Below are 57,671 nucleotides of genomic sequence, written 5' to 3'. Positions count from 1 at the left end.
AAAGAGATCGTCAAAGAGATCAGCAATATGGGGTTAAACTCAAATATTTGCTGTCTTGCACGCTCTGTGATAAGTGATGTTGATGCAGCTATTGATTGCGATGTTGATATAGTCAGCATCTTTATTGCGATGTCTGACCTTCATTTAAAGTTCAAGTATCACAAAAGTTGCGCAGATGTCTTCAGCTGTGCAATGAGCAGCATTGAACATGCAAAAGACCATGGCCTCAAGGTCAGGTTTGCAGCAGAGGATGGCACAAGGACCGATGTGGAAACTCTCAAAAAAGCATTCATTGCAGCTGAAGAATATAAGGTAGACTATGTCAGTATCGCAGATACTATCGGCATTTTAAGCCCTGCAACAACTCATTATCTCGTGTCTGAGATAAATAAAGTTGTTAATACACCTATCTGCATCCATTGCCACGATGACCTAGGAATGGCAACTGCAAATACACTTGTAGCTGCAGAAGCCGGTGCAAAACAGTTGCATACAACGGTCAATGGTATTGGCGAACGAGCAGGCAATGCATCCCTTGAAGAGTTACTTGTTGCATTAAGGGTGCAACATGGTATTGAAAGATATGATACTACGAAACTTACAGGGATCTCAAATAAGCTCCAGGAATATTCAGGATTACCAATTGCTGTAAATAAGTCCGTAGTTGGCAAGCATGCTTTTACACATGAATCCGGAATTCATGTAATGGCCATTCTGGAAGAACCGCGGACCTATGAACTTTTTAGTCCTGAAATGGTAGGCGGAAAGCGCAACCTCATAGTAGGCAAACACACCGGGAAAAAGGCACTAAAAGGAATAGTCGAAGATCTTGGCTATAACTTAGAAAATGATGAGCTCTGCGACCTTATTCTTAAAGTAAAGAACTGTACAGAGGTTAAAAAAGGATTATCTCGTGAAAGGCTGGAAACCCTTATTCAAACTGTCCAATCCCACCAGCGATGAATGGGTTCAATATTTTTCAGAATAGAGATCGAAGTTTAAAATATGTATTAAAAACTGCATGTAAGATTATTTGCATGCAGAACATCTATTCTAATAGGTTTTTATGGAACTTTAAGTTGATGTGAATCTTTTTTGCTTTATATTTTCAGCCTCTTCCTCATCGTAATAGTTCATCTGGTTGTTATTAAGTATTACGACATAGTCGGACGAATTTCGTAAAGCTGTTGAGAATCCGGGTTCAACACCAAAGATAATAGTCTCCTTCCCATGTTCGTTGGCCTTACTTAGAAGTGGTTTGAAATCAGCATCCCTTGTTACCAGTGCAATAGTATCAATTGTAGGGTTGTAAACAAGTTCCATTCCTTCCACTGCAAGACGTACATCAACATCACTGGAGCATATGATAGGTTCGAACCCATTGTTCTCTATTGCCTCTACAAGTTTGTCCGAGGCATACTGGTTCAGGAATACCCTGCCTATCTTGACATTGCCATATTCTTTTAATACATCGCGTATTTCTTCAAGATTTACATTAAATTCCTTGCGTAGTACATTCGGCCCATCTACAAGGAGCCCTATGCGCCTCCTGTCAGTTTCCTTTTTTGTACTAAGATATTTGACAATGGAACCAAATCCAGTTTTAACGTTCTGCATGCTTCCCTCAATTTAATTATTAATATAATAAATTCTCTAATAGATTATAATGATTATGTCGGTCGAGTATTGTATTATCCATGAACTTGGACCACACCCGGATTACAAGTGATCGATACAAATTGCAATATGTCCCTCCATCCCTTACTTTTAAGAAATGAGCAACTATTATTTAGTATCTCCGCTTGATAGTATTAGCTTTACAAAAGAGAAAACGGAAATATGTAGCTGTTAACGGTTACCAATCTGGAAAATAATGATGATTATAATGATGGCAACATATTTATTAAAAGAAATCATATTTTATATAGCATATTTAACACATTTTTTAGCAGGAAATGCTATATAGCGATCAAGACTCGCTACAATTAATTAAAGGTGAGTATAAATTGACAAAAGATTTGCCTAAAATACTGGTCGTAGATGATGAAAGTACAAATCTTGAAGTGATGGAAGCTTATCTTTCAAGTGACTATGAGATTGTTATGGCCACTAGTGGTAAAGAAGCATTAGAACAGGTCAAGCAATTCCAACCTGACATTATACTCCTTGATATCCTTATGCCGATCATGGATGGTTTCCAAACCTGTAAGTTGCTCAAAACCGACGAAGAAACAAAATTTATCCCCATAATCCTTGTTACAGCCCTGTCTGAAAAAGAGGACAGAATAAAGGGCATTGAAGCAGGGGCAGATGAATTTCTCACCAAACCCATTAACATACTTGAACTTAAAAGCAGGATAAGGTCCTTGCTAAAGTTAAAGAACCAGCACGACCTGTTACTTGAAGAAAGGAACACAGCACAGAAGTATCTCAACATAGCAGGCGTTCTAATACTTGTCCTTGATAATGATCAAAACATCATCGAAATTAATAAAAAGGGCACCAATGTGCTTGAATGTACCAAAGAAGAGATAATTGGCCTTAATTGGTACGACAATTTTGTTCCTGAAAAGTACCGAAACGAATCAAAAGAACGCTTCAATGATCTTGTAACAAATTTGAGCAGAGATGCAGATAATATTCGTGAGAAAACTATACTCACGAGAAAAGGGAATGAAAAAATACTTTCCTGGAGTGCCATAAAGTTAAAAGATAAAGATGGGAAGACTTATGGAATCCTTTGTTCAGGTGAAGATATAACATTACGTAAAAATGTAGAAAATAATCTTAAAAAAACGAATGAGCATTTGGATCTGCTTATTAAGATGTCACCAATTGCTACAATTGTCATTAATGAAGAAAACAAGATCCTGAAAGCTAATAAAAGTGTAGCTGAACTTTTAGGTTTTGATGTTACTGATATGCTTGACATATCAATGTCAAAGCTTGTTTGTGACAAACATAAAATAGAGTTCACTGATAAAAAAGATTATACATTAGGATTTTTAAAGAAAGATGGAAAATCTATCGACCTAAATACATCCACATCCCTTATCACAAAAAATGATGATGAAAAAGAATTGATCATCAACCTCCAGAACATATCAGAATTACGTGGTCTTTTGATCGACCCTTCACTGGAAAAACCTTCACTTGAAGAAACCGGAGATATAAGCGACCTGCCCAAACTTGAATCCGGATATACATATATCCAGCATGAAGATGACAACATGGGCACATATGAAATCTTTTCAAAGATGGTTAAGCAAGGTAATCCGGGTCTTTGTATAACAAGAAAAAATCCTGCAAAGATCAGGGAAAAATACAATATCCAAAAAACACCAATCGTCTGGCTTACAAAAAACAAAAACTCAGAATCCCCATCCATTGCACCTTCCGAGATATTCAAACTTCATCCAACAATTGAAAATTTTATGAAAAAAGCACATGATGGGATCATACTAGTTGATGGACTGGAATACCTTATCCTTGAGAATGATTTTAAGTCTGTGGTTAAGTTCATTGAGCAAACCAATGACAGCATAATGGTATCAGATTCCAGATTGATCTTCAATATTGATTCGAATATCTTCGAGCCAAAGGAGTACCACCTACTAAAGAGATGGATGAAACCGTTAAAGGAAGAAATTTAAACCGGTAAAAGGTTACAAAATGGAAGCTGAAATATCATATGCTATCGATTTACCCCAAGTTGTAAACAGCATGAATGCCCCGGTTTTTTCATGGGAACATGGTGTTGTTAACTTTACAGATAATGAGATATGGTTCCCTACGGAAACCAGCTGGAAAGTAATACCACTCAGATCAGTAGAAAACGTAGGCATTGATATCTCACCAGCGGTTATCAATAATATCCGTAAAGAAAGTGGATATTTAGATGAGTTGATGGTGAACTACAAGAAAAGCTCGTTATTTGGTTCTTCACACATAAGACATTCAATGATCCTGGCAGGTAATCCACAAGATCTTGCACAAATAAAGGATCATTTAATTGAAAAGGTAGGTTTAAGAGTTAATACTAGTTTTGAGGGGCTAAAAGAAGAAGAAATAAAGCTTTTGAACTTGCTGGCAACCGGAACAAAGGATATTAATCGTTATTTACCACTGATATCTGATGACAGGAACATACTTCAACGTGCTTTTGAGACGCTTAAAAGAAGAGATCTTGTTGATGAATCTGCAAGAATAACACAACAAGGTCAATACTATCTTGAGAAGAAAAAAGGAACATCTGATCCTTCCATTGAAAAACCTGTTCATTTTGAACTGGAACCAAAAATCGAAACTCAGACAGCATCCAATGGCCTAAAACCAAAGGACACCATGGTTCAATTCACAAAGAAATACGAATATTCCTTTACATCGGGTTCCGTATTTCTGGAAGACCTCTGGCGTTACATAATGGTACCGGAAATAAAAGACATAGGTCTGAAAGTCTCAAATATAAACAAACCATATATTCACATACAAACCAGATCTGGCACATCAATTGATATTGAATGCGAAAACTCACAGGCAATACTTGCATTAGAAAGGATATTTAATGAAAAGGAAAACATTCAGATCCGATTATTGGCATGCCTTTATCTGAATATCAGAGAAGATTATAATATAGCAAATACATTGTATTTTGAACCGAAATACCTTAATTCACAATTAAACGAGTTAATTGCTAACCGACTTATTGAAACAGACAAGACCCTATCAAATAATGGTTTTGAGAATATCAGACATAGCCTGAACTTTGAAAGAAGCGTTAGTTTGGAACATTTCAAAAGGACTTTACAATAACAATGAATTAAACTGCATAAGTCTGAGAAATATTATCAACAGAATACGATACAACAAATGGTGGTATTAGTGAGATTTATAGATACAATTCAAGGCCTTGATGACATATTTGAAAACGACATACCAAAAGGAAGTGTAGTTCTAATAACTGGCCCACCAGGAAGCCTCAAATCAGGACTAACCTTCTCTATAATTTCCAAATATCTTGAGAAAAGCAGTGAATTTGGAATATACGTAACCCTTGAACAAAATAAGCGAAGCCACCTTGAGAATATGAAAAGTATGGGAATAGAACTTTCGGAAAATCTAACCATATCAGACTTTACTGATTACAGACTCCAGTATGATGAATTTTCAGGAGATCTGTTAAACCTTATAGAAACAAATATCGTTCAGTACAAGCATAAATTGGGAGATAAATTTACTTGTTTAACACTGGATTCACTGGGAGCACTTTACTCCCTGATGGATGTCGAACCACGCCTTATGAGAAAAAGGCTCTATCACCTATTAGAACCACTAAGAAGAGAGAACCTGACTACGTTCCTGATCCTGGAAATGGCTGATCCAAATGGACCTAACCATGACTTCGAGGGTTATCTTGCAGATGGGATAATCGAACTGGGAGTTCATACAAAAGATGATAGTACAAATCGCTTCATAAGAGTTAAAAAAATGCGTGCATCCGCCCATAGTATGGACCCATATATCCTCACAGTTTCAGACGATGGACTGCAAATATACAGAGGAACTATTTTCTGATCGATTAGCTTATACCAAAATCAACTCATTTCTAAAAAATAAAATAATTTAATTTTTATTGTTTTTTATTGATTATATTGCATTTATTTTTCATTCATTATTCTTATCTACAAGTTCTGCATCCTCAATCACAACATTTGCAGTATACTCATCACGTTCGACAAGTCTGAACTTATTTATCTTTATCTTTTTCGTGAACATCGGAGCATCGGTAACAAAGCTCTCAAACTCGCCACCCTCACCTGCAATGTTCAGACCGATCTTCTCATTGAGCTTCACAAGCTTATCCACATCACTGCTAAATATGATCTTACCAACCCAGTTGCTGTTCAGACCATATGCTGCAATACTACTGAAGATGAACTCAAATCCCTTTTCCAGCAGCTCTCTCATTTCCTGCTCCTGATCGATGTGCCATAATGGAGAGAATGACTCAAGACCAAGTTCATTGCAGATCTTCTCTATCCGGTCCTTCTGGTAATTGGAATATAGTGCACCGGTCACAATACCCTCAATTCCATATTCATCCTGAGCCTGTATGATCGCATTCTTAAGATCTTCAAGCTCAAGTTCCTTCTCACCCTGAGTGAAGGTTTCCAATAAAGGCAATCCCATAGCTTCGGCCTGCAGTCGTGCAAGATCGATATTGGGAGTATGGAACATATATGAATCAGGATTCCTGCTCTTGATAGTGATCAGGCATTCGATAGAATAACCCCTCTCCTGCATAATATGCAATGCATAGTTCGAATCTTTTCCTGAACTAAAAAGAACACCCAGTTTCACTTTATCATTCTCCTTCAAAACTATTGATATAATCGGTCTTTTTGCTAAAACCTGCTTTCTTTGATAATTTTGCCAACGCTTTGTCAAAGCGGCTTCCATATTGGGCAGCCTTCTTGCTGCGCTTTGTGATCATCTCCGGAAGCCCGAGTTCCTCGCCGACCCTGCGTAGGACCACTTTGTTCATGCCATCACACATTTTGAACTTTTCCGGGATAGACAGGGAATACTCTACGAACCCCTCATCAAGATATGGAAGACGCAGGGTTATCCCTGTAAACGAAGCAACAGTGTCATCCCTGTATGTATTAACCTCATGCATCTCAAGAATATCCTTCCGACAATCCAGATTAATATTCCCGGATCGTTTGTAGCGGTTGTATCCAGCAAAGAGCTCATCTGCGCCGGCACCTGCAAAAAGGACATTGATGCCATCCTTCTTCGCTGCAACACTCGCAGCATACATGGTCATGGCAACACCGGTCTTTGGGACACTGGCATCCTCGATCAGAGGTACTACTACCTTAAGGTATTCTTCAACTGTGCCAAGGTCGATCTCATGGACCTTCAGTTTAAATCCAAGTTCTCCGGCTATCCTTTTAGCACAGATGACATCCGGTGAGGAAGTCTCACCGGAGAGTCCAACAGAATAACAGGTCACAGAAACACCTTTTGCTTCGGCTACATCCTTGCAGATGGAAGCCAGGATAGTAGAATCGATCCCTGCCGAGAACATAACACCAAAGTCCTCATCAGGAACACGTACTGAAACTGCATCTATCAGTAATTTTAGTAATTCGTCGCGAACATCATCCTCCGACCCCCCAACCTCAACTGGCTCGGAAAGGAATTCACGACCATGCACCATAATTGTGTTTTCCTCGAGATCATAGCATAATAATTGCCGGGGAGAAAGTTCCTTTACATCCATGTAACCTGCATTTTCAAGGAATTTTTTCTCAGAGGCAAAAGCAAGCCCACTGGAAAGATCATACCAAAGAGGTTTAACACCTATGAGATCCCTGCCGAGATAGACTTTCCCATATGCCTTACAGGCAAATGCATAAACACCACGTAGCTGACGAAGTGATGTGTCAAGAAAAGATAGGACCTCCAATTCATTTAACTTATCATTATATGCTTTTTTAAGCAAATTATGAATGAACAAAGCAAGAAGATCAGCATCATTACTGATAGCATCAGCAACAGCCTTTTCATAATTATCAGATAGGTCTTCCCTGTTATAAAGATCAACATCACAAATAGTTATAACATCCTTCACAGGTGATGAAAGATCTATCATTGAAGGAGGAGTCGAGGAAGTCATTGCAGGATCAAAGAAAGTTATCATGGAACCATCAGAAGAGATATCAGGGACCTCAGATACGGATGGGGAAACAAGGACTTCATCTTTTGTGTAGATGAGCGCATCATAGCATCCGCGCTTTTCCATCTCACTTAAAATAGCACTGGAATCGATCCCTTTTCCTGTGTTAAAATAACCTGCTATCCTGCCCATTATTTGAAAGAACCTGTCAACCATATATCTATGTATCGGATATATTTAAAAGATCGAAGAAAAAAGAAAGGACACACTCCCGTAGAAGCTATGCGTGAGGCAAGTAAGAAGACCGGAAAAGCGATCATTACCTCAGGCCTGACAACGCTCTTTGGATTTTCAGCATTGATAGCCCCCCCATTCTCGATGAACAGTAACTTTGGCATTGTCACTGTGATCAACGTTGCACTTGCACTCCTTGTCATATCCATCGCATTCCCCCAGTACTCGTCTACATTGACACCTGGAGAGACAGAAGACATGGAACACAATTCATAAAACAAACGAAGTATATTGACCACTGAATATATATTCTAAGCCTGCCCTATTAATTTGAAAGATACCGGAAAATGAAAGTATACCAATTGATATTTGGCATATCTAAAAACAGGTGAATTTTTATATCTTTATTCAAAAATAAAGGTGGAGTCGTATTTGATGGAAGAGAAGGAAAGAACAATAGAAGCACTGTTCAATCTTGGCTTCCATGCAGAATATCCGGAAGAAAAAGTAGAGTACTATTCTGCAATTCTTGAATCTGATTCCAGAAATCCTCATTTGTGGAATGAAGAAGCTTTGGCACTTGTGTGGACAAATACCGGGATCGCTTACTGTGACCTCAGCGAATATAAGAAAGCTGTTTACTGTTTTGAAAAAGCATTAGAACTTGATCCCCGTAATCCAGATATATGGTACAACAAAGGAATTGCACATTCCTACCTCGGTTACCATAAAGAATCGATAGAATCCTATACAAAAGCCCTCGAGATCAACCCTAAATACGATAATGCATGGATAAACAAAGGAATGCTCCATGACATATTAGGAGAGTATGATGAGGCCATCAGAAGCTATGAGCATGTTCATGTTACAATGGAACTTGATCCAAAATATGCCCTTACATGGAATAAGAAAGGCGTTGCATATTCCCACCTTGGCAAGTATGATGAAGCCATTACCTGCTTTGCAAAAGTTCTCAATGTGGACCCGGAATATGAAGAAGCGAAGAACAATATGGCAAATGCAATGAATAAGCTCAAGAACGTTACTGAACACGATTTATAATTAACTTTAACAAGTACTTTCATTAATAATGTAACCCCATAGACAGAACTTGATAGCAAGAGGGATCAATTATTTTCAATGAACTAAAAGACACTATCAGAATCTCGGTTTTGCCGCTTGCAAAGAACATTCCGATCTCGCCAAATATCCTAACCATCATAGGACTGCTTATCAGTGGCATTGCAGCCCTTGAGTTTGCCATAGGTGAACTTATCATGGGTGCGGCCTTCATTATGCTAAGTGGTATCTTTGATGTTCTTGATGGCGCAGTTGCAAGGGCTTCAGGCAACATAACACCATTTGGAGGCGTATTGGACTCGGTATGTGACAGATATGCAGATGCTATCATTTTTGCAGGCATCATTTACGGCTCCGTTAATGGAAGCATCCATCAGGCTACCTTGCTGCAGGCACCATTGTGGCTATGGTGCGTTCTCGCATTGATCGGCTCATACATGGTCAGTTACACACGCGCAAGAGCAGAGGCCGCAGGATCCACTTCGATGAACGTGGGAGTTGCAGAGAGGTCTGAAAGACTTATTATACTTATACTGGGTGCTATCACAGGATATATTTTAATTGCAGTAGCAATTATAGCAGTACTTGCACACTTCACTCTTGTACAAAGAATATGGAATGCAAAACAAACATTGTAATTTAAAAGTGTATGTTAAAGCGATATTTTTAATTGCTTGATAACCATTATACCCCTAATCACATTATAGCAAAAACAGAGGATCAAAATGCAATATCGTGCAGAAGTAACAATCGAGCTTAAACCGGGAATGCTCGACCCGGAAGGTACCACCATCAAAAGGGCATTGGAACACCTTGGATACCACACAAACGAACTGAGGACATCAAAGAGATACATCATTGACCTTGAGGAAGAATCCGCTGAAATGGCAGAGAAGAAGGTAGATGAGATGTGCCAGAAGCTTATCGCAAACCCGATCATCCACAATTATACCATAGACATGAGGGAAGCTTAAATGACAATAGCCATCATTGAGTTTGGTGGAAGTAATTGTAATCTTGATGTTCTGCACGTACTGGAAGATGTTGTTGGTGTAGATGCAGAACGTGTATGGTACAAGGAAACAGACCTTGACAGGTTCGAAGGTGCGATTATCCCCGGAGGATTCTCTTACGGTGACTACCTGCGCTCAGGTGCTATCGCATCACGCACACCCATCATTAATTCCGTAAAAAAGATAGCAGATGAGGGTAAGCCCATCATGGGAATTTGCAACGGTTTCCAGATACTGACCGAATCAGGACTCCTCAATGGTGCCCTGATGACCAACAAATATCCGAAATTCAGATGCGAATGGACAAATCTGCGAGTTGAGACCACAGACTCACCATTTACTTCCGCTTTCAAGGAAGGAGAGGTCATCCGCATACCCATCGCTCATATGGATGGTAACTTCTATGCTGATGAAGCAACCCTTTCAACCATGGAAGATGAAAAGCTTGTAACCTTCAGGTATGTTGACAAAGAAGGCCGTGTGACCGATGAGGTAAACCCTAACGGTTCACAGGAGAACATTGCAGGCATACTGAACGGAAAAAGGAATGTAATGGGCCTTATGCCTCATCCGGAAAGAGCAGCTGAATCAATCCTCGGCTCCAATGATGGTCTAAGAATGTTCCAGTCAATGGTAGAGTATATTAACAACAGGTAATATTACCTGAATATACTCAACTTTTTTTCTTTATATTCTTTAATTAAATCTTATATAGTAAACTCCTTCTAGTACAATCTGGCCTAGCGCAACTTATTCTAGCACAACCTAGCCCAACATAATTTATTCTAGTAAAATCTAGTCTAGTGCAACATATCATTGTCTAGCTTAACCCCAATACACTCCTGTTGGCCTAGATCGTCCCATCCCAGATTATCAGATCATCTTACTTTTCAACGATGTTCTGTGCAGTCTTCCAGGAATGCCTGACAATATCCGGAAGTGAACCGTGCTCATCATACCAGTCATTCAGGAACTTCTTGGTCTTTGGATCAGAGGGGTATCCGCTTCCAAAATCCACACCGATATCTTTTTTGAGCTCTTCAATAAGTTCATCACGCCTGACCTTCGCTACAATGGATGCTGCAGATACTATCGGGAAAAGATCATCGGCACCATGTTTTGAAACTATTTTCGGAGCCGTTATGTCAGGATGATTTTTCAAATAATTATCAAGAAGACGTTTACCAAAGCGTTCCTCCTTTACATCCGCTGCATCCACATAGATCTCGTCACCCGGAAGATTCTCGATCACATTTCCAAAACCAAGCACCATGATCTCGTTCATGGTCATCAGTTTGCGAAGCTCATCTATCTGGTCAGGGGAAACTTCAAAAACAAAATAGTCATCTGCATACTTCTTGATCTGGGACGCGAGATGCACTCTCTTTTTTGGCGACAGTTTCTTGGAATCGGCAACCCCGAGATTCTTAAGAGCATTACTTTTACTCTTATCAATTCTCACACCACCAATACACATCGGACCTATTACAGGACCTTTTCCAGCTTCATCAATTCCCACGATCTTCATTGAAATCTCCCATCATTGTAATTGCCCTGCTTGAACAGAACAACTACTCATACGAACAGGGTGAATATAAGATAACCGACAGTGATCATGACTATTGAGTGTTTCAGCCCTGAAAGCACATTACCTTCGCCCATTGCCCCTGCCATAAGCCCGGAGCTTAATCCCTGAAGAAGGGAAGCATGCATGAATAAACGAGTGTATGCATCAAGGTCGAAATTACCGAGGAATCCACCAGCCTGAGTTCCTGCTTCAGCCATTTTTTCACCGGCATTTGCCATCTCGGCCAGGAAGGTCGTGGAGATAACATAGATAACACCAACGAACACAAAGAACGCAATATAAATGATCACTATGTAGATCATCATGTTCATCGAACGCTCACGTTTCATAGACTGTTCTGATGCCGCATCGCGTGCTGCTACCAGAAGCACTTCACCCACATCACCACTTGATTCATTGGCTTTTGTAATAAGGGTCATAGAACGCGCTATAACATGGGTCCGAAGCCTGTTGGCAAACCTGATGAGAGCATCATTGACATTCATTCCCCAGAAGATGTCCTTCCAGATCTTGTGGATCTCTTTGCCAAGGCTTCCTTTACCGGAAGTTGCCATAAGTGTTATGGAATCACGAAGGGTCATTCCAGTCTCATTAGTGCTTGCAAGCTTTTTTAAGAAATCCGGAAAATTTTTCTCAAGACTTTTCTTCCTATGAGATTTGATCTCATGGAAAATAGCAAGAGGCACTATAACAAGGAAAAGACCAAGCACAACATAATCATCAATAAAAGCAACGATATCGGATGTTGTATACAGATCTCCTTTGTTCAGCAAGAACGGGATCAAAATAACCAGAAATGCAATTGGCAATGTAATAGCAAGCGTATAAAGAGGGTTATTTAAAAGCGGTTTGAGAGGATTCTGCAAGAAATCCCTAAATGATAATGATTTTTTTGACTTTGCAAGACCCTCATATAATGCTCTCTCCTGAACCTTTTCTTTAGTCTCATCTATAAGTTCTCCTGTTTCATTATATACAGGTTCAAGATATGATGGGACCTGAGGAATACCATGATCAAGAACTACTGTAGTAGGCAGGATCTCGGGTTCGCCACTCTCACTTGGAGTGATAATACTGATCATCACAACAAACATCAGTGAACCGATCGGCAGTACAGCATAAATAATAGCATACACCATGACATCCGACCCGGACCCCATTACTGCCATCATAACACCAAGTATGATGATAAAGAGAGGACCGGCAACGAATGCAGTAACGTAGGATTCTGACAGCAATGCCAGGGTCTCCAGGAATCCTTTCTGATCCACTATGGATTTTTGCAGGTACTGTTCAGACTTGTCCTGGAAATAACGTGGAATGCTTCCACCACTGTCAATGATGGTGAGAAGGTTCTGCATCAGGTCCTGAAACCTTTCTGAAGGAGTTATCTCGCTAATGTTAGAGATAGCAGTTCTAAGGTCGTGTCCGAAATAATCCATCTCACGCAGGATAGCATCTATTTCTTTTGAAACTTCACCATAAGTATCCTCTGAACGAGCCAATAGCCTGAATACCTCAATGATATTCATGCCACCCTTACAAAGAGCATACATGAAAGTTACAGCATAAGGCAAATGCCTATCGATGTCACCCTTACGTTCACCTGCCTTGAAACCGGGGTAAAGCATGAAAGATCCATAGGTGACACCTCCAATAATTGCAGCAAAAAGAACGGTTATCAAAAAACCGATGAATAGTGATTTAAATTGCAGTATCCAGGAAGTAGATGTACTGAACTCCAGATTTGTTATAGAGTCAGGAAGACCGACCAGATTCACAACAACATGCGAGAGGAAAAGGCCAAGAATAAGGCCAATTACACAACAAAATACTGAGTAGAAAATCGCATTTGAAACATACATCTCGTATGAAAGTGGAACACGTGCCTGGAAAAGTTGCACCTGAAGATGTTCATATTTTTCTTTCCTTGCCTTAATCCGATCACCGAGTAATGCAAAAGGGATCTTTTTAAAGATAGTGAAGTATTCAAAGAACCTTTCAAAAGTATCATTGTCCTTTTTTGGACCTCCGGACAACTTTCGTTTGAATCCACTCAGGAATGAATCTTTTTTACTCCCGGAAGAAAATGATGAGGGACTGTTTACCTCTGTTTCGATTGAAGGTTCAACATCCTGAAGACTACCATATTCCTCGACAGGATCGGGAACTTTTTCCTGCATTTGATCTTCATGAGATGTTTCCTGAGACATATCTTCTGTCACCTTACCACTCCAAAGAACGTTATAGCAGATCAAGTTCCTTCAAAACTTTTTCCGGCGTGGATTGATAAGCATTAATAATACCAGAGATCTGCTTAAAATCCTCAATATCATTATCCACCATATATTCCAGTATACGCTGCCGGTTTGCCAGTTCCCTGTTGACATCCATTGCACCCCAGCCTCTCCTCATACGGATATCCATCAAAGCTTTTGAATCACCTGTCCTGTTGAAGGTATCGGTCGAAGAATCCCACGCAAAAACATCATTGGTCCTGACATTTCGAGTATTTGGATCAATATCAATGATCTCTACAACTTTCAGATTCCTTCTGACACGCTTGCCCATGGAATAGGTCTGTGCCTGAATACACATTATGTCCAGAGCCTGTATCATATTACGCGGCACACTTATAGGCGGGTTCTCAAGCCTGTGGATAGCAGATGGAACTGAATCTGCATGCATTGTAGAGAAGGTAGTATGTCCTGTGGACATTGCCTGGAAAAGTGTCAGAGCTTCTTTACCACGAACTTCCCCGACAAGGAGATATTCCGGACGCTGACGTAATGCAGCCTTTAGAAGATCATACATATCCACAGAACCACGATCATCTGCGGTGAAGGAATCTCTGGTCATACCAGGGATCCAATTTGGATGAGGCAATTTCAATTCCCTTGTATCTTCAAGACTTATTATCTTAGCTTTTTCGGGGATAAACAGAGATACAGCATTCAGTGAAGAAGTCTTACCGGATGCAGTACCACCGGCATAGATCAGGCTCTTGTTATTCTCAATGCATAACCAAAGATATGCCATACATTCCGGAGAGAATGTTCCCCACTTCAGGAGGTCTACCGGAGTGATAGGATCCTCGCTGAACTTCCTGATAGTAAATGTACTACCATGGGTTGTAACACTGACACCAAGTGTCATCTGTATCCTTGAACCATCCGGCATAGTGGCATCAACCATCGGATCTGCCACTGAGATATGCTTACCACTCTTCTGTGCAAGCTGGATAATGAAAGAATCAAGTTCTTTTTCTTCAAAAATAATGTTAGTAGCAATATTCTGATAAGCACGGTGATAAAGGAAGATTGGCTTACTGTGACCATTACCGGAAACATCTTCTATTGAACTATCATTCATCAATGGATCGATCTTACCAAATTTGATGAAATCACGCTTAATGTAATAAAATACCTTCTCAAGCATTGCAGGAGTTATTTCGATAGCATAGTCCTTGATAATTTCACGGATCTCTTTTTCAAGCACTTCTTCCTTGTCTTCAGTTTCATCAATATCTTCTACCAGAAGCTCATTATGAAGACGGTCCTTTATTTCGGTCAGGAAGACCTGCTCAAAGTCAGACAGTGAAGGCTCGACCACATAATAGATATGATCATTTCGATCTTCATTGTAAAGAATTACAATAAAAACATACGGTTCAGAGGTCCAGTAACGTTCGATTTCTTCATAGCCCTCAACCCCTGTAAATTCGGAAAGGATGCCATGGACTTCCGGATCATAGGGTTCTACCTCTTCATTTTCTCTTCTGAAGAGGTTCTTTATTTTTTCCTTAAAGCCGATCTTTTCAGCAGAAACGGATTCCCCATCATCTGCAGGGACAGGGTCTTCCTGAAGATCTTCGGCAGAAATACCTCTTTCAGCATCAATGTTTTCGACTCCACCTTCTCCGAAAGCATCTGAAAGTTCCGGAACTTGTTCTTCCGGTTCGTTGCTCTCTTTCCCTACCGGTTCTCCGGCAAGATGAAGACCCTCCGGGCTCCCGTTATCCCCACTGCCGTCTTCTGTAAGTTCAATGTGCATTTTCGGGACAGTTTCTGTCGCACTTTGCTGCCTACCTGTAGATAATTCGAATTCTTCCGGGTCAATGCTAACAGGTTCAAAGCCCTCAGGATAACCACTTTTCGGTTTCCAGTCCTCCAGGTTGGACCTGAATTCTTTCTCAGGACGGCCAAAGTTCTCTGACCTTGGCAGAAGGACATTAAGATCCTCATCACCATTATCAAAACTGTTCCTTTCAGGATTAGCAAAACTATTTCTTGATCTGCTTCTTGGTGTTAAAATAACCGCTTCAAGGTCTTCTTCATTAATTTCATTACTATTGTGAAATTCGGATAGCTTGTCGCTAAGGTCCTCACCTTCATTAGCCTCATCAGAGTCTTTCCCTACGACAGTTTTATGATCAGCATCTTCAATGCCATTCAACTTGTCGCCATTCAGATTATCTTCTGCCTTTTTTGCCATTGTTACACCGCAAGAGGTCTGTGCATATGATAGCCACAGATGGTGTGACCTATTATCATAATGATAATTATCATTATCTATTATTAAACTTATTGCATTTAAATGAGTACATTACAAAGAAAATTGATGACAAATATTAAATCAAAAGCTACACATGTTCGTTCTATTATCGGTTCAAATTGCTAATGGTCATATAACATGACCACGGAGATATCCCACATGCCAATAATTACCTTACAATATGAGGATCTGGAATCACTCACACGTTCAGACAAGGACACGATCATTGACCGCGTACCAATGATAGGTGCAGACATCGAACGTATCGAAAAAGAATCCATAGACATTGAGTTCTTCCCTGACCGCCCTGACCTTTACAGTGTGGAAGGAGTGGCAAGAGCCATGCGCGGATTTATGAACATCGATATCGGGCTTTGTCAGTATGATGTGACACCATCAGACATTACGATAGAGCTTGATGATCAGATCGAAAATGTCCGCCCGGTACTTGGCTGTGCGGTTGTAAGGGGAATAAACTTCACATCCAGCTCCATTAAATCCCTGATGGACCTCCAGGAATCCCTACACTGGGGACTTGGAAGGAACAGGAAGAAAGTTTCCATCGGCGTTCACGACATGGCAAGTATCACCCCGCCATTCAAATATCAGGCTGTTGACCCGGATTACAAATTCGTACCTCTTGACTTTACAGAACCAATGACAATGGATGAGATCCTTGTGGAGCATCCAAAGGGAATACGCTTTGCCGACATCCTTGAAGGAATGGAAAAATACCCATTGATAACTGATTCAAAGGAAAATGTACTTTCATTCCCTCCAATCATCAATGGAACGCTTACAAGAGTAGAAGAAAGCACTACTGACCTGTTCATTGATGTGACCGGTCTGGGAGATGCAGTTTACACTGCACTTAACATCGTAGTGACCGCACTTGCAGAAAGAGGTGGCAAGGTCGAATCGGTGAAGATCATCCATCCGGATGGAACTGAAAAGATCACTCCTGACATGACAGCTCGCGACCTCAAACTTCCAAGATCAGAGATCGATTCGCTAATAGGCGTGGAACTTACTAATAAGGAGATAATCAACGAGCTGGAAAGAATGGGATTCGGTGCAAGCCTTTCTGATGACGGAGAGAACTTCGACATCATGGTCCCTTCCTACAGGGCAGATATATTGCACAATTTTGACGTGATCGAGGATATTGCCATCGGATATGGATTTGACAAGATCCAGAGCAAATTCCCAAAGAATGCCACCATAGGAAGCGCACATCCAATATCCCTTACCAGAGGAGCAATGCGTGAGATAATGGTAAGCCTGGGATATTCAGAGGTCATGCCTTTTACACTCACCAGCCAGAAAGTGCACTTTGAGTGGATGGGACGTGAAGAGACAGATGATGTTACATTCGTGCTTCACCCTATAAGCGAAGACCAGACAATGGTCCGCACAACCATATTACCAAACCTCATAGAGATATTCTCCCTGAACCAGCACCATGAGCTTCCACAGCGCATCTTTGAAGTAGGAGAAGTTGTTGTGAATGCAAAGAACAGGCTTCACCTTTCAGCGGCCTCCATCCATGCGCAGGCAAACTTCACCGAGATCAGGGAAGTCCTGGACGCTGTGATGAGGGAGAGAGATATTCAATACGAGGTCACCGAATCAACAGATCCTGCATTTATCGAAGGCAGGCGTGCTGACATCATTGTCGATGGTAAGAAGGTCGGTGTAATGGGAGAACTCTATCCGGGAGTTATTGTCAACTTTGGTCTTGGCCAGCCGATAGTTGCTTTTGAGATCGATATGACAGAATAAAATATAAGATAATAATATTTCAGACTTAAAATTAAATATCCCATAAATCTTCCCGGAAATATCCGGGAAATTTCTTTTTTAAATTATCTTATTTACCTGTTCAAGCATAAGAGCGGACATTAATCCAAATACATAGCCCGTATAATGCCCCAGACTGTTTACAATTCCTGTTTCATTTATGATGTTTTCTGGGATCAGTAATGGCAGACCCATCAGAAAATATGCAAGAACGAGATAAACAAGTCCGATATAGAGGAGAATAAAATTCGAGGAGCCGTGCTTTATGTTTGATCCACAAAATGAATGGAGTTTCAGGGAAATACAATCAAATAACGGACGATTGGCATAAGCAGTTACCAGTAAAAGTATAGATATTCCCATATACATGAAAATAGAGGTATTCAAATTAAAAAGCACCAGGAAAAGGTTCAAAAATATCAAAAAATAGATGAACTCGTGCCCTATGTTAGGACAATAATACTTTTTGCAATACCTGTAAAAAGCAAACATCAGGTAAGCTACCAGTGCACTTACAACTCCTGAATATCCCTGAACAGGGAATGGAAGGTCTATAAAATATATCATTGAAAATGAGACAATAAATGGAAGGACGAAAGAAAATAACAAAAATGATATGATGAAAAATTTCCTGTCGGTTTCAAAATTAATGATCAGGAACATGACGATCAGATAAAAGACCACATTCTCCATCAAATGAGAATATGAAGAATGGACATAGTTGGACAGAAAAAGTGTTTCGACCTTTGGATCCAATGGAAAGAGAATGAAATGATCGAGCTTCATATAATCAGGAAGGAAAAAGAACATCATCAAAAGAGATGGCATAAAAAGAAATAAAAGAAAAATATCCAGATCCTTCCAGTTTACATTAAAAAAATGGAACTTACTGATCCCTTCTTTTAGTCCAATGCTCATAAATAGTAATGAGCTTCAAAACATTATAAGTTTTTGATAAGAACCTAAAAATTAAGTAGAGATCAAAAATGAAGTAAAAAATACGGGCCCGCCGCGATTCGAACGCGGGTCAATGGGTCTCTTCGCGGAATAATCCACTTCGAAGCCCATGAGGATGTCCTGGCTACCCTACGGGCCCATACAACTTAGAATTGCGTTGTATCATTGTGATGTTTCGTATTAAACCTTTCTATCATAGAAAGGAAAGCATTGAGCAAAATTTCAGGTTCTTGTCATCCTGACCTTACACATCACACTTCTTACCAGCCATATTCCCTAATCCCTCTTTCTCAGCCATATTTCCATACCTTCCACCCCCACAGCCATATTCCCTTATCTTTATTTACCAATAAGAGAGTATTGTAGCATCACTGCTATCAGCAGTAGCACTATACCGAGTATCTTACTGAAATACTGTTCAAAGAATAAACGAAGCTTATCATTCCGAAGATACATCAGCCTTGAACCTATCTGCCCACCTACCAATGCCGTAAATCCCATGGCAGCAAGAAGTGAAAGATCGATCTGTAAACTACCGATGTGTGAGAGAAATCCGGAAAGAGATGAGAAGAGAACTACTAATGCGGATGTTGCAGGTGCACTCTTAATTCCAAATCCCAGAAGCAACAAGACAGGAACCAGGAATGTACCGCCACCAATGCCCAGCATTCCTGCAACTGTTCCGATAAACAAGCCCAGAATGATACCGATAATAAAACGTGCTTTCCAGCTGGCCTTCGACCCACATTCCGAATGGCAGATTCTCTTTGAAAATATAACAATGAACCCTGCCAATGCAACTACCAGACTGAATATGCTTAATGTTGTAGTATCAGGAACAGATCGTGAAATAAAAGCTCCAAATGGTGCAGCTATTGCAGAGGATAATATAAAAGGTGCAGCCGTATGAAAATCCACCATCCTCTTTTTAATATAAGTGATCGATGCTGAAAAAGTGGTCACCACGTTTAACAACAGTGCAATTGCGATCGCTGTCAAAAGGTCCATCCCAAGCCAGTATAACAGAGGGACATATATGATCGCACCACCCATTCCAAGGAACGAGAAAAGGATGGAAAGGCAGAAAACAATTGCAATATAGAAAAGTAGCTCCATAAATGTATATCCACCGAAATTCTCAATCCTGTTTAAGGAAGATATTCCTGAACTTCTCGACATGCTCCCTGTTTCCAACCACGGCGATCGTATCGCCTACCTCCAGTATGAAGGAAGAAGGAAGAGAGACCGTCACTGAGCCTTTTCTTTCCACACCTATGATCTTGCAGTCAAATTTATTTACAAGATCAAGCTCTCCTAAACTATTACCAACCATACCGGAACCTTCCTTGAGCTGGAACTTTTCAATCTCGATACCTTCATAGAGGACGATCTCCTCATAAAGCTGATAGCATTCAGAACGGGAGCATTTGGATGTGATCTTGGCAAGCAACTGACCAGACACGATGGAAAGTGAAGCTACGTAATCCGCTCCGGCCTTGTATAGCTTATCAATGGAATTCACAGAATTTGCACGGGAGAAAATGATACAATCAGGCTTCAGACCGCGTGCCATAAGAGTTGCAAAGATAACTTCGGTATCAGTATTCAACGTAATGATCACCGTAGATGCCTTCTCAATACCTGCCTGCTTGAGAACAGCTTCATCAGTCCCATCACCAATGATGTGGTCAAAATTGACATTTGATAATGCAGCTTCATTTTTATCGACCACGATGAAATTAACATCATTGTCAACAAATACCTCAACTATACTTTTACCAACATCGCCATAGCCAAGTAAGATCAAATGTTCATTTGTTATCATCATGTTGCGCCCTTTAATCGGTCAATTTGCCTAATTTCTGAAGCTGTTCCTTGCTGCCTACTGCAAGAATGACAGTATTATCTTTTATCACATCACCGGGATGAATATTAAAAGTTAGCTGCCCACCTTTTCTTAAGCCTATGACAGTAGCTCCGGTCTTTTCATTAATAGTAGACTGTGCCAGAGTTTTTCCGATCAATTCACTTTTTGAGTATACAGGAAACTCTACGATGCTACACCCATCAAAGAACTCAGTAGTACCAAAAAGTACGCCAAGGAAGGGATCAACTGCCTTTTTTGCAAAGAACCTGCCCAGTACAAGTTTTGGTGATATGACACGATCAGCACCAGCATATTTCAGGTATTTTATCTTTGAAGCATCTTCTGCCACAGCAATAACCTTGACATCACTAACTTTTCGAGCAGTTAGAACAATATTCGCATTTTCATTATCTGACTGGTTAGCAATGAGAAAGCGGGCAGAATTTATGTTAGCATTCTCAAGAGTGACCTCATCGCTTGGATCACCATACATGCAGGGAATGTTATTCCTGGATAACATTCGCAGAGCATCTTCATCTTCTGATACAATAACAAAACTTGTATTTTGCTCCTGGAACTCCTCCACCAGGGTCTCCACAAGTGCATTATACCCACAGACAATTATGTGATCCGAATATTTTTTCGGAACCTTGACAGCAAGAGGAAGTTTCATCGTTTTCTCGAACCAGGGAGTGATGACAAGTGTGATCAAAATTCCAAAGAACAAAGGAATACCTGAGAGCATGACTATAATGGAAAAGATCTTACCGATCATCGAATGGAAGACAATATCACCATAACCAACTGTAGTTACGGAAGCCATAACCCAATAGATGGAATTTGCCAGATTGGCATATTCATGCTGTCCCTCATATTCCATCAGATTTATGAAAAGCACCATATAAAGCAAAACGACAAAGATCGACATTGCAATATAAGCTGCAATCGACGAACTCAAGAACTTTGGATATCTCATCTCGCGACCTCTTAGATTCCCACGTTTTGTTGTATCATAGTACTTTCATAATGCTTTCATATCAATTCATAATTGATCCCTTGATGCCTTCCAAACTGTTGTAACCATCAGAACCCATGTACGATATATGGTCCGAATATCATGAACAGGAAGGATATGAGGATCACAAATGTGAAAGTTGCGGCTATGGCTGCTGATATCTCTGTTGCCCTTCCCTCATCCGATACGAGCCTGCCAACAAAGGACCTGAGATAGTCCTTGAACACATGACCACCATCTAATGGAACTGCCGGAAGACAGTTGAAAAGGCCAACATAGAAATTAAGCCAACCGACCCATAGCAAAGTATTGGCGATCCAGAACACACCGATACCCAGAGGTTCACCCCACCCAACAGGATGGTAGAACTGGGCAAGTGTGCCACTAAATCCAGGGAAGCCTTCACCAGCAAAACCCACGATAGGAAGTCCCAGAAGAATGATCCAGCCGACAAAACCTGTCATCAATGAAGGTATTGACTGCAGGGCTTCAAGGTAGGCCTTTGCAGGGAACTCACCCACAGTAAGGCCAAGAGAGGTTATCTCCAGTCCATTATAATAAACACCAAGGAAACCTTTCTCAGAAGCAGCATCCTGACCCGGAGCCAGCTCTACTTCAAAGAAAGCAGAGGATGCTTCTTCCACAGGACCATCGCCCACCAGAGCCTCTATCATGATCGTCTGACCGGCCTTTGTTGAGCTCATGAAATCTACGAAGTCATCTGATGAATTTATTGGAGTTCCATCAATGTTAATGATAAGCATTCCTTTCTCGATCCCCGCTGCTTCAGCGGGCGAATCCGGAACAATATTGTTTATAAAGACCCCATTGGCTTCCTGTAGGCCGGGTTCTGCCACCTGAACATCATAGGCCGAGACCACCCGGTCTTTGGCAGCATGCACCTCCACCACAGTACCAGGTTCAATATTATCCATATAAAGCAGAATATCGTTCACGTTCGCAACCGGAGTATCATCAATCTGGGTGATGACCATGTTATCCTGAAGTCCTGCAATATCTGCTGAAGAATCAGGTGTAACACTAACTATCATAGCATCACCAAGAGGTGATATCGCTCCAAGGACAGGACCGAACAAAAGTATTAATGCAATTGCTGCAACCACAAAATTGGACATAACCCCGGCGGCCAGTATCCGTGCCCTTTGTTCTCTTGTGGCCACTTTGCCATTATCTGGCTTTTTATCTATACCCAGAACCTTCCTCTCGATAGGACCATCGGTGGAACTTGTGATCTTATCAGTATCAGCTTCCCCCCTTACCCCGAAAAGCTCTTCCTCATCCGGTTCGGCAAAGCCTCCGATAGGAACTATAGCAAGCAGAATACCCATGGACTTGACCCTGATGCCTTCTACCCTACACAGGATCGCATGTGAGAACTCATGTACTACAAGTGTTACCAGCAAAGCAATAATACCCCAGGAAAGAGGTATGAACTCATTTACACCCGGTATTAGGAAAATGTTCCTTGCCTCATTGAACTTACCCGGTTCAGGAAGTGTATTATCCCCAATGGAAGACAGCATGGCAACATCTGATACAACTATAATGAGGAACATGGCGAACATGCCAATGAACATAAGGATTATGCCAATATTCGCAAATAACTTCCACGCATTTTTAGGCTTTGCAAGGAAGTCCAACAGTTTCTGGCCCCTGAGAGTCCTTATCATAAGTACAGGACCATAGGTAGAGATGTTATATCGCTCAAGTATGCCTTTTTTATCAAGGATCGATACAATGACCCAGTACAAAAGGAAAAAGGCAATTAAAATTCTGGTTTCTATCAAATGAATTCTCCGGGATTATATGTCTGGAATAAGACCATGCATTTTCAACTAATCTGGTATCTGTTTGTATAAAAGATATGCCATTAAGACATGAGTGTTATTCAGGTCCTCTCAAAGCATATCAGATGAAAAAGCACCGAACTGCTGGGCGAAGTTCAATTGATCTACCTCTTCCCAGTCCTCAGCGATCAGGCTGTTTTCTATACGTGTGATCGTGATACCGGTAAATGTAACCGGCTTGTGTGTGGGTGGAACTCCCTGGAAATCAGCCAGATGCGTACCACTGGCAGTCCACCTGGTTACAACTTTGTCACCTTCAGCAATAACATCATTAACAACAAAATGAAGATCGGGAAGAGCCTTGTGGATGGATTCCATGAAATCCATAAGAGACTCAAGATCCAGTGTCTCACCGCCAAAATGCATTCGATAGTCAGGGCTGCACCTATCCACCAATTGTTTTGGATGCCAACCACGATCTGAAATACCCAGAACCATTTCTTTGTTCTTTTCTTCGATCCTGCGCGGGTCAAAGGATGCACCATTTTCAGGTATATCTGTCGTCATCATTAGATTACAATTACTTACTCTTTAATAAGTATATTTCAAAGAAAAGCATATTTGTCGCAAATATAGCAGTTCCACTCAAATTAAAAAGGCATATGCGACTGAACGATAGATAAGTTTATAACAAATACTGCTATTTCTGGTAACGTATTTCTCAAATGCGGGAGTAACCAAGTGGCCAACGGTGGCAGACTCAAGATCTGCTCGTGTAGACGTTCGGGGGTTCGAATCCCTTCTCCCGCACCATTTAAGGTGATCTTTTTTGACTGGCAAGATAACTTATGATGCTGTAGTTAAGGCCACAATTGACACAATCAAAGAAGCTGAGACTCTTCTTCCCGATGATGTTATAAAGGCTCTTGAAACAGCAAAAAAAAATGAATCAAGCGACGTTGCAAGATCGCAGATAGAAGCGATCCTTAAGAACATTGAAATTGCAGGTAACAACAGCATTCCACTCTGCCAGGATACAGGCATACTTATTTTTTATGTCGACATAGGCAGGGACCTGCACATTGATTTTGACCTTAAGGGAGCGATACTTGAAGCTACCAGGATAGCAACCCAACAGGTCCCATTGCGTCCAAATGCTGTAGATCCACTTACTCGAAACAACAGCAGTGACAATACAGGCGAAGGCCTTCCCGATATCAAATATGACTTTGTGGAAGGAGAGCAGCTGAAGATAACAGTAGCCCCAAAAGGTGCAGGTTCCGAGAACATGAGCGTTCTGAAGATGATGAATCCCACCGAACTTAAGAGCATTGATAACTTCATTGTTGAAACCGTGCTCAATGCCGGAGGGAGACCATGCCCGCCTGTTATAGTAGGTGTCGGTATCGGAGGTTCTTTCGACAAAGCTGCAAGGCTTGCTAAATCCTCACTTTTACGAACCGTAGATGACATGAATGATGAAGAGAAGGCAGTCCTTTCCAGGATCAATTCACTGGGGATCGGTCCAATGGGCCTTGGCGGCGATACCACTGCCCTTGCAGTATATCTTAACACATCACACTGCCACACAGCATCCCTGCCTGTAGCTATTAATATCCAGTGCTGGGCAAACCGCCATGCTTCCGTCACACTTGGAGGTGATGAATAATGGAATACCATCTAAAAACACCTCTTAAGAAGGAAGACGTCGAACAACTCGATGCCGGCGATATTGTCTACCTCACAGGAACTGTCCTGACAGCCCGCGATGAAGCACATGCACGCATCCTTGAAATGCATGAGGAAGGCCTAGAGCTACCTTTTGAACTGGAAGGTGCAGCCATTTACCACTGTGGACCCCTGATGCAGCAGATAGAAAGAAAATGGAGTGTCGTTGCAGCCGGGCCTACAACAAGCGACAGGATGTCAAAGATGACACCGGACCTTCTGGAGCGCTTCAACGTCCGTGCCCTTGTAGGAAAGGGTGGTATGAACAACGTGGCTGAAAGCCTGAAAGGGAAATGCATCTACCTGGCTTACACCGGTGGATGTGCAGCACTTGCAGCAGGTTCCATAAAGAATGTACCGCAAGTTCACTGGCTGGACCTTGGAATGCCTGAAGCAGTATGGGAACTTGAAGTCGTTGAGTTCGGCCCCCTAATTGTCGGTATTGACACAAAAGGAAATGACCTTTTCACGTCTATAAAAGAAAGAGCGAGAGAGTCCTTTTTAAATAAGTGAACCCTCCCCAGTTATTTTTTTACTATATATTATTTATTTTTAGATTATATTCTTACTTCTTTGTTTATTGGTTTAGCTACAAGCATCTTTTCATCATAGGATCAGGAAGCATACCCAGCCTATAAAGGTCATTACAAATGAGTGCTTCAGACCTCCTGAAAGGCGATTTTCTCCCAATTGTCCTGCAACCAGACCACTCATGAATCCCTGTAGCAAACATGCGTGGAAAAGGGTACGTATGAAAGCATCAGGATCGAAACCTCCAATAAAGGAACCTCCAGCAGATGCACCTGCCACAGCCTGACTTGCTTCGTACATTGTCGGAACAAAGCGAGTTGTCAGCATCAATATAACAAAGATGAACACAAAGAAAGCAATGTAGCTTATCACTACGTAAACAGCCATGTTACCACGACGTTCCCTCTCAAGTGTCTTTATTTCGCTTGCATCCCTGGCAGCAGCTTCAAGTACAAATGACACGCGACCTCCCGCACGGCTTGCCTGAGTGATCAGAGCTACAGCACGTGATATAAGGGGAGTGTTCATTCTTTTTGCGAAGTATTCGATGGTTTCCTCAAAGGAAATACCCCAGGAGACAGATGCATCCATTTTCTTGATCTCATCCGTCATTTCACCATATTCACCCTTTGCAACAGTACCTAGTGCTGCAGGGAGAGTAAGGCCCGCCCTGCTCATTTCCGCAATATCACGCAGGAAATTTGGCATGTACTCTTCGACCTTGTTGACAAATTTATGCTTCCTGTAATAGGTTATTGCTGGCGGGATGATAAATATCCACACCGAAAATAAGATCACATGATCAATAGTTGGCGTTCCCCAGGTGAACGAAAATCCCACCAGCATGAACAAAAGAGCGGCGGGGCCACTGAATAACATAGCATAATAAGGATATCTATAAAATGCATCTTTCGGATCCTTAAGGAATTCCTTCAAGCGAATGTTCTTTCTTGAATCTCCAAGCCTTAAATCAATGACATATTGTTCAATTCTACTAAGTTCCAACTCATCCATTTCCGGGATCTCAGCTTCATGAATTACAATAGGTTCACCGTTTGAACCAAACTCATTGGCTTCGGCAAAATCACCGACTTCTGCAAGCTCATCAGCTTCGGCAAGCTCATCGGATTCAGCAAGCTCATCAGCTTCGGCAAGCTCATCAGCTTCGGCAAGCTCATCAGCTTCGGCAAGCTCACCAGCTTCAGCAAGCTCATCAGCTTCGGCAAGCTCATCGGATTCAGCAAGCTCATCAGCTTCGGCAAGCTCATCAGCTTCGGCAAGCTCATCAGCTTCGACAATCTCACCAGCTTCAGCAACCCCATCAGTTTCAGCAACCCCATCAGTTTCAGCAATATCATGAGATCCAGTGTTCTCTACATCCTTCATTTTCTCACTCCTCCGGTGTTATTGCACTGACAAGAACTATGAACATAAGAGTTCCAATTGGGATTAGACCATATACCATCAGATAAAGGAACATAAAGTCTGCTCCACCCATCAATGCTACGATCGATATTACTACTATCAGGAAAAGAGGACCTGCTACAAATGCAGTAACATATGTTTCACCCATAAGACCAAGCGTCTCAAGGAATTCCTTTTGTCTTTGCCTGTTATCGATAAGATATTGATCGGCCTTGATCTTAAAGTAAGGCTCCAGATCACCACCTGATGTTACAACGGTAATTGAACCCTGCAGGAATTCCTGCATCATTGGAGAAGGAGTAGAGGCTGCGAGGTTCTTCATTGCACTCACAAGGTTATACCCCAATACTTCAAGGTCACGCACAAGATATCTTGCTTCCACAGCAACTTCGCCATAGATCTCATTGGACGCAAGGGAACGGAACAGATCTACCGGAAGAACCCCTGCCCCGGACATGGCAGACATATAATTGATACCATAGGGAAGCATCTGTTCTATCTTTCGCTTTCGATCAGATGCCACAATCGCCGGATATAATATGGCAAAATAATAGATACTGCTGAAACAGAGAACTGCAAATCCAATACCTCCGAACACGCGCAGTGCAAGGAGCTTATAAGCAGCATATTTTGCGGTCCATACAGGGAAACCAAGTGCAATTCCAGAGATATCAGGAAGTGGAATTATGGCCAGAAGCGCATTGAACAGGATAGACATTAACAAAGTACTCAGGATTGCCATTAGAAGGACACCTGAAAGGTACCTGTCATAGCCTATGTTGATCCTGCTTTTCATAAGGTTTTTTCTAAGTGAGAAATACTTTGAACGTTTGTTCACATAGTGTTTCCCAAATATTGCAAATGCAATACTAAAATATGAATTATCCATTCAAATCCTGCCTTATAACTTTCAGTAGTGTTTCAGGTTCACGTTTATACGCAACCACGATCTTAGAGAAGTCCCTGAAATGGGTAATCTTCTTCAAACGTGCCCACTCCATGACATCCTGACGCTGTTGTAACTCCTCCCTTACCCTGGCCTCGGTCCAGCCTCTTGCATCCATAACACTCTCGAGAACATAGGAGCGGCCTGAGTACTGGAAAAGATCCTTTGCAGCATTCCAGGAGAATACTTCATTTGTCAGCAACTCACCGGTCCTTGGATCAACACCAACGATCTCTGTAAGAGTTTTACACCGCCTGACCCTTTCACCATCGACCTTTACCTGAACCTGCAAAGATACAATATCAAGAGCCTGTATCATGATCCTTGGGATATTGATCGGAGGGTTCTCAAGCCTGTGTACGATCGACTGCACAGAGTCAGCATGCATTGTAGAGAACGTTGTATGTCCTGTTGACATTGCCTGGAACAGAACATATGCTTCAGCACCTCTTACTTCACCCACCAGAATATATTCCGGACGCTGCCTCAGTGATGCCCTCAACAGTTCATACATTTCAATGGAACCTTTGGATTCGCCACCAAATGCTTCACGCGTAACACCGGGGATCCAGTTGGGGTGAGCAAGGTTCAATTCCCTTGTATCCTCAATGGAAACAATCTTCATTTCCGGCTGGATAAATATTGAAATAGCGTTCATTGCAGAGGTCTTTCCTGAAGCAGTACCTCCGGAGAAGATAACACTCTTGCTTGAATCCACAGCAAGCCACATGTATGCCAGCATTGCTGTCGAGAACGTATGATAACCAATAAGATCGGAAGGTGTAATTGGATCCTCATTGAATCGACGTATGGTAAAAGTACTACCTCGGGTAGTGATCTCTCTTCCAAGTGTTAATTGTATACGTGAACCATCAGGCAACGTTGCATCAAGCAACGGATTTGCTATGGAGATATGCTTACCACATATTTGTGCAAGCCTGATAGCGAGTGGGTCCAGATGATCATCCGAATCGAACAGCACATTTGAAGGAATGGACTCATACTTCTTGTGGTATATGTAGATTGGCGTATTAGGACCATCACAGGATATATCTTCTATTAACAGATCGCGCATCATGGCATCGATCTCACCATATCCGAGATAGTCACGGATGATGTAATACATGATCTTCTCACGCGTAAGAGTGGTAAGCCGGATCCTATAATCAACAAGGAAGATATTGACGTTCTTACGCAGGTATTCTTCTGCAACTTCTCTTGACATACTTTTCAAATGTGCATGAAGAACCTCAGCGATACGCTCCTTGATCATCCTGAACAATTGCTCTTCTTCATCTGTAAATTCTGGTTCAAGCACTTGATATTGATACTCGTGAAGGTCAGAATTATAAGAGATTCTTACATAAGAATAAGGGGGATTTATTTCAAAGAACTCGATCTCTTCAAACCCGGACTCTTCATCCAGGGAAATATCTACAAGAGGACCATGGATGGCCACATCATATTCCTCTACCTCGAAGTCCTTTGTCTTAAAAGCATTGATAACTCGCTTATGGAAAGGTTCTTTCTTGAAAATGAACATCGGAGTTTCTTCAAACTCCTCAACTTCTTCCTCCTCTTCTGCAATCTCTTTTATCGTCTTTTCCCATAAGGATTCAATTTCCTCTGGTAGTCTGTTTTGATCATCACTTTCATCTTCATCATCAGTGGAAATGCTTTCCATGTCCTCGATATTTTCATCAAGTTCTTCTGTGTAAAGTTCATCTGAAAGAGAATCATCTTCAACTATGTCTACTATATCAACGATGCCATCTTCCACAGACTCGATCTCGTCTTCCTTCTCGGCATTTTGAGGATTCAAATTTTCAACCATTATACCACGCCTTTGGTAATTGCCATTCCTGATCATAACAACAATAAGAACCATTCAGGCCCCCATGCCTGTCCTCTATTGTTGTTAAAAAGAGTACGCATCTACGGCTTATATAGTTACCGCAGATTGTGCTCATTACTCATCATTATAATTATCATGTTGAACAATATAAATCATTATTGGTTAATTCAAAGATCAAAAGATAGAACATACTCACAATGAATGAGCAATGTAAATCTATTTATCCACAAAAACAAAAGTAGTACAGAGTTTAAGGTGAAAAATATGCAACTAAAAGTACAACCTATTGATATCAAAGTTGGCAAATACAAAGTAATCCTGAACACCATCGATGCAAAAGAGCTTGGTGTCAATGAAGGAGATCGCGTTCGAATAAAGAATCATGAAACGCTTACAGCCATTGTAGATTTTACCGAGGACATGATATCACCAGGCATGATCGGCCTTTACCATGAGGTCAAGGAAGCTATGCAAAAGGAATGGACCGAAACAATAGAGGTATTCCCTGCAGAGAGACCGATGTCGACATACATCATCAAAAAGGTCATGGATGGCAAAAAGCTCACTAAAGAAGAGATTGATACCCTTGTAAGGGACATCGTGGAGGAAAATCTTAGTGAGATCGAACTTGCAGCCTTCCTTACTTCAACATACATTAACGACATGACAGATGATGAAACGGAATGGTTGACAAGAGCCATGATCGAAACAGGAGATAAGCTTGAGTTCGATACACACCTGATCATGGACAAGCATTCCATAGGAGGAGTGCCTGGTAACAAAATATCACTTCTTATAGTACCCATAGTTGCAGCTAACGGACTCGTCATACCAAAAACCAGTTCAAGAGCAATAACCGGAGCAGGGGGAACTGCTGACCTGATGGAGATCCTTGCACCTGTGGAGTTCGATGCTGATGAGATAAAGAAGATGACCGAAAAAGTTGGTGGCGTCCTTGTATGGGGAGGTGCCACAAACATCGCACCTGCTGATGACAAGCTCATTAAGGTCGAGTATCCGCTTTCCATTGATCCGCACTGCCAGATGCTGGCATCTATTATGGCAAAGAAAGGTGCAATTGGTGCAACTCACGTTGTAATGGACATACCAACCGGCCCGGGTACAAAGATACCAAATGTCCAGGAAGGAAGAAAACTTGCAAGAGATCTCATAAATCTTGGAGACAGGCTTGGAATGGATGTTGACTGTGCTTTAACCTACGGCGCTTCACCTGTCGGACGTACGGTTGGTCCTGCACTTGAGGTCATTGAAGCATTAAAGGTCCTTGAGAACTTCGACGGCCCTAATAGCCTGATAGAGAAGAGTGCATCACTGGCGGGAATGCTTCTCGAGATGGGAGGAGTGGCTGCCAGGGACCAGGGATACGACCTGGCTATTGAGACCCTGAAGAACGGGAAAGCCCTTGAGAAGTTCAAGCAGATCATCGAGATACAGGGCGGAAACCCGAATGTAACCCACAAGGATATTCCAGTAGGCGAATTCACTAAAGACATTCTTGCCCCTACCAATGGATATATCCTGGAACTTGACAACAAAAGACTCGTTCAGATCGCAAGGATCGCAGGTGCTCCAAATGATAAAGGAGCAGGTTTAGTTCTCCACAAAAAGCTGGGCGAACCGATCAAAGAAGGAGATAAGTTGTTCACCATTTATGCTGAGAAAGAAGCAAAACTGAACACTGCATTCCAGAATGCTAATGCAAAACCACCATTCATCGCAGAAGGAATGCTTCTGGAACGTATCCAGAGCTTCAAGGAGATATGAGATCAATGCCAAGAGTAGTAATACTCCGCCTAGGTCATCGGCCCGAGAGGGATAAAAGAATAACCACGCATGTCGGACTGACAGCCCGGGCACTTGGTGCAGAAGGAATGCTTCTTGCATCCAATGACAAAGGCATTAAGAATGCCATTGAAGACGTTGCAGATCGATGGGGAGGTGAATTTTACGTCAAGAACGATGTCAGCTGGAAAGCCGAGATCGAAAAATGGAAAGAAGGAGGAGGCAAGGTCTGCCATCTTTCCATGTATGGCATAAACTTGCCTGATGCAACCGAGGATATCAAAAGCTGTGAGAAGCTCATGATCGTCGTAGGTGCCGAAAAAGTACCTACTGAAATATATGACATGGCAGACTGGAATGTTGCAGTAGGCAACCAGCCACACTCAGAAGTTGCTGCAGTTGCCCTGACCATGGACAGGATCGCACAGGATGAACCTTTAAGACAGGAATTCCCAGATGCAGAGCTGACTATCATACCCACGGAATACGGTAAAAGGGTAATTGATAATAAAATAAAAGAATAAGGCCTAAAAAAGTTAAAAACAAACATGAACAAGCTCTGAGACATGCAATATTAGGCATAGCAGGAACAGCTACAATGTTCCGGTTATTCCTAATATGTTTCCTGTTTTGTTATTTGATTTCTTTTTATGATATTAGCGACCTCTATTTATGAACTCATTTCTGATCTTCTTTTTCACCCTGTCCTTTGTTATCATCAGAACTTAGTGCTACTCCCCGATTAACAGGAGGTTTGTCAAATTTACCATAGCCCCTGTGCTTTTTGCACCCGGGAGCTTTAGACTGCTCCATCATCAGTTCATCCAGTTCTTCATCCGTCAGTTCTTCTGAAGCCCTATTTTCTTCATTTTCATTTCCTGCTGTTACTGCCGATGCTTCTTCTTTAGAGTTCATTCATAACACTCCGATAAATGGGTCGTTGTCAATAAATTCCACATCAATGTTGAGCATGTTCTTCAGACGCTCACAAAGCGCTTCCATTGCAGGGTTCTCTGTAGCATAATGAGTGGCATCCACAAGCAAGATATCATCATAATTACGCAGGACATCATGTTTAAGCTCAGCAGAAACATAGGCATCGACATTGTGCTCTCTTGCTATGTCAAGGAAATCGTCCTTAAAGCCACTCCCGCCAAACACCATTACATTTCTTATGGAATCCTTCTCACCCACATATTGCAGATGAGTGTTGAGGCTCTTTGAAACATGGTTTACGAAAACATCTGCAGAGCACTCATCGATCCTGCCTATCCGACCCATGCCTACATCTTTTACATCACCAAGACCAAGACGCTGGGCAAGCACATCGTTAACACCACCCTCAGCCCTGTCATAGTTCGTATGCATGGAATAAAGGGAAATGCCATTGTCAAGAGCGATCTTTAAAAGACCTGCAAGCTCTTTTGATATCAGGTTCACAGAATGGAATATCAGCGTGTGATGGGTAATAAGCAGGTCCGCACCTATCTGAGCTGCACGTTTTAGCACATACTCAGTAGGATCAAGTGCAACAGCTATCCTGTTGACATCATCATCCAGATCAAGAGTAAGGCCGATCCTGCCAACATCGAAATCTTCTGCTAGTTCAGGAGGTGCAATCTCCTCAAGTGTTTCTACGATACCTGATAGTTCCATGCTATAGCAATAATTTTTTGGAAATATCAATTTATCGGAAAAAGGTCAGAGAACCAATCGATAAATTTATAACCGATATGTTCGTTCATACATAACGCTGACATAACGCTTCGACCAGTGCATGAGAGCAAATGGTCAAGAATGCACCATCGGCTCGAAATCACACTTATATGATCGATCCTCCCTGTATCTCACCCGCATTCCCTGTATAAGTTCATCTACTCCGGCAGTGGAATAAGGAAAATCATGAACAGGACAACAGGGTCATCACATATGTGCAGGCACCAAAACAGTGCTTGATGTAGAGGCCAGGTATGGAAATCACAGAGATATTTGGCGTGCTTGCTGCCAGAATCATAATATTTCCATACCGTCTCTGCAAAACTCTTTCTAATATGCAAAAGAGGTAATTAAGGAGCTGTGCATGCAGTAAAAATGCAAAACAACTTTATGAATTAATAATTTAACGGCGTTAATTTAAGAAGAAGTTAGCAAGCTATTTATATAGCCTATCGATATTTGCAACCCATAAAAAGATATCAATGCCATAAGACAGTGGCTGTAATGATATATCGTGAAAGGTGACAGGATGATTGAAGAATTCGAACACTATCTGCTTGAGGATTGCCCCTACGGAGATGAGACCACAGAACTACTTGGTATCGAAGGAGAAGGAAGCCTGACTATCAGGTCAAGAGACCCAGGTATTGCCTCCTGTGCGGATGATCTGGCAGAATTCTATGAGAAGAAAGGCTTGAAAGTTAACATGCATCTCGAAAACGGGAAAGAGTTTGCAGAGAATGCTGTGCTTTTCGAAGCAGAAGGTGATCTGCGTAAACTTTTCAAGCTCTGGAGGATCTCACAGACATTTCTTTCAATGACCTGCGCCATTGCTACAAAGACAAAGAGAATGGTGGACAGTGCAAGAGAAGTGAATCCTGATATTATGATAGCTACAAGCAGAAAGACACATCCCGGATTTCGCAAATACGAGTTAAGGTCCGTACATGTAGGTGGCGGAGACCATCATAGAAATTCCCTCAGTGATTCCATCCTGATAACACAGAACCACTTCAACGTGGTCGGTTCTTTTGAAAAGCTCAGGGCTATGAGAAAGATAGAGATAGAACCACGCACAAAAGAAGAGGTTTTCCAATACGCACCCATAGCGGATATCCTGCTACTCGACCATTACACCCCTGAGGAGCTAAAAGAGGTAGCACCAAAGCTTAGAGAGATAAATCCAAAGCTCGAGCTTGCTGTCGGAGGTATTTCATTTGAGGATATACCAAAATATGCAGCATCAGTAGATTTTGTCGTTACCACAGCACCATTTTATGCAAGCCCTTTTGATCTTACAACTAACATCGAGAGACAGTAACATTGTAGTCTGGTCTGTCAGGATAAGCTGATTTCCCTACAAGAAATAAATACATTTTGGAAAGAAAAAGAAGAGCAAGATCCAACATCTTGCTCACCGGGTATCTTTTTTACAGAACCGCATTGAACATATATCCAGTGAATATCACAGCTACTGCCACGATAGACACGAACAGGGCGATCAGTTCATTGCTCAGGACCTTTTTCAGTATGATCATCTCAGGCAGTGATACTGCAGTAACAGACATCAAAAATGCCAGGGAAGTACCGATAGGGAGCCCTTTTCCAATGAGACTTTCAACCACAGGGATCAGGCCCATGACATTGGAATAGAGTGGTACGCCTATTAGTACTGCAGCAGGGACAGCGAGGAGATTATCTTTTCCTGCATACTGTGCAAGTATCCCTTCTGGAGCAAAACCATGGAATATACCTCCAAGAGTTACACCTATAATAACATAGAGCCAGACCTTACCCACAATGCTTTTGACCTCTTCAACAGCGTAATCGAGCCTCTGCCTTGAACCCATCTCAGCTTCTTTGAAAGGTAGAGAGTGGACATTGTAGACGAAATCTGCAACGTATCGTTCCAGCTTGAGCAGGCCTATGATATAGCCACCGACAACACCGATAATAATACCTGAAACAACATAGAGTGCAGTAGCCTTGAATCCCAGTGTAGCCCAGAGTACAGCAATGGCCGCTTCATTCACAAGAGGAGAAGTTATGAGGAACGAAAATGTCACACCAAGAGGTACCCCCGCTTCAATGAAACCGATGAAGATCGGAACGGATGAACATGAACAGAACGGAGTGACAGTACCCACAAGTGATGCAGCTACATTGTATATCGGTCCTTTTTTGCCTCCAAGTATCCTTCTGGATTTCTCAGGAGTTATATAGGACCTCATGTAAGCTATCAGGAAGATCATCACAGAAAGAAGTGCAAAGATCTTCAGTACATCGTAGATAATAAAATTCAGGCTTTTTGCAAGACCTGTGGTGGCTTCGATCCCAAGTAGATCGTAGGTGACCTTATCTGCTATCCACTGCATGGGATAGAACACGTCAACCATAGTATCATTTCCTCCAGAGTAAATTGACAGAGGAGCAGAATCTTTGGACAATCCGGCTGGCTCGCACCTGTCATGTATCTTATAACATCACTTTTTTAGTGGACACAGTAATTTTAGCATCCTTTTCGTATTCACAAAGATCACAGGGATCGATCAGAAAAGCTTGACACACTTTTCCAGACTCTCTGAGATCACCGAATCCTCGATATCCATATCCCTTGTCTTCTTCACGCCAAGTTCAGTGACAACGATATGTCCATCCACTGCGATCCCGGCGTTCTTGAAAATCTTAGAGGCACAGTTCATTGGACAGCCATCTATTACAACAACCCTGTCACAGCCCTCTGCAGACTTCAACTGACCAGGGACCTTAGCACCTATCCCGGAGGTACACAGCATCTTACCCTTTCCAGCTTTAGTCAGTTCTATTGCCAGCTGATTAGAGATAATGCCCACATTCGCTGAGCCTGAACATGGATAGATACCAACGATCTCTGACCCACATTCACATTCACAACCACATTTCATATTTCCAGTCATTTTTTTCACCTTTTCCAATTTTGTAATTTTAATTCCGTATCATGGACATGGAACTGCATTATTGCCCGTTTATCCATTTATCCATTTTCTTACATTGTCTTCACTGGGAACTCTGCCGGCAACCATTACCTCACCATCAATGACAAGTCCCGGAGTGATCATTACTCCATAGGAAAGAATGGTCTCAAAATCTTCAACCTTGACAACGTCCGCCTGGAGTCCGCTTTCCTGAAGAACTTTTTCAACTACTTCTTTTGTCTTAACGCACTTTGCACATCCGGTACCGAGTATTTCTATTTTCATACGATCACATCCCATCTTTACCATACAGCAATTCTGGTAATTCGAATAACTTCAAGCTATTTCAAATAATATTGAAACTTCGTATTTCGAATAATGTTGAAATAGATATAAATAGATATCGGTTTCAAATTAATTAGAAATAGATTCAGAGCATTATACTAAACATAATTTTAGGGAATTCAGATAAACTTCCAAAATAGGAGCAATGTTTTTGATCGAACAGAATAAGGTTTTCTTTTCGTTTTCCTCAGTCAGCACCTTTAAATGTACCGATAATAAATTGCAATTCGATCTTTGAAGCTCAGTTTGGAATTACAAAACCCCCTATACAAGTAGTACTTGATTTTATATCGGGAGGTTGTAAGTGTGATAGTATGGATAATTTCAGTTACTATGTAAGAGATGACACTCCGGTAGAAGTAGCGGAATCAACCTTAAGGATCCTTCAGGCCATCAAGGAAGAACATGATTGCGATTATACGATAATTAAGATAGAGGAACTTCCAGAGGACGAACAGGAGGATGTTCTGGAGAATATCCGAATATTAAGCCGGAGGAACACGGTCGGTGTTGTAAGCAAAGGCAGAGGTTCTCTTCCCATCTCACGCAAGAAGAATCTCAGCAATGTAGGTATTCTTATCCATTCACGTGATAACAAGGATATTTCAGTCCACCCTAACGTGAAGAACAACAAATTAACAACCGTTGTCCAGTACCTGAACCTTATACTGAATTCTTCCAGTGTGGAAGATGCACTTGACTCTACCCACATTTCCGAAGATGACATCTCAAGGATGATCAGCAGCCTGCCGGAACTGATCGAAACCGGACTGACCTTCCACGAGATCGAAGTTGAGGTAGAGGGGGGAAGAATAGATGCAGTCTTTATCGATGAGCAGGGAAAGCACTTCTTGATAGAGATAGAGATCAACGCAAAGGACAATGCCATCGGTCAGGTGCAGAGGTTCAAGCTCCCTTATGCTGAAAAGTATGGGGTCAATCCTGAGGATATACGGCTGGGAATCGTGTGTGCGACTATTGATAAAAGCAGAATGACAGCATGTCGTGGTGCGGGAATCGAGGTTTATTGTCTTTGCCTTGAGAAGATGGAATGATATTAAGAATATGAAAAGGTAGACAAATTAAAATGAATTTCCTTTTTATTTTATTTCCATTCTAATTACTATTTTTCACGCAGTTGTAAACCCGACCCCATAATAGTCATCCCCAACCTTGATCACATAAGATCTCTTATCTTCAAGGAACTCAATCGTCCGCCTCCATTCACCTGGACTTGCTTTTACATAACTCTGGGCCTCAATGGCTTCCTTCAGTGCAGGATACTCGTTCAGCTCCTCTTCCGTTACAACGACAAAATCCTCAGGAGTATAGTCTAGCAGTTCAGCATCTATCGTTTTAGAATACATATGACTGTGCACACTCCATGCAAAGAAACCCGCAGAAATCAGAAGTAAAGCCACAAACGACATTACAAATGCATTTACGACAAAAACACGGGATCTTTCCCTGCTGACCAGTATCCCGGTACCAAATAGTATCCAGTAAATAAGCAGCATCAAATAGAGATTCTGGGGTGGATGGAAGCCTCTGAGAACATAGCCACTGATATAGAATGTTAGGATTCCGAGGCAGAAGAACATAATGTACTTATTTCTCGTATTGGTTTTGCTCATATTCGCCTCCTTTCCCCTGCACAATCAGGATAGCCGCCTTCAACAACAATAATATCCCAGCCACAATGAAACCAGGTATGCCAGAACCACTCATTGATGTCGATACCATCCCCGAATCGATCAGTCATTCTCATGTAAAAACTCCTGTATACGTTCTTTGTTCTTCACATACGCAAACGAAGCACTCAACGCTATGAGACCTACGATGATCGTGACGACGATCCTATAGATCATTTCAAGATTACTAAGATCAATAATTAGGATCTTCACCACAGTAATACCAAAGAGCACCACTCCAGTAGTCCTGAGAGAGCTTGATCTCCCCAGGAATCCAACAACAATAAGGATTACGGATTCTGTAGCCCAGACCACAGAGAGGAGGACCTGTCTGGCATTCTCGGAAAATGCAGCAAATAAACCTGTGCTGTCAGTAATCTCTATCGCGAGAGTGATAGTTAGAATAACCGTAGCCGCAATCCCCATTAGTTCCCGGACCAGTTGTTCCTCATCTTCAAGTTTTAAGTGTGAAACAAGGTATGCTGCCCCGTACAGAGCAAGGGTTATTGACAACATACTAATCGTTCTTTCACCGAACAATAAACCAGTGCTATCCCATAACAATGATCGGATCGCAGCTGCAGCGAGGACGATGTATCCCATGTATCGAAGATCAAGATTACCAAGCTTGACACCCATGTAAACGAGGAGGAATCCTTCAATTGCCCATGTGAGTGCTATCCAAAAATCCTCAAGCTGGACATATACCGCAATAGAGAGGAATGTGATACAAAAGACGAAGAACGCTCGGGACAGGTTCTTGAGTTCTCTCTTTTTTGTGAAATAAGCTAACCCCAGGTACACTGCTGCCAGCAGAACTACAAATATACCTCTGAAAGAATACCAATAATGCCAGACTACAGCAAGCCCGAAACCGAATGTTGCAAATGCATTAATAACCATACTGATAATGTTCTGAGTATAGTTTTCCTTGTCTTCGAGAATGATACTCAAGATATTGAAGAGTGCGAAGAAACAGATGAGATACCCAATAGAATAATAGACAATAGGAGATACCACCGTTCCGCGAAGGATATTCGAGTCGACGAAGAATATGCTGTACAGTAAGTACGAGGCAATCAAAGGATAGATACCTATTCCCCAATTCTTCTTCCAGAGGATCATCACCAGACCTACTGAGAGGATGATAGTTGAGATCATCATCTGATGCGATCCCCCTGTGAGAAATGCTGCCAGGTATCCAAGGAAAAACGCGAAACTTGTAAGAATAACTGAATTTTGTCTAAGCGCCAGAAAAACTGCGAAGAGCATTACAAGAAAAAGTAATGCGGTGTTCATGCCAAGACTCATGCTGAGCGCTTCTCGATACGCCTGAAAATGGTATGTAGCGTACATTGTGAAATAGAGCAGTGCAATCCCACCGCCGGTAATGAGCTGTGAAAAACGCTCATAGTCTTTCCTTCTGAATACCTCTCCAGTTACTAAGACTGCAAGTGAGAAGGCAACCCCCAAAGCAACACGCTCAAGGATCCCTATCCATCCCTGGTCAACAGCGTAACTGTAAAGGTAGAACATACCAAGCATAAGTAGCACGAAGCCTACTGCTCCGAATATCTTGAATCCAAGATTCTCGGTTGGTTTGTACGTTTCTCTGGAAGCTTCCGCTGCCACTTCCTCAGCTACTGGTGCTACTGTTACTTCAGGCTCCTGTGCGTACCTCTTACCTTCCAGAAAAGCAACTCGCTCCTCTAACTTCTCAATCCTTTTGCTCAGGTAGAGAAAGTTATCCTGCGTCGTATTTTTATGAGGGAGAATGGGGGGTTTTAGATTTTCCAGATCGCTATTGGCAGTTTCCTTATCAAACCTATTTTCTTTTGCCATTGCTGAATCATTCCCCTTGCTCCTCCGTTGCTATCAACGGTGGTCGTGTCTGTTGCTGCAATCCCTGCCGTCACTATCATAAAAACAGGAGTCTTTGCAAAACTAATTTTAAATATAAAACATACTCTCTTCAACAGTAATACTATCAATTGTAGTATCACAATATAAACCTTTTATGTCCATTCCATCGAACTAAAAAATGTACATGAAACCCAGGGAGATTATTTTTAGACTATTCTTTGAAATTTAAGAAATGTTTATACATTAAAAAGTCTTATACAAATTAAATGAACAAATGGATACTAGCAATCCTGATCTTATTTTTAGTACCACTTCTGGCATGCGGGGTCGTATATGTGGAATCCGAATACAATACAGCCGAAAGTGAATACGTCGTAGTGCCAGCCAGCGAGGAGACGTATGAACCAGGTTACCATTATGAAGGAGCAGATAGAACCTTAACTTTCTGGGAGCTGCCTTTGAAATTGCAGATGATACATATCTTTACCGTGTTCCTGGCAGCTATTGGTCTTGCCAAACTGTCTCCTTTGATACTGGCACAGTTCAACCTGATATTTGCAAATAAGAACAGGAACGATGTTTTTGAGCATATCGTAAGTAATCCGGGATGCAGTGTAGCTGACATATCACATGGTCTTGAACTAAACCGCGGTACTGTGAAGTACCATCTGAAAAAGCTGCAAAGCGAACACAACATCATTGTATCCGACCATGGAAGCTCTCCAAGGTTCTTTCAGAACAATTCGAAATACCGCGATCAAGCCCGGATCATAGCTCCCTTTTTGCAGGATGAAAATCAAAAACGTATCCTCCTTATGATCAGGGATAAGCCAGGTATGACAAACAACGAGATCTCAGAGGGTCTGGACATCACCAACAGCACGGTCTCATACCACCTGAAAAAGATGACCACAAACGAACTGTTGCTAGCTGAAAAGGACGGAAGATATAGGAGGTATTCTCTGGACCCTCGGATGGAATCGGAGCTGGACACGGTAATTCAAGATGGTATAGTGATTGGAACAGTTTGATGAAATGGACATAAAGATAATAATAAATCACAAATATTATTTTCTTTAATAAGGCAAATAAAGATTATAGAAAAGTATTAAGCTGCTGTAAAAAAGCAATAATTAATTGAAGAGGTAGTTATGCATGGAACAGAGTTATGCTGTAGGATGGGGGACTCTTGCATTAATAAATACAGGAATTGCCCAAAGTAAGAATAAAAAAGGTCTCAATTGGTTTCTCATTTCCTTATTGCTTGGGCCCATAGCTACTTTAATTCTGGTTGCTACTAAATCATGAAGGAGTATTCTCAAAACCCCCGAATAAAATCGGAACTTGACAAGATAAAATATGCCGAGATTTGAGGGTCGTAGTTCATCAAGTGCTGGTTTAAATTTTAAGTTGATGTAGAGATTGGAAAAATATGTGAGAATATCAGGTTTGACTAAGGAAAAATATCGTAAACATATGGCGGCCTAAGTTAAGATATGAAACTAAAAGTATGCTTTGCTATTAGTATTCTGGTTCTGGCAATGATTGCAGGAATTGCAGCAGCCGATGTTCCTCCACTAAAGTATAAAGATCCTGATTATCAGGGGCAGCCAGCGATCTATGAGAATCGGGTTGTATGGCACGATTACCACAATGGGAGTATGGACATATACATGTATGATCTTGCCACAGGGATATAGAAGCCCATATGCACAGCTGCTGGTTATCAGGGAAATCCCGAAATTGATACAAACTACATCGTTTGGGAAGATCATCGCAATGGGAATTATGACATTTACATGTATGACATTTCTACACAATCAGAGACTCCAATATGCACAAATCCCGCTGAACAGGAAAAACCTGGAATCCATGGAAACCATATTATCTGGCAGGATAGTCGAAATGGACAATGGGATATTTACATGTATGACCTTGTTACAGGAAAAGAGAAACAGGTCTGCACTGCTCCCGGTGATCAGGAAGAAACCGAAATTGATGGGAATTATATTGTCTGGCAGGATAAACGCAATAGCTATCGTAACATCTACATTTACGATATTTCCACAGAAACTGAAAAACAAATCACGGAAATGACAGATAGTAGAGACCCTGCCATCCATGGAAACTATGTTGTATGGGAGACATTCAATCAAGGAGATGTGAAGTGGAATATTTTCATATATGACATATCCACAGGAAAAGCAGAACAGATCATCACTACTAACAACCCAAAAATAAATCCTGCAATCCATGGCAACTATGTCGTGTGGGATGAAGTAAACAATGGGAACAGTGCTATTTTCATGTACAATATCTCTACCGGAATACCAACACATATAAGCGATGTTTCTGGTTACAGCCATCCTGCAATACATGCAAACAACATCGTATGGAAGGACGAATACAATGATGTCTACATGTATGACATTTCCACAGATACAAAGATAACGATCTCAAAGGAACCCCGGATAAGCTCTTTCTTCATGGTCAGCGTCTTCGTTATTTTCTGCCTAGCAGCAATTTTGTACCTAAGGAAAAGGTCCCAAGAATAACTCAAAAAAGAGAGAATAGATATATTCCTATCAAAAAGGAAGCAAGATTGCAAATGAAGGACATGAAGAGTGCTTTTTCAATACGGACCTTCAATACGAAAAAGTAGATCACAGCTTCCACTAGGACCACTGAAACTTCTCCGATGGCAACCAGATAAGAATATGTTCTAATGAACATTGGCAGTACGAACCAGAGGTATGGAAGTGTTGAGAAAGAACAAAAAGTTCCTGTGAATAGCAACAATGAATCAGGGATCGATGTTCGGTTTATTTTGAAGAGATAACGAGCAGTGGTAAAGAGCATTGTTACCTCTATCATCACCGTAACAAGCAATGCAAGCAAAAAGTGGTATTCATAGATCATTCATGTCACTTACCATTAAACAGACCTTTAAGAAAATGAATTATGGAATCTAGAATACCCTCATCTTTTACTTTATCTCCATCCTGAACCGTCCCTTCATCCGTAGGCAGATCATCATCCGTAGGCAGATCATCATCCAGAGAAGCCATATATTCTTCATCAGAAGATGCATTTTCTTTTATCACAAACCTCATCCCCGGTATATCCGGTCCTTCAAATGTTTCAATCCGGTCCGGAGTACCATCATTATATTTTGAAACTTTTCTTGAAGTATAGATGATCAGCCTGTCTTCTGAAAAACCGGCAATAGAATATTCGATCTCTTCCCTGATAAGCGGATCTTCCTCATTCACAACATCCCAGTCAGGATTTATTTCAACTTCATAGAAGCATGGATTCGAATCCGATTCCAGATCGATATTTTCAAGCCCTTTGGATTCCAGATAATCTTTTTCAATGGCATAGATCGTCAGATCATTAGCCTTATAATATTGAGTCAGGCAGACATCCGGACTGATGATATAAGGATTCTCACAATGGATAAGCGGACCGATAATATGTCCGACAAACACAATTTCCGGGAACTCATCCAAGTTCACTATTTTTACGCATCTTTCCATCCCTCGTGTACCGGGTTCTAAAATATCTGCACAGGCATTTGATGTAAGTGCGGATAAAATTAGAAGAATAATCATAATTTTAATATTTAATTTCACAAAATCAACTCCTGTTGACACATTACTTCAAAATCCTCAATGTAGATCTGCATCAAAATACCATGCCCCGCATTTTACGTATTATGAAGAGAACAAACACTGCTGAAAGTAGGATCAGAGCTATTGAGATTTTAAAAGATCTTTCTTCCTTTTCCTCTCGAAATGTGATCTCGTTATTGGAGATGTTATTCACAGCACTACCATCTGCCTCAATACCTTTCAAATTATCAGAAAGAGAATTGTTCGTTATTATATTGCCCTGACTAAACGAAACCAGATCGATACCGACCCCATTTTGTGATATACGGTTATTGTCCAATGTATTATTACTGGACATCTGGAGAGAAATGCCCATATCATTATTTGAATTTACAACATTGTTGGACAAAACATTGTTATCTGAAATATAAAGCTTGATGCCGATATCAGCCGGATTGTGGCCGGAGGAACTATACAGTTTATAGTTATCCGGATTAATAGTGTTGCCAGCAATTGTATTGTTACTGGAATTCAACATGCAAATTCCATACTTCAAGGCCACAACATCGTTGTTTTCAATTACATTTCCAGAAACCTCATCGAGAAATATTCCCACCTGATCAAATTCTTCAACACCCAATAATGCAAACCCGCGGACAGTAACATTATCTGCATTTATATGGAAAACAGGATCATTGGGATCTGTTGCATACACATAGGCATCATCATAGTCGTTTGACTCCGATATCAATTTAATTTCTTTATCAACATACACGTTCCCGATATATGAGCCGGGATAGACCACAATAGTATCTCCATTTTTTGAAGAGTTAACAGCATCCTGTATTGAAATAAAATCTGTAGCTCCATCGTCATCTACAGTAATCGTGGCTGCATTAACGGTCAATGGCACTATCATAAAAACCAGAGTCATTACAAGACAAATTATTATAGTCAGACATGTTCTCCCCTTCAATAGTTCCATTATCATCGCCACCGAGCCTGGCATAGTAATCTTCTATCATTATTTTTTTTATATCTTCCGGATAGTTATCCGGTAAGTTTTCTAAATCCTCAAGACTTTCGATCTGCACCGGATGAATCTTTCTACTTTCTTCGACCAGTTTCCTTACGGTCTCGTTTTGTTCGGCAAGAGGAAGAAGTTCATCCGCACTGAGCCGATTGAAGTCATCAACTCCTTCGATCCAGGGTGCCTCAGCAGGCTCATTTTTGTTATCTTCAACAACATCCTGTGCGTCCATTGATACTACAATCACCATACTTATCAGTAGCATTGCAATGAACAGCATGCGTATCCAATCTCCTTCAATTATTTTCATACTGCCACCTTTATTTTCATTCAGAATCGGCTTTTTCTTATTAAGACTCTGGATATTCAATAAGGCGATTATCCAGATTATTGCCAAAGCTGCTGCGCTTAAAATTAACCGAATCGCCTGCGGGGAGTATAAATCACTTTCTAGTTTGCATATAAAGATAGTATTAAAACTATATAAATTTTTAATTTCATACTTAAAAATAAACAAAGTTTGAGTGAAAATAAGAAAGTAAACTCATAAAGAAAATAAACTTCAAAAAATACTCAGATAAGCCTCTCGATACCATTATAGACATACATGTTCGGAGGACGGACAAAACCTACCAGTGTCAGCCCTGTTGCCCTTGCAAGATCGATCCCTTCATTTATCGGACCTGCTTTGCTGGCAAGTACAGAAACTCCTGCATTGATGGCCTTGGAGACCATTGTTACTGACAGCCTGCCGGTAGCGACCAGTGCACAGTTTGACATATCAACACCTGCAAGGGCTGCTTTGCCAACTGCTTTATCAACTGCTGAAGCTCTGCTTACATCTTCACAGAATGCAAGGATCTCGCCTTCGCTGTCACAGACGATGACCGAATGTGTACCTCCGGTACGCCTCCATGTCTTAGCATCTTTTTTGAGGTGTTCGACTGCCTTGAAGAAGACCTTACGGTCAAATTTAATATCCGTTTCGCTTCCGATCTTTTTCCTGCATGGTCTTGAACCAATTGCACAACTGCAAAAATCGAATCTTGCATCCGGATCGATATCTCGCCTGGTCTTTTTTATGCGGTCCGGGCAGATATCCGCATGGCATATCAGTTTGTCATCTTCGACCTCGACCGAGATGATATCAATAGCGTGATCAATAAAACCTTCACATAATAAGAATCCCGTTGCGAGTTCCCTGAACTCCCTGGGGGTAGCAAAAAAAGAAGCAAGTGGGACATCATTCAGAGAAAGATGGAATTCTTTCTCAACGATGACGTCCACGTCTATTTCGTTATTGCCATCTTCCGTAAGCTCGACACATCTGTAAGGAAGATAAGGAGCGGAAACATCCCTCTCCTCATCACGCCAGAAGTTGTTCTGACCTGTTTTCCTGTCGACGTGCCAATCCAACGGCATGATTATGCAATTTCCTTTATCTTTGCGAAGAGCTGCTTGAGTGTGTCTTCGTTGCTCTGGGTGAACTCGAATGGAGGTTTTGTGAATGGCTTGAAGTACATTGGCACGTTGTCGAGCCTGTAGAATGTACCATCATTCTCCATTGCGTCAATAACACCAGGAAGAACAACATCTGAAGCAGTGACTGTTGGACATGGTGCAATATCCAGGCAGGTCATTGGGATCTCTGCCAGGTATGATGCAGCATCTGCAGGGATGTGGTTGACAAGGTCAGCACACATTACGAATGCAGCGTCTACGTCTTTCTCCCTCAGAACATCCACGGTTGTGGTCTCTCCAGGGTTGTACCTTGGGTATCCTCTTGAGAAGTCGATACCGAATGGGTATCCGTACAGGTATGATGCGATCTGGTTGAAACCTGCTACGTTACAGTGACCTCTCAGTGCACCGAGTACGAACTTTGTTCCATGGTTGTTGTTGAGTTCCTTGACAAGATTAAGTCCAAGTTCAACGTTCCTGTGCTTACCGATGGATGAACCAAGACCGAGACCTACTGAAATGCTACCGAAGTTTGCATTGATCATTGTCTCGACCATCTCTTCCATTACAGCAATAGGCACACCGGTAATCTGCTCGACAGATGGGTGTGGTCTCTTACCGTTAATAAGTGTCAGCAGTGCACTGAAAAGCTCATAATCGGTGTTAGGGTTAAGCTGGACGTGAAGGTCTGATGCTATTGCAGTGTCAGTTACCCTTGGGTCAACTGTGATGACCTTACGGTCAAACCTTCCTCTCTTGGACCAGTAGCCTCTTGGGAAGACAGCATATTTTGACATGTGTCTTGGCATGGATGCCAGAGGGTTGGTTCCCCAATAGATGTTAACGTCAGCCCTGTTCTTGGTCTGACCTGCTGTTGCTGCAGGACATCCGCTTTCCTGGATACCCATAACAGTTGGACCGTGGCAAATGGTAGCGTTGGAATCTGCTACACCACCAAGGTACTCTGCGATGTGAAGACCGACTTCCTGTGCTTCACATGAGGTCTCACTTCCGAGGAAGAAAAGAGGCCTCTCAGCGTTTACAAGCATCTCTGCTGCCTTTGTAATTGCCTCGTCCCATGCAGCTTTCTGAAGCTTTCCGTCTTTTCTGACCTGTGGGTCTTTAAGGCGGTGTTTGCTTACGATCTCCTGGAACTTTCCATTGCCCATCTTACATGCGTTCTTGACAGTGATCTCGCCGTCCCCGAGCTCTACCTGAATATCATCACATGATGCTCCGCAAACCGGACACATAATGTTCTTAAAAACCATATCAGTTACCTCCCATGTACAGTTTAAGGACAACATCCTCTGCGCTTAGCACCTCGCCCTCTCCTGCCTCTACAGTTACAGGATTACCCTTGTAGAGAGGAGAACCTGTTGAGAAGGTATCAGGGTCAATGACCACGTTGGACCAGATAGCCCTTGGCATGAATACATTTCCATCCATTACAGCATCTGTGCACTTTGTGAAAACTATGATGGAATGTTTTTCGTCCTTACTTGTTACTTTTACTTTTTCCGGGCTTCCAAGAGTTGCAAAATCACAAGGTGAGATCCAGCATACAGCACATTCCTGTCTGTAATCTTCTGTATATTTGTCACCGCCTTTTGCAAGCCTGCCCTCGTCAATGGTACTTCCTGTGTTAAGTAATACTCTCATAATCACACCTCACAGATCCATGTTTGCTGCCTGATTGACATAGAGTGTGCCTTTTGGCCTCTTTGTGATCGCATTGTCACCGAGGAACTTCTTGAAGTTACCAGGACATTCTATATCATCGAACTTAAGGTCGCTTTCGTTTGTTACATATTCGAATCCAGGTGAGAACCTTTCGATGGTCCCGTTAACAACCATTGTACCAGCTGTCATCTCAGCAGCAACTGCGCGGATCGCATTTCCTTTTACAGCGATCAGACCGCCGTTCTGGCGAATACCACAGTAGTGACCGACATTTCCACCAACGACGATCTCTCCGCCGCTGATACCGCCACCAAGATTGTTGCTCACATTGCCATCGACGACGATGCGTCCACCGGACATTCCTACCCACTTTCCACGGTATGCGCAACCTACGTGGTCTTTGGCATTACCTTCGATGTGGAGAAGTCCGCCCTTCATCTCCATTCCTGCCCAGGAATCAGCGTCGCCTTTTACAAGGAGTTCGCCGCCTTCCATCTGGGAACCTACGTGCATGCTTACAGATCCCTCAACGGTGATCTTGCCTGCTGTCATCTTTTCACCGATGCGCTTCACTCTGGAAGTGTCACCTTTGACAACAATGGAAGTGTCCTCTGCGGAACTTCCTGCATCCCCCTCTACATCAAAGAATGCAGAGAGAGGGAACTGTTTTGGTCCCTGCCATACCTGGAGGGACTCGATCTCGCTTTTGTTTTTACCGGCAAAAGTATCAGGGGTGATAACATCTGCCTCTACTTTGATACCGATTTCAGTATTTACTGTAAGAATAACTTCTGCCATGATATCACTGCTCCGTGTTTACCTTGATCGCTGTTGGGTTCACGAGGTAGCTCTCTGGTGTTGGATAGTGGTTGAAACCGTGTGAATAATACCTGAACCATTCCTGCACATCCTTGAGCATTTCCTTCTCGTTTGCGTCCGGAACACTCGCATCGGTGTAGTAGGTCCTCTTATCAGGGATCATGGTGATCTCACCGTTGTGGCAGACGATCTGTCCGTCCTTAACGGTATATTCAGCGGTGCTGAACTTGTTGATCAGATCAGAGTATTCCCTTGTGTCGATCTTGCTTGGGTCAATATCGTAGATAGTAACATCACCATCTGCGCCGATACCGAAGCTACCCTTCCTGTGTGCCATACCGATCGTCTTTGCTGTGTTGGCACGGGTCATGATAGCAATATCGTAAAGGGACATTTCCCTGTCGACCCCACCGAGTGTGCTTCTGTCATTTGCCCATGGGTGGCATTCACTGAATGTCTGGTCCCTGAACTTCTCGGACATCAACCAGCTCATAACAAGTGGGTATTTGGTGAACGGTCCACCGTTTGGACTGTCGGTTGTCATGATAGCCTTCCATGGATCATCGATCAGGAGGAGGCATTCAAGACCCATTGCCCACTGGGTACTGTGAACAGGGTTGCTCTTAAGGTATGTGAATGGACAGACACCTGAACCACATTCGAGTTCAACATCTGTGTTTGACCATTTGCCACCGGTAAGCACTGAGAGATCGTGGATGGAAGGACCATCACCGGTCATACATGTTGCTTCACCGAATGGTACACAACCACTGTCAATTACAATGTGGTCTGTGCTGTTGATGTAATCAGTAAGAGGTTTGACACCGGACTCGAAGTCACGCCAGGATGTACCGCCAAATGCGTTGAACATCATGTGTGTGAGGTACACGGACTGATCCCTGCTTGGGTCGAGTTTTGTCTCTGCCCATTCGACACCCATGTCCTGCTTTGCTTTCACATTTTTGGACATTTTCAAGGATTCTTTTGTTGTCTCAAAGTTTCCTGGATGACCAAGGTTGTTTGCGTGAAGGTGCATTGACATTGGCATACCGAGCATCTCATTGACCTCAGTAAGTCCGTCGATCATCTCTCTTGGAGTTACCTCGAAGTGGATGTTTGCTTCATCAAGGGAAGATACGTTCTTACCCCATCCCCAGTTCTCAACACCAGCTGGATTTACACATTTGATACCATAGGTCTTGTGGGTCTTCATCATCCATGAAACGTATGCTGCTGCCTTGTCGATGTCGCCTTCCTTGAGGTAGCGCATCATGAACCAGTTGTTACCAAGAACAAGGTATCCACCCATATCGAGCATTGGGATAGAGCGCATCTCTTCGTGTGTATGACGTGCTTCCATTGGAGGAACAGCTGCCTCGAAGACGGTTGTGTAACCCATCTGTGAGTATTCGTATCCTTCCATGTAAACAGATGGTACAGTCTCTCCTGATCCGGAGTGTGTAATATCTGTCTTTGTCATGGTTGCCTTGTAACCATCCTCAGGACGCATCATCCTACCGACATTGACCTTTGCACCTGCAATGTGTGAGTGAGAGTCAACACCACCAGGCATTACGGTCTTGCCTGTTGCATCGATGACCTTAGCGTCTTTCATATCAGCATCTGAAAGTTCAGATACGACCTTGCCGTTCTTGATGAAAATATCCTGCTTATCACCATTTACTTCGTTGAGCGGGTCATAAACAGATCCATTTTTAATTACAATAGTTCCAGCCATTATTCCACCTCTCTCTTCTCAAGCCATATTGCGGATGTCGGGCAGATCATTGCACAGGCACCACATGAACCACATGCTTCCTGGTCGATGACCTTGACGCTACCGTTCCTTACCTCAAGTAATGGTTTCTCATCAACATCGTTGAGCGCACCAGCTGCGATGAACTTTGAGGAGTTTGCATTGACAGGACATACGATAACACAGTTACCACAGCCAAGGCAGGCATCTTCGTCGGTCTTAAGCACAGATGTCAGGACAGGTGTTGCTGATGGCTTGTTGAGAAGCTTCTTCTCGAAAACAGTCTTCTTTTCCATATCTGTAAGGATCGCGGTCTTCTGTACATCGATAGCATCTACAGGACATGCGACTGCACATGCACCACAGTAGAGACATGCATCCGGACGCTGTGCGACCTTGTCTACCCTCTCACCAATATCCCATTCAGGGTTGAACAGTGCATTGCATGGACATACATCCACACATGTGCGGCATGCCTGGCAGACATCCTCATCGCGTACCCAGGTGCCTGCAAAAGGCTTCTGGACAGCGATAGCATCTGTTGGACAAACTTCACCACACCATCCACAGTGCACACATTCTTCGTTGTCGATGATTGTCTTACCATCTATGCGTGCATCGTTGTCATTTGAAAGCCACTGCTGGACCTCTATAGCGCCCTGTGGACAGATCTGTTCACAAAGACCACAGTGTACACAGTCATCGTTCACGGTTGTTGGTGCAATGGTGCTGCACAAATAGTTCTCGCCGCACACAGCCTTTCCATCTTCCCTCATCTCAAGAGCACCGGTTGGACATATCTTAGTACACATTCCGCATGTAATGCAGTTGTCTCTTATGTCCAGGAAATCCTTGTTGATAAGTCCCCTGGCAACCGGTCCAACAGAACCTATGATCAGGGTGTCCTTTGGACAGACCATTGTACAGGTTCCACAACCAATGCACTTGTGTGGCATGTAGACCACTTGCTTGTTATCTTTTGTCGAAACCACTATTTCGTTCATCTAATCTACTCCGTAATTATTGCTCATGTCTGCATGCTTCACAAATTGCTTCGCCTTCGTACCAGACAAAGCTATCTCCACACTTGTCACAAAGCTTTACTTGCTTGCGTTTCTTGATCGGTACTTCGATCTCTGTAAAAGAATAAGAATAAATATTCTCTCCGGCTTCAAGGACTATCGGAACAACCACTTCATGGCGCACTTTCTCAGTATTCATGTACCATGCATGAAGCTTGGGGTATGCCTTTGTTTTTTCAGGATCAAGATAGATTCTGACAGCTGGCATCGTTTTCTCACCCGGTGCACCACGCTTGTTGACAGTAACAGCCATCTTCCCGTAATCCTTTACCTTTAATCCCTTGTTTCCGGTGGTAGCACCCTCAAGGATCTGGAAAGGATCAGGAACACAGTTGTATGTCTCTGCTGTAGCGTAGATACGCTCACCTTCCTTAACATCAAGGAGTCTCTTTGACATATTGAGCATCTGCAGGCCAATAAGTGCCCCTGTGCTCAAGTAGCCGTGGAAAGGAATGATCTTCTCCACCTGTAAAAATAGCTCTGGATCTTGTTCTTTAATCTGTTTGAGAATATTATCCATTTCGTCATCCATATGAAGACCTCTTGAATGTGAAAGTATAGCATCGGATCGGCCGGATCCTTTAAACGGTGTTTAACATAACCGCCTGTAATGCTAAGGAACATACCGGTGAAAATTATATATAGTTTATCGTTGCCGGTAAAAACGTGGCAGGGGTGGTTAAATACTCAGGTCTGAAGCAAATAAGTAGCTTATATAGATAGATCTGAAAAAGTAAACAAAAATAGAAAAGACGAGTTTTCAAAAGGATAATCAATACGGTTCTTCCAACAACAACAGCAGCAACAGCAGCAACAAAGACAACGACAACAACAAAGACAACGACAACAACAAAGACAACGACAACTCATTCCACAAGCTCAGCTATCCTATCCAGCAGCCCCTTTGCAACTTCCTCACTCGCAGCATGCCTTACAGTGATTTTGCCACTCTTATAAACAAGAACCATCATAGCACCGGAAGTGAAACGGATGGCTCCAAGTTCCTCAGAACAACGCAAGAATTTGATCAAATTCCCTTCTTCTGTTTTTAGAGCTTCACATGCCTTTGAGATATCAATCTCATTATCAAGCTGCGCTATAACATGCTGAATATCCGGACCGCTTTTACAGGGAGTAATAGACCTAATTTCCATAGTACCAAAACCCTTTTTAAAAGTTTAAATTGAAAATAAAAAAGTCAAAAAGAAAGTATCAGGAGATGAAATCCACCGTGACACTTTCAACATCCCAGAGAGATTCAAGTTTCTCAGTGATGTCCTCTTTTATTGCAGCTGCGAACTGGTGAGTGGAAGGTAGGTCAAGCACTACACGTACATTACCTTCATCGACCGCGATCTTCATCACAAGTTCGGTCCTGATGATATCCAGACCTTTTATCGGGTTCATCACATGCTTCAGGCGCCTTTTGACAACTTCCTCGTCAGTGGGCTCTTTCTCCACGACCATTCCATGCTTTTCCTCGTAATCACGGATAGCTGACCTAAGACCTTCCACTGCCAGAACAGAACAGTGTGCCTTTACCGCAGGAAGTCCGCCAAGTGCTTCTGCAGCTTGCTTCCATGTGATCTTCTTGGCCTCTTCAAGGGTCTTGCCTTTTGCAAGATCAGTAATGATGGAAGCTGTGGCAATGTTGGATGCACAACCGTATGATTCGAATGAGATATCCTCAATTATGAGGGTATCAGGATTCACTTTCAAATAAACAGCAACCATATCCCCACATGCTGCACTGCCTTCGAGACCCTTTCCATCCGGATCTTCCATCTTGCCCACATTATGCGGATTTTTGAAATGCTCAAGTACCTCTTTACTATATGGGAATTGCATAATACCACTCTCCTGTTCCGATCGATTTAATTATCTTCTGACAGCGGGCTGATAGCCCTTAGATTAACAACAACTTCCTTCAACGCATCAATAATAGAATCTGCATCTTCCATGGTGTTGAACCTTCCAAAGCTGAAACGCAATGAACCATGGGCCCGCTCGTGGTCACCCCCTATACCAAGTATAACGTGGCTTGCCTCAAGGGAGCGACTGAAACATGCCGAACCGGTACTCACTGCGAATCCCATCATATCCAGATGCAACGTAATGGATTCACCTTCAACATAGTGGAAAGTAAGGTTAGCATTCTGTGGCAATCTGCTTGTAGCACTACCATTAAGCGTGACACTGGGTATCTCAGCACTTATTCTCTCAATAATGTGATCCCTCATTGCTTTAAGCTGTTCGTTCTCCTCAGGAGTTACCAGTTCAACAGCCTTTGCAAAACCTACGGCACCAGGGATGTTCTCAATACCTGCACGCCGGTCAGACTCCTGGAAGCCTCCGTCCATCCATTTGTTGATAGGAGTACCCTCTCTTATATACAGGGCTCCAACCCCACGTGGGCCATGAATAGTATGTGCTGATACCGTAACAAGGTCAACAGAAACCTGGCTCACATCGAGAGGGACCCTTGTGAAACTGTGAGTTGCATCGGTATGCAACAGCACTTCCTTTTCCTTACATACCTCTGCAATAGCCTTGATATCCTGCAGGGTGCCAATCTCCTGGTTAGCATGCTGGATAGAGACCAGGGCAGTCTGAGGAGTGATCGCTGCCTTAAGCATATCAAGGTCGAGGACACCCTCACTGTCAACTTCTATGAAATCAACCTTGTAACCCTGTTTCTCAAGTATTTTTGCAGTGTTCAGAACATCAAAGTCTTCCAGCCGGGAAACGATCAGGTGATCATCCTTCTTGCCCTTCAATGCAGAAAGGACCCCCTTTATTGCCATGTTGCTTGATTCAGTGCTTCCCGAAGTGAACACTATCTCGCTGGCATCCCCACCAAGGGCCGAGGCAATCACTTTCCGGGACCTTTCAAGCCCCTCCTTGGATTCAATTCCCATTGAATAACCAAATTCGGAAGTAGCAACTGCATAAGTATCAAAAAAATACGGATTCATTGCTTCAAGTACCCTCTCATCCAATCGAGTACTGGCAGCATTATCAAGATATACGGTTTTGTCGAACATCTGGCAAACACTCCTTTGATCAAATAAATATACTAATGTGAAATTGCTCTGCTCAAGACACCATCGATGACTGCCACAAACAGCCTTAGCAGAGATTAAATGATATACAGAGATTATATTGGCAACTGTATAAAGCGTTAACCATTTACTGTAAAATTACATCATAAAATAATAGAGGGGAGGATAGAACAGCATAAACTGCCTATCCATAAGATATTATCTGGACCTTACGATCTCTTCAGCGATCTTTGCAGCTTTTACACCGGATTCCAACATGCCACCAAAGGTAGGACCCATTCTGGAAAGACCAAAACATGTAGCTGCGGCCATTCCTGTAACTACGAGTCCCGGGTAAAGCTCTGAAGTGTTGTTCACCACAGCATCTTCGGAATTATCAACATCCATTCCTAAGAAGCCTTCAAGGTCTACCAGACCACGTTTTGCAAGGGAGTTGGCCACGACCGCATCGTGTCCTGTTGCATCAATAACACATTTAGTCTCGATAGCCACAGGATCCACACAGGTTATGGCACGTGGTAATGCTGAGACAGGTGTCCAGTTGGTAACAGCACCGCAAACACGTCCATCCCTGAGAACAACATCATCGAACTTGTTCATGTTCAGCATGAAAGCACCTGCATCACAGGCAGCTGAGATCAACTTGGAACAGGCAGAAGGTGCATCTGCAACATAGAGACCTTCCTTTATATCAGGTACTTCCTTGTAAGGAACACCAAGCTGATCAAAAATCCTCTGTGCAGGCGCTCTTACTGTAACCTTGTTCATCAGGTAGCCACCTAACCAAAAGCCGCCACCAAAGTAATTGTTGCTTTCAAGCACAACTGTCTTTAGGCCTTTGGAAGCAAGATCCCTTGCTGCCACAAGACCACTTGGCCCTCCGCCAACGATGATCACATCACTTTCTATGTGATTAAGGAAATCTCCAAGAAATTCTTCAACTATCGAACGCGTAATATCTTTTTCAGTTGCTTGTGCGAATTGATTCATATCTTCACCCATTTTAATAGAGATGATCTGTAAGTTGCCAGAAAGTGCAATTTTGAGCCGGTTCATAAAAAGAGCCAGACATTTTGCCTTACATCTTATTTGAAAGGCCGGAGTGAGAATCGAATTTACGTACTCCGATCTGCAGTCAGACACATAAACACTCTGCCATCCAGCAAATTGTTACCGATTCACTATTGTGAAATCACAATCGTGAATTGTATTTATTATATATATAGATTATGTTGTAAGCAAATTAAAGAAGCAGACAGCGTAAAATATTTACAGCGCCCATAAAGAGAGATTGGTTTCAAATACTTTAAAATATAATCAATAAGTAATAGATAAATCGTTTTTGCATAAGAGCATAGCCAAATGTAGGAAATTTTAGCAAAATTTAATATCGATAGTCGGGTCACTTCCATACATTTATGTAGCATAATATATGTTAACATCATTTCAATTACAATAATATAATTAGCAATAAATCAAAATATTTGATCCTGTTTTTAGAAAAGATGGAGTTTTTGAATGGATCTAAAAGAAATTTCATTAAGAAAGAAACTTACATTTTATATTGTTGCAGGAACCTTTTTAATTTTTATAGCATCAGCTTTGCTAATAATCTCAACAACATTATCCCAGCATGAAGAACTTGCATACCAGCAATCCATAGAAATTGCCCGCAAGCATGCAAACGAATTCAATGCAGATCAAATGAAATATCATGCATTTTCAAAAATCATTGCAGACACAATCTCCGGTAGCCTTATCTGCGATCGGGAGGAAGCAAACAAGCTCCTGGAGGAGATACTTATAAAAAATCCGGAGCTTGTTGGGACATACGTCTGTTTTGAACCCAATGCATATGATGGGAGAGACATGGAATATGCAAATACATCAGGCCATGATTCAACTGGCAGGTATATCCCATACTGGAATAAGCTGGATGGTAATATAAGCCTTGATCCTTTACAGAACTATGAAGAACTTGATTACTACAAATTACCAAAGCATACAGGAAATTACGTACTAACGGAGCCATATTGGTATTCAGAAAAAATAATCATCAGTCACTCAACACCGATATTCCGTGACGGACAATTCATTGGAATTGGGGGTGTCGATGTAACTCTCAATGGCATGGACAGCATTGTAAGTAACATTACAGCATTCCAGAGCGGATATGCCATACTTAGCAGCAACGAGGGTCTTATCCTTTCACATCCAACCAAAAAAGAATGGATCGGTGAAAAAACACTTTACGAATTCAATGATGATATCACTATGATGGCAGATGACATCAAAGAAGGAAAAAGTGGTCACATCGAAACAGTAGATCCGAGTACAGGAAAGCAGGTTATCGCATTCTATGAACCTACAAAAGAAGGAAAGTATTCATTCATACTTGTAGTTCCGAAAGATGATATGTTCAAAGGAGTTATAGACCTTAAGAATGAATTAATTACAATATTGATGATCGCAATATTGCTCATGGGACTGGTTGCGTCCCTTACAGCAAAAACTGTGAGCAAAAATATAGAAAATATTGTTAATGACTTTAAAGAGATTTCAGATTCTGCTTTAACCGGAAACTTTGATGCCAGAGCAAATACTGAGATTGACATTGATTTTAGAGAATTTACAGTCGGATTAAACCACCTGCTCGATAATCTCCAAAGATCAAGCGAACTTAATGAAGAAATGGCTGATATAATAG

Annotated in this window: 58 protein-coding genes and 2 tRNA genes (2 of these 60 running past the window's edge); 21 read left to right on the top strand and 39 right to left on the bottom strand. The window is 42.0% G+C overall.

Features of this window, described 5'->3' with window-relative positions; all coding sequences use genetic code 11:
- Positions 1–963 carry the 3' portion of a homocitrate synthase family protein gene (locus LI82_RS06170; protein ID WP_048194164.1) on the top strand. 216 nt of this gene lie to the left of the window's left edge, so the window shows 963 of its 1,179 coding nt (coding positions 217–1,179); the start codon falls outside the window, past its left edge; the stop codon is at positions 961–963.
- Between the two features lie 111 nt (positions 964–1,074).
- Here LI82_RS06170 and LI82_RS06165 read toward each other — a convergent pair whose 3' ends face one another.
- Positions 1,075–1,617: a TIGR00288 family NYN domain-containing protein gene (locus LI82_RS06165; RefSeq protein ID WP_048194162.1), complete on the bottom strand. Its 543-nt coding sequence runs from the start codon at positions 1,615–1,617 to the stop codon at positions 1,075–1,077.
- Between the two features lie 389 nt (positions 1,618–2,006).
- Between LI82_RS06165 and LI82_RS12445 the strand changes: the two genes are divergently transcribed.
- The 3 genes from LI82_RS12445 (at position 2,007) to LI82_RS06150 (ending at position 5,574) form a co-directional block, all read left to right on the top strand.
- Positions 2,007–3,653 carry a DUF835 domain-containing protein gene (locus LI82_RS12445; protein ID WP_052402762.1) on the top strand — a complete coding sequence of 549 codons (1,647 nt, stop codon included), beginning with the start codon at positions 2,007–2,009 and terminating at the stop codon, positions 3,651–3,653.
- 19 nt (positions 3,654–3,672) lie between these two features.
- Positions 3,673–4,812: a hypothetical protein gene (locus LI82_RS06155; RefSeq protein WP_048194160.1), complete on the top strand. Its 1,140-nt coding sequence runs from the start codon at positions 3,673–3,675 to the stop codon at positions 4,810–4,812.
- A 69-nt stretch (positions 4,813–4,881) separates the two neighbouring features.
- A complete protein-coding gene (locus LI82_RS06150) occupies positions 4,882–5,574 on the top strand; it encodes an RAD55 family ATPase (protein WP_048194158.1) in 693 nt (230 codons plus the stop codon).
- A gap of 90 nt (positions 5,575–5,664) precedes the next feature.
- On the opposite strand, the gene LI82_RS06145 is transcribed toward LI82_RS06150, so the two are convergent.
- Positions 5,665–6,360, bottom strand: coding sequence for a diphthine--ammonia ligase (locus tag LI82_RS06145; RefSeq protein ID WP_048194156.1), 696 nt, complete (start codon positions 6,358–6,360; stop codon positions 5,665–5,667).
- A gap of 4 nt (positions 6,361–6,364) precedes the next feature.
- Complete coding sequence (locus tag LI82_RS06140; RefSeq protein WP_048194154.1) at positions 6,365–7,876, bottom strand: asparagine synthase-related protein; 1,512 nt, start codon at positions 7,874–7,876, stop codon at positions 6,365–6,367.
- A 30-nt stretch (positions 7,877–7,906) separates the two neighbouring features.
- Between LI82_RS06140 and LI82_RS06135 the strand changes: the two genes are divergently transcribed.
- The 5 genes from LI82_RS06135 to purQ all read left to right on the top strand — a co-directional run bounded on the left by LI82_RS06135 (position 7,907) and on the right by purQ (position 10,668).
- Positions 7,907–8,194 (top strand): MMPL family transporter, encoded by a 288-nt coding sequence (locus tag LI82_RS06135; protein WP_135607240.1) that lies wholly within the window; start codon positions 7,907–7,909, stop codon positions 8,192–8,194.
- A 159-nt stretch (positions 8,195–8,353) separates the two neighbouring features.
- On the top strand, positions 8,354–8,980 hold the full coding sequence (locus LI82_RS12440) for a tetratricopeptide repeat protein (RefSeq protein ID WP_052402761.1): 627 nt from the start codon (positions 8,354–8,356) through the stop codon (positions 8,978–8,980).
- A gap of 110 nt (positions 8,981–9,090) precedes the next feature.
- A complete protein-coding gene (locus tag LI82_RS06125; RefSeq protein ID WP_236622684.1) occupies positions 9,091–9,636 on the top strand; it encodes a CDP-alcohol phosphatidyltransferase family protein in 546 nt (181 codons plus the stop codon).
- A gap of 87 nt (positions 9,637–9,723) precedes the next feature.
- Entirely contained in the window at positions 9,724–9,972 is a 249-nt protein-coding gene (purS, locus tag LI82_RS06120; RefSeq protein WP_048194150.1) for a phosphoribosylformylglycinamidine synthase subunit PurS, read from the top strand.
- Entirely contained in the window at positions 9,973–10,668 is a 696-nt protein-coding gene (gene purQ / locus LI82_RS06115) for a phosphoribosylformylglycinamidine synthase subunit PurQ (RefSeq protein ID WP_048194148.1), read from the top strand. It abuts the gene before it with no gap.
- A gap of 226 nt (positions 10,669–10,894) precedes the next feature.
- Here the strand turns inward: purQ and rnhB are convergent, their stop codons facing one another.
- The 3 genes from rnhB to LI82_RS06100 are packed head-to-tail and all read right to left on the bottom strand — an operon-like array spanning position 10,895 to position 16,093.
- Complete coding sequence (rnhB, locus tag LI82_RS06110; RefSeq protein WP_048194146.1) at positions 10,895–11,539, bottom strand: ribonuclease HII; 645 nt, start codon at positions 11,537–11,539, stop codon at positions 10,895–10,897.
- 47 nt (positions 11,540–11,586) lie between these two features.
- Positions 11,587–13,824, bottom strand: coding sequence for a type II secretion system F family protein (locus tag LI82_RS06105; RefSeq protein ID WP_236622683.1), 2,238 nt, complete (start codon positions 13,822–13,824; stop codon positions 11,587–11,589).
- Positions 13,825–13,843: 19 nt separating this feature from the next.
- A complete protein-coding gene (locus LI82_RS06100) occupies positions 13,844–16,093 on the bottom strand; it encodes a type II/IV secretion system ATPase subunit (protein ID WP_236622682.1) in 2,250 nt (749 codons plus the stop codon).
- 219 nt (positions 16,094–16,312) lie between these two features.
- Between LI82_RS06100 and pheT the strand changes: the two genes are divergently transcribed.
- Positions 16,313–17,935, top strand: a complete 1,623-nt coding sequence (gene pheT / locus LI82_RS06095) for a phenylalanine--tRNA ligase subunit beta (protein ID WP_048194143.1) — start codon at positions 16,313–16,315, stop codon at positions 17,933–17,935.
- A 78-nt stretch (positions 17,936–18,013) separates the two neighbouring features.
- Here the strand turns inward: pheT and LI82_RS06090 are convergent, their stop codons facing one another.
- The 7 genes from LI82_RS06090 to LI82_RS06060 form a co-directional block, all read right to left on the bottom strand.
- Positions 18,014–18,871, bottom strand: a complete 858-nt coding sequence (locus LI82_RS06090) for a rhomboid family intramembrane serine protease (protein WP_048194141.1) — start codon at positions 18,869–18,871, stop codon at positions 18,014–18,016.
- 83 nt (positions 18,872–18,954) lie between these two features.
- Positions 18,955–19,049 (bottom strand) — tRNA-Arg (locus LI82_RS06085).
- Between the two features lie 200 nt (positions 19,050–19,249).
- The gene (locus tag LI82_RS06080) at positions 19,250–20,026 is read right to left on the bottom strand and encodes a sulfite exporter TauE/SafE family protein (RefSeq protein ID WP_048194246.1); all 777 of its coding nucleotides are present in this window, start codon (positions 20,024–20,026) and stop codon (positions 19,250–19,252) included.
- 22 nt (positions 20,027–20,048) lie between these two features.
- Positions 20,049–20,738 carry a potassium channel family protein gene (locus LI82_RS06075; RefSeq protein ID WP_236622681.1) on the bottom strand — a complete coding sequence of 230 codons (690 nt, stop codon included), beginning with the start codon at positions 20,736–20,738 and terminating at the stop codon, positions 20,049–20,051.
- Between the two features lie 10 nt (positions 20,739–20,748).
- Positions 20,749–21,753, bottom strand: a complete 1,005-nt coding sequence (locus LI82_RS06070; RefSeq protein ID WP_048194139.1) for a potassium channel family protein — start codon at positions 21,751–21,753, stop codon at positions 20,749–20,751.
- Positions 21,754–21,860: 107 nt separating this feature from the next.
- Entirely contained in the window at positions 21,861–23,600 is a 1,740-nt protein-coding gene (locus LI82_RS06065; RefSeq protein WP_048194137.1) for a site-2 protease family protein, read from the bottom strand.
- A 111-nt stretch (positions 23,601–23,711) separates the two neighbouring features.
- Positions 23,712–24,170, bottom strand: a complete 459-nt coding sequence (locus tag LI82_RS06060; protein ID WP_236622680.1) for an ester cyclase — start codon at positions 24,168–24,170, stop codon at positions 23,712–23,714.
- A gap of 157 nt (positions 24,171–24,327) precedes the next feature.
- On the opposite strand from LI82_RS06060, the gene LI82_RS06055 reads away from it, so the two are divergent.
- The 3 genes from LI82_RS06055 (at position 24,328) to LI82_RS06045 (ending at position 25,841) form a co-directional block, all read left to right on the top strand.
- A tRNA-Leu gene (locus tag LI82_RS06055) sits at positions 24,328–24,413 on the top strand.
- A 16-nt stretch (positions 24,414–24,429) separates the two neighbouring features.
- The gene (locus LI82_RS06050; protein WP_048194133.1) at positions 24,430–25,269 is read left to right on the top strand and encodes a fumarate hydratase; all 840 of its coding nucleotides are present in this window, start codon (positions 24,430–24,432) and stop codon (positions 25,267–25,269) included.
- Positions 25,269–25,841 (top strand): FumA C-terminus/TtdB family hydratase beta subunit, encoded by a 573-nt coding sequence (locus tag LI82_RS06045; protein ID WP_048194132.1) that lies wholly within the window; start codon positions 25,269–25,271, stop codon positions 25,839–25,841. Before LI82_RS06050 ends, LI82_RS06045 begins: the two co-directional genes overlap by 1 nt.
- 93 nt (positions 25,842–25,934) lie before the next feature.
- On the opposite strand, the gene LI82_RS06040 is transcribed toward LI82_RS06045, so the two are convergent.
- From LI82_RS06040 to LI82_RS06030, 3 genes are read right to left on the bottom strand one after another with little or no spacing between them, the layout of a single operon-like run.
- Entirely contained in the window at positions 25,935–27,245 is a 1,311-nt protein-coding gene (locus LI82_RS06040) for a type II secretion system F family protein (RefSeq protein ID WP_236622679.1), read from the bottom strand.
- Between the two features lie 4 nt (positions 27,246–27,249).
- Complete coding sequence (locus LI82_RS06035; RefSeq protein WP_048194130.1) at positions 27,250–28,173, bottom strand: type II secretion system F family protein; 924 nt, start codon at positions 28,171–28,173, stop codon at positions 27,250–27,252.
- Positions 28,166–30,118 carry a type II/IV secretion system ATPase subunit gene (locus tag LI82_RS06030; protein ID WP_081955752.1) on the bottom strand — a complete coding sequence of 651 codons (1,953 nt, stop codon included), beginning with the start codon at positions 30,116–30,118 and terminating at the stop codon, positions 28,166–28,168. The genes LI82_RS06035 and LI82_RS06030 overlap by 8 nt, the downstream gene beginning before the upstream one ends.
- A gap of 231 nt (positions 30,119–30,349) precedes the next feature.
- Here LI82_RS06030 and LI82_RS06025 point away from each other — a divergent pair, with 231 nt between their 5' ends.
- Entirely contained in the window at positions 30,350–31,870 is a 1,521-nt protein-coding gene (locus LI82_RS06025; protein ID WP_048194129.1) for an AMP phosphorylase, read from the top strand.
- Positions 31,871–31,875: 5 nt separating this feature from the next.
- A complete protein-coding gene (locus LI82_RS06020; protein WP_048194239.1) occupies positions 31,876–32,412 on the top strand; it encodes a tRNA (cytidine(56)-2'-O)-methyltransferase in 537 nt (178 codons plus the stop codon).
- A gap of 154 nt (positions 32,413–32,566) precedes the next feature.
- Here the strand turns inward: LI82_RS06020 and LI82_RS06015 are convergent, their stop codons facing one another.
- Both LI82_RS06015 and LI82_RS06010 read right to left on the bottom strand, forming a co-directional pair.
- Positions 32,567–32,803 carry a hypothetical protein gene (locus LI82_RS06015; protein WP_048194127.1) on the bottom strand — a complete coding sequence of 79 codons (237 nt, stop codon included), beginning with the start codon at positions 32,801–32,803 and terminating at the stop codon, positions 32,567–32,569.
- A complete protein-coding gene (locus tag LI82_RS06010) occupies positions 32,804–33,544 on the bottom strand; it encodes a Nif3-like dinuclear metal center hexameric protein (RefSeq protein WP_048194125.1) in 741 nt (246 codons plus the stop codon).
- A 589-nt stretch (positions 33,545–34,133) separates the two neighbouring features.
- Between LI82_RS06010 and LI82_RS06005 the strand changes: the two genes are divergently transcribed.
- Positions 34,134–34,925 carry a beta/alpha barrel domain-containing protein gene (locus tag LI82_RS06005; RefSeq protein ID WP_048194124.1) on the top strand — a complete coding sequence of 264 codons (792 nt, stop codon included), beginning with the start codon at positions 34,134–34,136 and terminating at the stop codon, positions 34,923–34,925.
- A 109-nt stretch (positions 34,926–35,034) separates the two neighbouring features.
- Here the strand turns inward: LI82_RS06005 and LI82_RS06000 are convergent, their stop codons facing one another.
- The 3 genes from LI82_RS06000 to LI82_RS05990 form a co-directional block, all read right to left on the bottom strand.
- Complete coding sequence (locus tag LI82_RS06000) at positions 35,035–36,000, bottom strand: permease (protein ID WP_048194123.1); 966 nt, start codon at positions 35,998–36,000, stop codon at positions 35,035–35,037.
- Between the two features lie 153 nt (positions 36,001–36,153).
- Positions 36,154–36,540, bottom strand: a complete 387-nt coding sequence (locus LI82_RS05995; protein ID WP_236622678.1) for a putative zinc-binding protein — start codon at positions 36,538–36,540, stop codon at positions 36,154–36,156.
- Between the two features lie 69 nt (positions 36,541–36,609).
- On the bottom strand, positions 36,610–36,843 hold the full coding sequence (locus LI82_RS05990; RefSeq protein WP_048194234.1) for a thioredoxin family protein: 234 nt from the start codon (positions 36,841–36,843) through the stop codon (positions 36,610–36,612).
- 374 nt (positions 36,844–37,217) lie between these two features.
- Between LI82_RS05990 and LI82_RS13615 the strand changes: the two genes are divergently transcribed.
- Complete coding sequence (locus LI82_RS13615; protein ID WP_048194122.1) at positions 37,218–37,958, top strand: endonuclease NucS domain-containing protein; 741 nt, start codon at positions 37,218–37,220, stop codon at positions 37,956–37,958.
- A 75-nt stretch (positions 37,959–38,033) separates the two neighbouring features.
- Here the strand turns inward: LI82_RS13615 and LI82_RS05980 are convergent, their stop codons facing one another.
- From LI82_RS05980 to LI82_RS05975, 3 genes are all read right to left on the bottom strand, one after another.
- Positions 38,034–38,420 carry a hypothetical protein gene (locus LI82_RS05980; protein ID WP_236622677.1) on the bottom strand — a complete coding sequence of 129 codons (387 nt, stop codon included), beginning with the start codon at positions 38,418–38,420 and terminating at the stop codon, positions 38,034–38,036.
- Positions 38,421–38,533: 113 nt separating this feature from the next.
- Entirely contained in the window at positions 38,534–38,671 is a 138-nt protein-coding gene (locus tag LI82_RS13085) for a hypothetical protein (protein WP_160174955.1), read from the bottom strand.
- Positions 38,658–40,436: a DUF2339 domain-containing protein gene (locus LI82_RS05975; RefSeq protein ID WP_048194119.1), complete on the bottom strand. Its 1,779-nt coding sequence runs from the start codon at positions 40,434–40,436 to the stop codon at positions 38,658–38,660. Before LI82_RS05975 ends, LI82_RS13085 begins: the two co-directional genes overlap by 14 nt.
- A gap of 287 nt (positions 40,437–40,723) precedes the next feature.
- On the opposite strand from LI82_RS05975, the gene LI82_RS05970 reads away from it, so the two are divergent.
- The 3 genes from LI82_RS05970 to LI82_RS05965 all read left to right on the top strand — a co-directional run bounded on the left by LI82_RS05970 (position 40,724) and on the right by LI82_RS05965 (position 43,012).
- Positions 40,724–41,488: a winged helix-turn-helix transcriptional regulator gene (locus tag LI82_RS05970; protein WP_048194117.1), complete on the top strand. Its 765-nt coding sequence runs from the start codon at positions 40,724–40,726 to the stop codon at positions 41,486–41,488.
- A 465-nt stretch (positions 41,489–41,953) separates the two neighbouring features.
- Positions 41,954–42,157: a hypothetical protein gene (locus LI82_RS12900; RefSeq protein WP_135607241.1), complete on the top strand. Its 204-nt coding sequence runs from the start codon at positions 41,954–41,956 to the stop codon at positions 42,155–42,157.
- Positions 42,158–42,163: 6 nt separating this feature from the next.
- Complete coding sequence (locus tag LI82_RS05965) at positions 42,164–43,012, top strand: hypothetical protein (RefSeq protein WP_394297410.1); 849 nt, start codon at positions 42,164–42,166, stop codon at positions 43,010–43,012.
- A gap of 1 nt (position 43,013) precedes the next feature.
- Here the strand turns inward: LI82_RS05965 and LI82_RS05960 are convergent, their stop codons facing one another.
- The 15 genes from LI82_RS05960 to LI82_RS05890 all read right to left on the bottom strand — a co-directional run bounded on the left by LI82_RS05960 (position 43,014) and on the right by LI82_RS05890 (position 55,954).
- A complete protein-coding gene (locus tag LI82_RS05960; protein ID WP_048194114.1) occupies positions 43,014–43,376 on the bottom strand; it encodes a hypothetical protein in 363 nt (120 codons plus the stop codon).
- A gap of 5 nt (positions 43,377–43,381) precedes the next feature.
- Positions 43,382–44,092 carry a hypothetical protein gene (locus LI82_RS05955; protein ID WP_081955751.1) on the bottom strand — a complete coding sequence of 237 codons (711 nt, stop codon included), beginning with the start codon at positions 44,090–44,092 and terminating at the stop codon, positions 43,382–43,384.
- Positions 44,093–44,144: 52 nt separating this feature from the next.
- Positions 44,145–45,056 carry a right-handed parallel beta-helix repeat-containing protein gene (locus LI82_RS05950; protein WP_160174954.1) on the bottom strand — a complete coding sequence of 304 codons (912 nt, stop codon included), beginning with the start codon at positions 45,054–45,056 and terminating at the stop codon, positions 44,145–44,147.
- The gene (locus tag LI82_RS12435) at positions 44,968–45,411 is read right to left on the bottom strand and encodes a hypothetical protein (protein ID WP_052402760.1); all 444 of its coding nucleotides are present in this window, start codon (positions 45,409–45,411) and stop codon (positions 44,968–44,970) included. Before LI82_RS12435 ends, LI82_RS05950 begins: the two co-directional genes overlap by 89 nt.
- A gap of 263 nt (positions 45,412–45,674) precedes the next feature.
- Positions 45,675–46,523, bottom strand: a complete 849-nt coding sequence (gene fdhD, locus LI82_RS05940) for a formate dehydrogenase accessory sulfurtransferase FdhD (RefSeq protein WP_048194107.1) — start codon at positions 46,521–46,523, stop codon at positions 45,675–45,677.
- 2 nt (positions 46,524–46,525) lie between these two features.
- On the bottom strand, positions 46,526–47,833 hold the full coding sequence (locus LI82_RS05935; RefSeq protein WP_048194105.1) for a formylmethanofuran dehydrogenase subunit B: 1,308 nt from the start codon (positions 47,831–47,833) through the stop codon (positions 46,526–46,528).
- 1 nt (position 47,834) lies between these two features.
- Positions 47,835–48,224: a molybdopterin dinucleotide binding domain-containing protein gene (locus LI82_RS05930; RefSeq protein ID WP_048194104.1), complete on the bottom strand. Its 390-nt coding sequence runs from the start codon at positions 48,222–48,224 to the stop codon at positions 47,835–47,837.
- A gap of 9 nt (positions 48,225–48,233) precedes the next feature.
- A complete protein-coding gene (locus LI82_RS05925; RefSeq protein WP_048194103.1) occupies positions 48,234–49,043 on the bottom strand; it encodes a formylmethanofuran dehydrogenase subunit C in 810 nt (269 codons plus the stop codon).
- A 4-nt stretch (positions 49,044–49,047) separates the two neighbouring features.
- Entirely contained in the window at positions 49,048–50,802 is a 1,755-nt protein-coding gene (locus tag LI82_RS05920; protein WP_048194102.1) for a formylmethanofuran dehydrogenase subunit A, read from the bottom strand.
- Positions 50,802–51,824 carry a 4Fe-4S binding protein gene (locus LI82_RS05915; protein WP_048194100.1) on the bottom strand — a complete coding sequence of 341 codons (1,023 nt, stop codon included), beginning with the start codon at positions 51,822–51,824 and terminating at the stop codon, positions 50,802–50,804. Before LI82_RS05915 ends, LI82_RS05920 begins: the two co-directional genes overlap by 1 nt.
- Positions 51,825–51,840: 16 nt before the next feature.
- Positions 51,841–52,434: an FmdE family protein gene (locus LI82_RS05910; RefSeq protein WP_048194099.1), complete on the bottom strand. Its 594-nt coding sequence runs from the start codon at positions 52,432–52,434 to the stop codon at positions 51,841–51,843.
- Positions 52,435–52,768: 334 nt separating this feature from the next.
- On the bottom strand, positions 52,769–53,056 hold the full coding sequence (locus LI82_RS05905) for a TBP family protein (RefSeq protein WP_048194097.1): 288 nt from the start codon (positions 53,054–53,056) through the stop codon (positions 52,769–52,771).
- A gap of 58 nt (positions 53,057–53,114) precedes the next feature.
- Positions 53,115–53,750 carry an iron-sulfur cluster assembly scaffold protein gene (locus LI82_RS05900; RefSeq protein WP_048194095.1) on the bottom strand — a complete coding sequence of 212 codons (636 nt, stop codon included), beginning with the start codon at positions 53,748–53,750 and terminating at the stop codon, positions 53,115–53,117.
- A 26-nt stretch (positions 53,751–53,776) separates the two neighbouring features.
- Positions 53,777–54,946 carry a cysteine desulfurase family protein gene (locus LI82_RS05895; RefSeq protein WP_048194093.1) on the bottom strand — a complete coding sequence of 390 codons (1,170 nt, stop codon included), beginning with the start codon at positions 54,944–54,946 and terminating at the stop codon, positions 53,777–53,779.
- Positions 54,947–55,162: 216 nt separating this feature from the next.
- The gene (locus tag LI82_RS05890; protein ID WP_048194230.1) at positions 55,163–55,954 is read right to left on the bottom strand and encodes a sulfide-dependent adenosine diphosphate thiazole synthase; all 792 of its coding nucleotides are present in this window, start codon (positions 55,952–55,954) and stop codon (positions 55,163–55,165) included.
- 528 nt (positions 55,955–56,482) lie between these two features.
- Here LI82_RS05890 and LI82_RS05885 point away from each other — a divergent pair.
- Positions 56,483–57,671, top strand: partial view of a sensor histidine kinase gene (locus tag LI82_RS05885; protein ID WP_048194091.1) — the 5' portion only. It continues 1,106 nt past the right edge of the window; 1,189 of the gene's 2,295 nt are visible here — the first part of the coding sequence; its start codon is at positions 56,483–56,485; the stop codon falls past the right edge of the window.

The sequence above is a fragment of the Methanococcoides methylutens genome (assembly GCF_000765475.1).
GTDB lineage: Archaea > Halobacteriota > Methanosarcinia > Methanosarcinales > Methanosarcinaceae > Methanococcoides > Methanococcoides methylutens.
The sequence above is the reverse complement of the archived record's forward strand: the minus strand, read 5'-3'. Positions and strand labels throughout refer to the sequence as shown.

Bases quoted from the DNA above. Each gene is read 5' to 3' on its own strand.
- LI82_RS06165 (WP_048194162.1), bottom strand. From the start codon at position 1,617: ATGCAGAACGTTAAAACTGGATTTGGTTCCATTGTCAAATATCTTAGT.
- LI82_RS06155 (WP_048194160.1), top strand. From the start codon at position 3,673: ATGGAAGCTGAAATATCATATGCTATCGATTTACCCCAAGTTGTAAAC.
- LI82_RS06140 (WP_048194154.1), bottom strand. From the start codon at position 7,876: ATGGGCAGGATAGCAGGTTATTTTAACACAGGAAAAGGGATCGATTCC.
- LI82_RS06135 (WP_135607240.1), top strand. From the start codon at position 7,907: ATGTATCGGATATATTTAAAAGATCGAAGAAAAAAGAAAGGACACACT.
- LI82_RS12440 (WP_052402761.1), top strand. From the start codon at position 8,354: ATGGAAGAGAAGGAAAGAACAATAGAAGCACTGTTCAATCTTGGCTTC.
- purS (WP_048194150.1), top strand. From the start codon at position 9,724: ATGCAATATCGTGCAGAAGTAACAATCGAGCTTAAACCGGGAATGCTC.
- purQ (WP_048194148.1), top strand. From the start codon at position 9,973: ATGACAATAGCCATCATTGAGTTTGGTGGAAGTAATTGTAATCTTGAT.
- rnhB (WP_048194146.1), bottom strand. From the start codon at position 11,539: ATGAAGATCGTGGGAATTGATGAAGCTGGAAAAGGTCCTGTAATAGGT.
- LI82_RS06100 (WP_236622682.1), bottom strand. From the start codon at position 16,093: ATGGCAAAAAAGGCAGAAGATAATCTGAATGGCGACAAGTTGAATGGC.
- pheT (WP_048194143.1), top strand. From the start codon at position 16,313: ATGCCAATAATTACCTTACAATATGAGGATCTGGAATCACTCACACGT.
- LI82_RS06090 (WP_048194141.1), bottom strand. From the start codon at position 18,871: ATGAGCATTGGACTAAAAGAAGGGATCAGTAAGTTCCATTTTTTTAAT.
- LI82_RS06080 (WP_048194246.1), bottom strand. From the start codon at position 20,026: ATGGAGCTACTTTTCTATATTGCAATTGTTTTCTGCCTTTCCATCCTT.
- LI82_RS06075 (WP_236622681.1), bottom strand. From the start codon at position 20,738: ATGATGATAACAAATGAACATTTGATCTTACTTGGCTATGGCGATGTT.
- LI82_RS06070 (WP_048194139.1), bottom strand. From the start codon at position 21,753: ATGAGATATCCAAAGTTCTTGAGTTCGTCGATTGCAGCTTATATTGCA.
- LI82_RS06060 (WP_236622680.1), bottom strand. From the start codon at position 24,170: ATGATGACGACAGATATACCTGAAAATGGTGCATCCTTTGACCCGCGC.
- LI82_RS06045 (WP_048194132.1), top strand. From the start codon at position 25,269: ATGGAATACCATCTAAAAACACCTCTTAAGAAGGAAGACGTCGAACAA.
- LI82_RS06040 (WP_236622679.1), bottom strand. From the start codon at position 27,245: ATGAAGGATGTAGAGAACACTGGATCTCATGATATTGCTGAAACTGAT.
- LI82_RS06035 (WP_048194130.1), bottom strand. From the start codon at position 28,173: ATGGATAATTCATATTTTAGTATTGCATTTGCAATATTTGGGAAACAC.
- LI82_RS06030 (WP_081955752.1), bottom strand. From the start codon at position 30,118: ATGGTTCTTATTGTTGTTATGATCAGGAATGGCAATTACCAAAGGCGT.
- LI82_RS06025 (WP_048194129.1), top strand. From the start codon at position 30,350: ATGCAACTAAAAGTACAACCTATTGATATCAAAGTTGGCAAATACAAA.
- LI82_RS06020 (WP_048194239.1), top strand. From the start codon at position 31,876: ATGCCAAGAGTAGTAATACTCCGCCTAGGTCATCGGCCCGAGAGGGAT.
- LI82_RS06015 (WP_048194127.1), bottom strand. From the start codon at position 32,803: ATGAACTCTAAAGAAGAAGCATCGGCAGTAACAGCAGGAAATGAAAAT.
- LI82_RS06010 (WP_048194125.1), bottom strand. From the start codon at position 33,544: ATGGAACTATCAGGTATCGTAGAAACACTTGAGGAGATTGCACCTCCT.
- LI82_RS06005 (WP_048194124.1), top strand. From the start codon at position 34,134: ATGATTGAAGAATTCGAACACTATCTGCTTGAGGATTGCCCCTACGGA.
- LI82_RS06000 (WP_048194123.1), bottom strand. From the start codon at position 36,000: ATGGTTGACGTGTTCTATCCCATGCAGTGGATAGCAGATAAGGTCACC.
- LI82_RS05995 (WP_236622678.1), bottom strand. From the start codon at position 36,540: ATGACTGGAAATATGAAATGTGGTTGTGAATGTGAATGTGGGTCAGAG.
- LI82_RS05990 (WP_048194234.1), bottom strand. From the start codon at position 36,843: ATGAAAATAGAAATACTCGGTACCGGATGTGCAAAGTGCGTTAAGACA.
- LI82_RS13615 (WP_048194122.1), top strand. From the start codon at position 37,218: ATGGATAATTTCAGTTACTATGTAAGAGATGACACTCCGGTAGAAGTA.
- LI82_RS05980 (WP_236622677.1), bottom strand. From the start codon at position 38,420: ATGCTGCTTATTTACTGGATACTATTTGGTACCGGGATACTGGTCAGC.
- LI82_RS13085 (WP_160174955.1), bottom strand. From the start codon at position 38,671: ATGAGAATGACTGATCGATTCGGGGATGGTATCGACATCAATGAGTGG.
- LI82_RS05975 (WP_048194119.1), bottom strand. From the start codon at position 40,436: ATGGCAAAAGAAAATAGGTTTGATAAGGAAACTGCCAATAGCGATCTG.
- LI82_RS05970 (WP_048194117.1), top strand. From the start codon at position 40,724: ATGAACAAATGGATACTAGCAATCCTGATCTTATTTTTAGTACCACTT.
- LI82_RS12900 (WP_135607241.1), top strand. From the start codon at position 41,954: ATGAAACTAAAAGTATGCTTTGCTATTAGTATTCTGGTTCTGGCAATG.
- LI82_RS05960 (WP_048194114.1), bottom strand. From the start codon at position 43,376: ATGATCTATGAATACCACTTTTTGCTTGCATTGCTTGTTACGGTGATG.
- LI82_RS05950 (WP_160174954.1), bottom strand. From the start codon at position 45,056: ATGGAACTATTGAAGGGGAGAACATGTCTGACTATAATAATTTGTCTT.
- LI82_RS12435 (WP_052402760.1), bottom strand. From the start codon at position 45,411: ATGAAAATAATTGAAGGAGATTGGATACGCATGCTGTTCATTGCAATG.
- fdhD (WP_048194107.1), bottom strand. From the start codon at position 46,523: ATGCCGTTGGATTGGCACGTCGACAGGAAAACAGGTCAGAACAACTTC.
- LI82_RS05935 (WP_048194105.1), bottom strand. From the start codon at position 47,833: ATGGTTTTTAAGAACATTATGTGTCCGGTTTGCGGAGCATCATGTGAT.
- LI82_RS05930 (WP_048194104.1), bottom strand. From the start codon at position 48,224: ATGAGAGTATTACTTAACACAGGAAGTACCATTGACGAGGGCAGGCTT.
- LI82_RS05925 (WP_048194103.1), bottom strand. From the start codon at position 49,043: ATGGCAGAAGTTATTCTTACAGTAAATACTGAAATCGGTATCAAAGTA.
- LI82_RS05920 (WP_048194102.1), bottom strand. From the start codon at position 50,802: ATGGCTGGAACTATTGTAATTAAAAATGGATCTGTTTATGACCCGCTC.
- LI82_RS05915 (WP_048194100.1), bottom strand. From the start codon at position 51,824: ATGAACGAAATAGTGGTTTCGACAAAAGATAACAAGCAAGTGGTCTAC.
- LI82_RS05910 (WP_048194099.1), bottom strand. From the start codon at position 52,434: ATGGATGACGAAATGGATAATATTCTCAAACAGATTAAAGAACAAGAT.
- LI82_RS05905 (WP_048194097.1), bottom strand. From the start codon at position 53,056: ATGGAAATTAGGTCTATTACTCCCTGTAAAAGCGGTCCGGATATTCAG.
- LI82_RS05900 (WP_048194095.1), bottom strand. From the start codon at position 53,750: ATGCAATTCCCATATAGTAAAGAGGTACTTGAGCATTTCAAAAATCCG.
- LI82_RS05895 (WP_048194093.1), bottom strand. From the start codon at position 54,946: ATGTTCGACAAAACCGTATATCTTGATAATGCTGCCAGTACTCGATTG.
- LI82_RS05890 (WP_048194230.1), bottom strand. From the start codon at position 55,954: ATGAATCAATTCGCACAAGCAACTGAAAAAGATATTACGCGTTCGATA.